The following is a 57671-nucleotide window of genomic DNA, read 5'->3' on the forward strand; positions in this document are numbered from 1 at the left end:
ATCTATATACAAGGCTACTAAATATGAGTCACCTTTTTTGACATTCCCCACCTGTTCTCTGAAAGGTAAAAACAAGTCCTTCTCCAATCCCCAATCCAGAAAAGCTCCTATATTTGTAGTTGCCACTACTTGTAAAACTGCCAGTTCACCAAGTGTAATTTTAGGTATTTTCATTGTGCATATCATTCTGTCTTCAGAATCCTTATAAACAAATACATCTATTTCATCACCAACTTGAACATTTTGAGGCACCTGATTTTTTGGTAATAAAATATCCTCCGGGCTTTTATCGGCTTTATCATTCATATATACGCCAATTTGTGTCTTTCTAATTACTTGAAGTTTTTGGTTTTTCCCTAATTCAATCACGTTATTCCGTCTCCAATACTTATTATTTTTTTGGCTTTGTCTTCTTTGCTTTGATTTTTTTCGCTATCTTTGGAGCTCGAGGGTCCTTCCAAACTTTATTCTTCTTTTTCTTCAACTTGTCAGGATTTTTAAATGACATTCAGTTCACACCTTTCATTATAATCTTCCTTAGTATACACTTAAATTGTATTTATTGTTATAATTTTTTTGCAAAAAAAGAATGTGAACCTGTCAAATTCACATTCTTAATTTGCTACCTGAAAAAATTACCATTTTTGATTTTTAAGCTTTTCAAAAGCATTCTTTATAAGTGAAAAATCTTTTATTTCTTGTTTGACAACTTCCCCGATTTGAATTGGAAGCACGAAATTAATATTTCCACCGTTCATCTTTTTATCATGTAATAGAAAATAATACACTCTCTCCCCATCGCAATCCTGCATACTATTAAATACACCTATTCGATTCAGAACCCTTCTTATTCTTATGATTAAATCACCTTGGCATAAACCCAGTTGTTCTGAAATATAGCATGCTCCCATAATACCTAAAGCAACACACTCACCATGTTTATATTTATAATCCATGGCACTTTCAATAGCATGACCGAAAGTATGTCCAAAATTTAAGATTGCTCGTTCCCCCAGATCCTTCTCATCCCGTTCAATTACGCTTTTCTTAATATCACAGTTCCAAGCAATCAGTACTTCCATAATATCAGGTTCAAGATTTAAAATCCTATCCAGATTATCCTCCATATATCGGAATAACTCTGCATCCTTAATTATTGCATGAACCAGTATCTCTACCATGGCATTCTTGACTTCTTCTTTTGGTAATGTTTTAAGTACTTTATAGTTTGAATAAACAAGGGACGGTTGATAAAATGCCCCTATTATATTTTTTGTCTGGTTTAGATTTACGGCTGTTTTTCCGCCGATACTGCTGTCCACCTGTGCCAGCAAGGAGGTCGGAACATGAATTAACTCTATACCTCTCATATAAGTGGCCGCTGCAAAGCCTGCAAGATCACCGATAACTCCGCCTCCAAAACTCAAAACAACATCTTCCCTGCACATTTTATGCAGGATAAAAAAATCATATAGTCTATGTGTCATATGTAAAGATTTGCTTTTTTCACCCGGCTCAACAGAATAAACAAACACTTCTTTAAAATGTTTGTTTACAGCTTCCCTAAGCTCATCTATGTGCAGCAGCTCCACACTTCTGTCTGCAACAATTACACATTTATTCTTATTGCGAGCATACTTCGATATTAGTGAAAAATCTTCTGTTATAACAATGGGATAAGAATGCTCTCCTAAATTAACTTTTAATTCTTTCATAATAATATTAGTCCTAACTCTATAAATTTATGATTTAAAATTACGAATTACTTCTACAATATCATTAATCAGTGCTGCGTCTCCCAAAAGTATATTGTGACTCAGGCAGACAACTTCATCGCTGATGCGCTGGGAATTAGCACAAGTTTCATCCATTCTCCAGGCAGCTGCAGACAATGTTTTAAATACGGGAAGTTTATGGATACACTCATAGGAGCGGTTTACCGGTATTCCGGCATTCTTTAAATATTCTACAAATTCTGCTCTGGATGCTCCGCCAAAAGCATTTTTATCATAATAAAACATTACCATATAATGAGGATGAACCGTAATATCTTCATCTGTTGTCTGTAATATTATTCCCGGAATATCTTTTAAGCCTTCTGCTAAATATTTATAATTCTTTTCTCTCAGGTTGATTTGCTCAGATAGTCTTGAAAGCTGTACTCTTAATATTGCTCCTTGTACTTCTGACAATCTTGAGTTACCGCCTATTAAAACATGCTGATAGGTGGTATCTCCCTCAGCTCTTCCGCAATTTGCTTCAAGGAGTACCTGATTAAGCAGCTTTTCATCATTACTTAGTATAATACCACCCTCTCCGGCAGTAATCAGCTTAGCATTTTGAAAGCTAAAGGTACTCATTATGCCAAAGGAACCTGCATTTTGTTCTTTTCTCATTGCGCCATGTGCATGTGCAGAATCCTCAATTACAAAAAGCTTATGTTTTTTTGCAATTTCATTAATTGCATCCATATCCGCTATTTGCCCTGCCATATGTACCGGAATTACTGCTTTTGTTTTATGAGTTACTGCCTTTTCTATTTTTTCAGGGTCGATACAAAAAGTATCTTCTTTTACATCTACTAGTACCGGGACAGCTCTTACTGCCAATACAGCAGACACTGTAGAATAAAAGGTAAAATTTGGAACAATTACTTCGTCCCCGTCACCAATTTCTAAAACCTTTAAGGCAATTTCCAAAGCAACGGTACCATTTGCAACTGTAAACCCACCTTTACAACCATGATACTGTGCAAATTCTTTTTCAAATAATTTAGCCTGTGTTCCTGCATTACGCCACCAACTTTCTGATGCTAAAACTTCCTTTACTGCTTCTTCTTCCATTTTATCTGCAAATGGCCACTTGGGTATATTCGTTATTTTTTTACTTGCTTGCATAAATACCTCCAAATTGGTTAAGTTAATTTTCATTATTTATTAAATTCATTTTGTATTTTCTTCACTGCTCCTACAATATCCCTTAGGTCTTCTTCATCACCCTCCAGTGTACGGTGATGAAGCCATATTATGTTTTCTCCGGCTTTTTTTGAATTAGTTAAGTCATGCTCCTTCTTTTTGTCATAATTAACGTTTCTTCCATTAAAATCATTTTCAGCAAAAAACTTTGTATCTGACAAAACAGGAAAACAAACACAGGCCGGTATTCCTTCAGCCTTGAGATATTCAACAAACTCCTCTCTGGGCAGTCCTGAAAAAAATGACTTGTCATAATAAAACATGTACATGTAATGGGTAAAAATTGTAGCGCCTTCTTCTCTTCCCTGTGGCGTAATGCCCTTTACATCTGCAAATAGTTTGTGAAGCTCTGTTGCATGTTTGTCACGAAGCTTATTCAGCTCATCAACACGCTCCATCTGTGCCAAAAGAAGCGCAGCCTGAAATTCATTCATTCTATAATTTGCTCCGCGTATTACATGTTCATAAATAAGGTCATTTTTTGGCCTTCCAACATCCTGAATTACATATGCCTTTTCATAAATATCTTTATTATTTGTAACCATTGCTCCGCCTTCACCGCAGGTCATCAATTTACCGTTTTGAAAGCTGAATATTCCAACATCACCAAAGGAACCAAGTCTCTTATTTTTCCATTCCCCTCCATGGCCATGAGCAGCATCTTCAATCACTATAATGCCGTTTTTCTTTGCTATTTCACAAATCTCCTCCATACGACATCCATGTCCTGCCATGTGCACCGGAATTACTGCTTTAGTTCTAGGGGTAATTGCCTGTTCAAACTTTTCAGGAAGCATACATAATGTATCAGGGTCTATATCAACCAATACAGGAGTTGCGTTACAGTTAGTAACTGCCAGACCAGTTGAAATAAACGTCATCCCCGGTATAATAACCTCATCGCCTTCACCAATTCCGAATACTGAAAGCGCCAGCTCAATTGCACTTGTGCCATTGGTAACTCCAAGGCAATAAGAACAGCCTTGAAATTCAGCAAACCTCTTTTCAAATTCTTTAACCTTACTTCCTGTCACTCTCCACCAATTTTGGCTTTTTACTACTTCAGTAACAAGATTTATTTCGCGTTCATCGTAAATGGGCCAGTTTGGAAATGGCTTTTGTTTAAGTGGAGTTCCTCCATCTCTTGCTAGTACCTTCATTTTGAAATTCCCCTACTTTCTTGTAAAATAAATACAAATTAGTTAAAATGCAACAATATATTTATTTTCTACACAAAGCCATTATTTTCCTGCAAAGTAAACATAAAACTACCAAATTTTGCTTAAAATTGCATTTCAAAGTTTATCCTACATATAAAACTCACCTATAGCATTCACAATTATTTTCCTCGAAGTATTTTATCCAGAGATTTTCCCTTTGCCAATTCATCAATCAGCTTATCCAAATATCGAATTTCCTGCATGGTGGGCTCTTTGATATCTTCTACCCTGACACCACAAACAACTCCTTTTATCAGAGTTCGTGACGGGTTCAGAAAGGGAGCATCCTTAAAGAATGTCTCAAAATCTGTTTGTTTATTTAGCTGTTCCTCAAATTCCTCCTGAGTGTATCCAGTTAACCAGCGAATGATTTCATCAACTTCTGATTTGGCACGTCCTTTTCTCTCCGCCTTTGCTATATATAGAGGATAGACTCTTGCTACACTCATTGAATATATTTTGTGGTTGGACATTGCAGTTCCTCCTGATATGGATTATTAGAATCTTAAAGGCATTCGCAGAACATCTTGTGGCTTTTTTTCATGGGCTAATACCCCAATTTTTCATTAATAATAATAACTCTGATTCTATCCTTTATAAATTGTCCCGTAATTAAAACGAAATCATTGCAAATTCGCTCTTTATGCTTGCAATCAATGCACCTCAGCAAGGAAGTGCATGGAGTATTTTTTCCTAATCTTTTCGCATCCAGGGGAGCCGCTATCTGGCGTGTTCGTTTTATTGCAGAATCTATATCACTTGTGATTTTATTGCTTCCGATTACAATAATAACCTGTTTTGGGCCATATAGCATAGGAGCTACCCGACTACCGTTTCCATCAATATTGAATATTTCGCCATTCATTGTAACTGCATTTGTACCTGATATAAAAAAGTCTGCAGAAAAGTTGTCCAAGTAAATTTTTCTCTTTTGTTCTTTTGATAATCCCGGGACAAATTTATCATAGAAGCAGTATTCTCCGTTTCTTAACCATTCAAATATGCCTGTTTGTTCTAAAGTGACCGAATCCCCGCATCCAATAGTAGAACCTACAGGAATTAAGCTTTTTAAAAGACCCGGCAATTCTTCACGACTATTTACAAAGTTGGCTGCTATATTGTTTCTATTCAAATTCTGTATTAATGTACATATCTCTTGGTTCATAAAATTCCCCTTTTCTCCCTCCATTGAAGTTCCCTTATGTAAGTGATATATACCACTTGCACGACCTCTACCACATTATACTCTCAGATATATAACGGGACAAGGTAAGGCTTATTGCATATGAAAATATTGACAAAATAATAATAAATGTTATAATTAAATCATAAGTAGTAAGTAATAAGTAGTAAGTAACATTAACAAAGTTCAATAGCTATCTAAAACCTGAAAAAATATAATACGAGGAGAAAACCCTATGAAAAATCTTTCCTTTACGCAAGAATTTTTTCTATGTGCTCTGAAACCACAAGGCAGTACAACATTAACTAACTCAACCGAAAGTTCCACTTGCCTTCTGGCCGGTAGTCTTCTGGAATTACTAATTGACGGTTATATCTCCATAGACGATAAAAAGAAAATGTTTATCACTAAGGATTTATCATCTGAAAAATTGTATTTGTCACCTATATACGAATTAATCAAGAACAACAAGCCTATGAATGTTGAAACAATCGCCGAGAAATACGCTTTTGGTTTTACGCTGCCAAATGAACTGTTCCAATCAGTAGGTCACTCCATTGTTGAGGATGGATGTGTCGTTGAAAAAAGTAACCAAGGATTATTCAAAAATAAAGTTCTCTTTTTACCAAATGAAAGTGAAGTAACAAAAGTTGTGGAAAAACTGCGGGCGGAATTTTTAGAAGAAGGCACCGTTTCTGATGAAACTATTGTCTTGGGAGCGTTACTAAATAAAAGCGGGTTAATAAAAAAGTATTTTTCAAAATACGAAACGCAAAAGCTAAATAACCGTTTAAAAGAAATTAAACAGAGCGAAGCTGGAGCATTAATCAAGAAGATGATAGATTATATTGATACATGGATTGCAATACTACTCATAGCCATAGTTTAAAGTTGAGGTGAGCTGAATGTCAAGGCAAAGACCCATTGAAGTGATAGAAAATGCCGAGTACGTTACAATTGGTGAACTGGTTCGATTAACGGGTGTTCGGTACAGTACCCTAAAATTTTACACTGAGGAAGAGATGCTTCATTTTGAACAGGCCGAAGAGAACCTGACAAGACGGTATAAAAGATCCGAAACTTTGGAGAGAATTCTTTTAATAAAAAAACTAAAGGAGGATGGATTATCAATTCCTCAAATAAAAAAGGCATTAAGCAGTTTTTAGCTTAACACCTATAGCTTATATGGCTAACCGAACCGTCACCCTATTTTACCCAAATACCTCTTCCGTTAGTTCCGGCTAAGATACTAGAGCCATTTATACAAAAGGAATATGCATCGATATTTTCCAACCCAGAATTTTCTTGTTTCCAGCTTTTTCCGCTGTTATCAGATGTATACACCCCACCACCAAAAGTTCCGGCTATGACTGTTTTACCCTTTGATGCCAGACAATCAATTTTTGGGGTTGTCAAGCCTGTATTAGTGGGGCGCCAGCTTGTACCGTTGTCGGTAGAAATAAATACTCCATCTTCTGGAGTTCCGGCGTAGATATTTGTACCGCTGACAGTAAGAGAAAATATTTGGGTGTTTGTCAAACCTGAATTGACCTCTTTCCAGCTCTCTCCGTTGTCGCTTGAAAGAAAAACACCGTTGCCAAATGTTCCAACAAAGATATTTTTGCCGCTGACAGCAAGAGACCCCACATTAGGGTTTGGAAGACCTGAATTAATCGGTCTCCAACTTGTACCACTGTCAGTAGAAATAAATGCTCCTCCTCCTAAAGTCCCCGCAAAGATGTTCGTACCGCTTACGGCAAGAGAGTAGACATATTTGTTTGTCAAACCTGAGTTGACTTCTATCCAGTTTGTACCATTGTCAGTGGAAAGAAATACTCCTCCTCCGTTAGTTCCGGCATAGATATTCGTACCACTGACGGCAAGGGAGAATACATATGGGTTAGATAAACCATTATTAATTTTTTTCCAATTTTTACCACTGTCTTCGGACAGAAATACACCTGCACCATTAGTTCCCGCAAATATCGCTTTATCCCTCATGACAATAGTGCCCACATGGGTATTTAATAAACCGGAACTGACCCCTCTCCAGCTTGTACCATTGTCAGTGGAAAGAAATACTCCTCCTCCATTGGTTCCGGCAAATATTTTCTTGTCCTCCACCGCAAGAGAGAATACATATTTGTTTGTCAAACCTGAGTTAACTGCACTCCAGGTTTTACCGCCGTTAGAAGAAATAAAAATGCCCTCATCTGTACCGGCAAATATACTCCTGCTGCTGCAAGCAATAAAATATACATGGTTGTTTGTCAACCCGGAGTTAACCGCAGTCCAACTTTTGCCATTATTTTCGGATGCAAAAATACCACCACCATAAGTTCCGGCAAAGATTGTTGTTCCACTTACGGCGACAGAATTAATTTGTTTGGTTGTCAAACCTGAATTAACCGGACTCCAGCTTTCGCCGTTGTTCGTAGAAAGAAAAATACCCCCATCCTCAGTCCCTGCAAAGATATTCCCTCCGCTAATAGCCAACGAATTGACACTAATGAATGTTAAACCAGAATTAGCTGCTTTCCAGTTTACACCATTATCTGTAGAAAGAAAAACACCGCTGCTGGTTCCTGCAAATATGTTTGTACCGCTGACAGCAAAAGTTAGGACGATAGTATTTTTCAAGTCTGAATTATCCGGCTTCCAGCTAACGCCTTTGTTATTGGAGATATAAACTCCGCCGTTGGTTCCTGCAATGATATTTGTTCCGCTAACAGCCAATGAATATACATTTTTACTAGTTAAACCTGAATTGACAGCAATCCAGCTTATACCATCGTTGGTTGAGTGAAAAACTCCACTACCTTCTGTACCGACAAAAATATCCTTACCCTCCATTGCAAAACAATGGATGTAACCGCCATATGGTCCGTTGGTCTGTACCCATGGTTCAGACGATGCCTTCTGAGAAATAAGCAATATTATAGACACAACCAGCACCAGAGTCACAAGTACCGGAATAGACTTAAGTAAGGTTCGGTTAATTTTCTTCACGTTTTTCTCCTCCTTATTTAAAGCAGCTATATAAATTCATTAGCTTCTAGAAATCGGACAACCAGTCCAACCAGTCAATACAAAAGCCGCCTGTAAAACAGGCGACTTTTAAGACTATTCGGGTTATTAGTATTGGGCAAAACCAAGACCCCGATTTTTCAGATTCTGAATGATAGTAGGAATTGCCGAGTTAGTTGATGCGTACCCGTCATGCATCAATGCATTACCATTAGCATTCAGATTGTTGCAAGCGTTCACGATTGATTGTGTACTTGCTCCGTTCCAGTCCTGAGAATCAACGTTAGGTGATACTACTGTCAACCCCAGTGCTGAACAGGCTTGCTGAATAGTGGCGTTGCTCTCAAGATAAGGTAATCTAATCTTTGTAGGAGCAGGTTTTCCGGCGTTTACAATAGCCTGGTTACATTGCTGTAAGTCATTGTAAACCTGTTGGTAGCTCCAGCTGGTCATATGAGAGTGACTCCAGCTATGGTTTTGCAGACTGTAGCCTGAATTTTTATAAGCATTCCAGCCATTTGAGTTACTGCTTATTCTGTTGCCCCACACAAATAAGGTGGCTTTGTCCGCTCCCGCATTCTTTAGAGCACTTACGAGAGTAGCTGAATTGCTGTTATTTGGACCATCATCAAAGCAAAGGTAAACATTACCGTTAGCACCTGTGTTTCCCCCAGTGTTTCCGCCTGTTGAGTTTGAACTTCCAAGGGTCAAAGTGCCAAGGTTAGCTGTGCCCCCAGTACATATGATATACAGATTGTGATTTCCGCTCACATTACTCAAGTTACAGCTTTGATTTGTATAAGTATTCCAACCGCCGGTTGAGTTGAAATTCAGTGAACCGATTTGTGTTCCGTAGTAACTGTCAGTAACTACTTTGAAACTGCCGCCTTGTGCAGCTGCAAGATTGAAGTTTAAGTAAGATGCTCCTGAAAGATTAACGTTGTCAAACTCTATCCAATCTCCCACTTTCCAACCACCTACAGCACCTGTCCACGAGTTCAGGCTGCTGCTTCGATTGTTGCACTGCCAGGAATTGAGATTAATACCTCCCGTAGTTCCGCCTGTATTTCCTCCTGTATTCCCACCGTTGTTTCCGCCATTACTGCTGCCTTCGCTTACTGTTATACTTGAACTGCCACTGCTCTGGTAGCCTTCAGTTTCAACTATCTGGTAATCATGAGTACCCATTTGCCAGCCTTTGCTCTTCCATGCATTAAAGTGGTTTGCAGTAGTTACGCTTCCGCTGGATCTCTTTGTAGTACGTACACTCCAATATTGATAGAATGTTGCGGGACCGACAATTGAAGGTTGGTTAACTCTTTGTGTACGATATATGTTATATGTACCTCCATCAGAATTAACAGTTCCAACAGGTGTTCCTCCCGGAGGAGTCCAAGAGCCATAATCTTCAACTATGTAATATTCAACAAGAGGATTTTTGGTCCAGCCGTAAACGGCCAGATATCCATTGTTACCGCCATTGAAATTACCTGAAAAGTTAATTACTCTTTCTTTTCCTATTTCCCAGCCCTTACCTGCAGTAAAATTACCGCAATTTCTCCAACTAGTACTGTAGCTCCCATTGCCGTTTAAGGTCATGGAAGCATAACCACCGCCATCTGTCCAAAATGAGTAATAGAAATTACCATCATAGCCAGTTTTGTTTGAGGTGAGCGTATCTCCCGCAAAAGCTGTAGTTGGGATTAGTAATGATGCTATCATTACTGCAGCGATTGCCAGCCTTTTGAACTTGCCTTTTGCTTTGTTCAACATTTTTACATCTCCTTTAAATTTTTTTAACAAAAGCAGACACTCTAATCTATAATATCTGCATTGTTCCGAATGAATTATGTTTCCCTTTCTTAAACGGTTGTAAAATTTTGTACTAATGTAGTAAAATATTGTATTTTTATTATATTTTACTTTGTTAAAATATACAATATATTTCTATAATTTACCGTATATTTGTGCATATTCACTATTGTCATTAATTATTTTTGTAAATAATTGCACTTGTGTTGTAAATTTTTGCACTTTGTGTATGCAGTTGTAAAATTTTGTACTATATTCGATAAAAAAGGGCTTCAGAGCGTTGCATCCCTTAGCCGGTATTACGCCAAACTGGACACCACACTCCAAAACCCTTATTTATCAGGATTTCAATCCTTATTTACTTTATCCGTTAATCTCCAATTTATATTTCTCACTACTTTTAATATAAATATATACAAGAAGTATCGAAGTAATTATTGTAATAAGAATAATGGCATTATTATAACCAAACATATTAATAATTCTAGATAATAAAACCATTAAAATGACATTGATTATGTTATAAACCAAACTCATTAATGACATATTATATGCTTTATTATCTTTTGAATGAGTAAGCACATAATTATTTATAAACGGTCTTACTTTGGAGTTAATCAAAGAAACTATAAAGATAAATAAAATTACAGCAACTTTATTCTCAATTATTGTTATTAAGTATATTAAAGGCATTAAAAATTTTACAAACATTACCATATATTAAAAGTTATTTCTAAATATCTCCCAGAATAATCTTCTTTAACATAGCAAAATCAAGTGAATTTATCTCTCCATCAGAATTAAGATCCCCTGCCTTTAAGTCATCCTCTACAGGAAAATCACTAATTAACCCTACAATATACTTTTTCATAAGTACATAGTCCGTCGCATCAACGCTTTTATCTCCGTTCAAATCTCCGGCAAGTACAGTTACTACATCCTTTTTAGTAAATTTGAACCAGTTAAAGTTAAATAAGTATCCACTTCCTCCGGTAAATTTCAGATATAAGTTATGTTTTCCAGTTACCCCGCTGATGCTGCACTTTGCATCCGTCCAAGTCTGCCAATCTCCGGTTGCGGTAACCGGACAAGTTCCTATAAGAGTACCAGTGAGACTGTCAAGCCTGATTTCTATATTACCGCCACTGGTGCTGCTAGCCACTCTGGCTTGAAAACCTGCCGCATCGGTACCAAAATCCACATTATTGTATACAGTATAGTCTCCATTTTCAATATACCCAATATCCTCACCGCCTTCATTGCAAGACTCAGACTGTACTCCTGATTGGTCGCTGAATCTTTCTGCTTCTATTTGCGTAAAGGCTGATATCGGTTCAGTATCAATTTTATCCAGTCCTGCTCCATTAAACGGGATAACAATAACCTTGCTGCCATGTTTGTCATTGCCCAGTTCTTTGTCTTTTGCAACATCTATGGCTGCAAGTGTCATTGCGACAACATGACCGTTCTCCATGTATACATTAGGTCTTTCAAGTTTATTCCAGTGATTAGCGGTACCATTTGTATAGCGAATAAAATTCGATGTGGGATCAAAAGCATACCCAGATTGAAGCTTCCAATTGCTGATACCATCCTTTGAAGTAAGGTGATATGCTTTGCGTGTGTCCCATTTGTTAACGACAATATGATACTCACCGCCACTGTACCAGATAACTGGATCTTCCATATTCACTGTAGGACATCCCTGAGTCTTGGCATAAATATTAGTTCCCTGAATGGTATAAGGTCCAAGAATATTGTCAGATATACCGATTACCGCATCCCTGCCAATAGCCGCATAACGTCCATCGGGGCGAAGCATAATGTAAACATTTGATGCCGAGAAAAGTGATGAGTATGAATTTGAAGCAATGGACATACTTCCCAGCTTTGACCATGGCCCATCCAGAGAATTGGAAACAAAAATATCCGCCGGACGTCTGGTTTCACTAACAACAATTGCATACCGACCATCCTTTAATTGAAGGGGAACCACGTTATGGCCTTTACCTCCCTGATCATTCGGCCAGCACAAGCCTTGATCCGTATAAGGACCATATAGGTTAGTACTTGTTGCATGAACAGCCACCGAGCCAAACCAGCCGTTATGTCCGGCGCTCTGATTCCATCGGCTTGCAAACATGTGGTATCTGCCATCTTCCCCCTTGATGATTCCTCCATCCCAATAACAATACTTTGACATGGTTTTGTCTTCCAAACCGTTGGATTGATCACGTGGACCTACCTCCGCGGCACCCCAGCAAGAAGATGACAAGGACTCTATTACAGGTGTTGCCGTGAAGTAGTCAATAAATGATGCCGCATATACTTGCCCTTGAATCACCATCAACATAGCCAAACCAATTAAAAACACTGAACTTTTTTTCATATTTCAACATTTCCTCCTTAGATTAAATATGACATTGTTAAAATGTCTAAACCTATTTATTAAAATAGATTTTTTATGATTTATTTATATAAATTTTCACTTCGGTCAGTTAAAATGTGAAAAATCAACACCTCTATCTCTGAGCCGGAGAGAAAAAGTGTAAATTAGATATGAAGAAGTACGGTGTGTTTGTAACGGTGACAGGTAATTATAATAGCAACCCTATATTTTACATATATGTATTTATTATATAACTTGCTTTTGATGTTGAAAATTGAATATTTTTAGTTTAAAGTTAAATTTATTGGTTACTTGGTAATAGTTTGGATTTCAGTTCAGAATTGAATGCAGCACAAAAAGATAATTATTTCTGACACACTGATTAATTTATTTCAAGAAATGTAGATTTAGACAGATTTTGATTTACTCGGACAAATGGTTACTACTATATGTGCCTTAGGACTTTTCAAGCTTACAAATGACCATTGACTCAATTAACTGTATGGTATCAAAATTCTCAATTACCAATTCTTCATCTTCAAATGAGATACCATACTTATCCTCAATTTCAATTATTAAATACATAAAGAAGCTTTGTTGTATTTTACCCTTTAAAAACAAACTTTCATCTATTGAGTTAATTTTAACCAAATTATTCTTCTCTATAAAATCTAAAACAAACGTATTCACTCTTACTCCCACCTAAAAAATTTTATTGATAATGCAAAGCACCCTATCATAACTCCAATAAGCACTAAAATACTTTGCCAGCATGTAGAAATACCATCACCTAACCATACATGTTTCATTGCTTCAACCACATGAGTTACAGGTAAAATTTTTGAAATGCGCTGCATAAAATGAGGCATAATCTCAATAGGAACAGTTGCCCCTGTTAAAAAGAGCATTGGGAAATAAATAAGATTTGCAATTGCACCGGCAGCCTTCATGTTTGGTGCAATACTTGCAATGAGAAATCCTATGGAAAAAATACTAAAGATTGATAAAAGAAATACAATGGCAACTTCAAGCACATTCCCGGTAAAATTCAGATTAAATACAAGCTTCGCAACTACAATCAGCAAAGCCATTCCGGTAATTGTCATGAAGGTGTTGACACATATTTGCGAGACAATTACATAAACCGGTTTTATGGGTGTGGCCATATATCTTTTAAGTATCTTTTTCTCCCTGTATTCACATATAGTAAGGGGCAAGCTCATAAGTCCCGTTACCGAAATTATCATTCCTGCATATGCCGGTACCGATACATCTACCATTCCTGCCCCACCGTACACTTCATTAGGAGTATTCCCATATATACCCCCAAAAAGTAAAATCATCAGGGTAGGGAATACTAGTAGAAAAAATATATTGATAAAATTGCGTAAAAACAATTTAGATTCAAACATTGTAAGCCTTAACATTATTTTTGATTTCATAGTAACCTCCACTTCGCCACCCAATTGTTTTTCAAATAGTCATTAAAAAATAGCATATCCTTTACTTTTTATCATGAGTAACTTCATCTTCCGGTATATATCCAACCATATCCAGAAAAACATCTTCTAAATCCGGTTTTTTAACATTTAAGTCCTTATACGCTATATTATTCTCAGTTAAATATGTAAGCACACGATTTACATAATCATCCGCTTTACCAAGGAGAGTAATAACATCATTTTCCTTTTGTACAGTCACTTCAAGCCCTAACTTTTTAAAGCCTTCAACATCCAGATTGGCAGCTTTGAAAGATATCTTTTGTTTTAAATCGTATTCACTAATAATACTGCCGATTGTCCCTATGTTTTCTATGTGTCCCTTACTCATTATAGCAATTCTGTCGCAAAGGGTTTCCACTTCATCCATAAAATGTGAGACAATTACAATCGTCAGCCCATTTTCACGCAGCTTTAAAATCATATCCCACATCTGTCTGCGAGCTTTTGGATCCAGCCCCGTTGTAAGCTCATCCAGAAATACCAATTTAGGATTTGAAATTAACGATAATACTATAGCCAACTTTTGCTTTTGTCCGCCTGATAGTTTGGAGATATATGCCTTTCTTTTTTCTTCTAACCCCATTGCACCAAGTAATTCATTATAGGGCATTGGATTATTGTAAAAAGAAGAATACAATTCACAAAGCTCGTATACTTTTGCTCGCTCCTGATAAGAAGTATCCTGCAACTGAACTCCCATTATTTCTTGTAATTTTTTTCTATCTTTCCAAGGCTCAAATCCCATAACATTAATTCTGCCACTTGTTGGCTTACGAAGACCTTCAATACACTCAACTGTGGATGTTTTTCCAGCCCCGTTAGATCCAATAATACCAAATATCTCACACTTATTCACTGAAAAGGAAATATTATCAACGGCACAGAAGTCTTTATACTTAATACTAAGTGAATCAACTGTAATCATTATAGCAATACGCTCCTTTACTAATTAATGTTTAAAGCTTATAAAATACACCCAGTGTATGATTTGCTTATATGTATAGAAAGGCTGTTCTTTTACGACAGCTGGTTAGATACTACACTCCTGCCATAATATACCAATATTACAACAATTATATCATAGTTTTTCATTCTCGTGTTATGAAAAGTAAAAATGCTCGTTTTTAAACCTACGACCTATAATCATTACCATTTGCATAAAACCCTGCAAAGGAAGCATGCATAATCATGGACGGAATAATGCTCCCACTTGCAAAAAACATAATACATCCTACTATGGAAATAGAAACACTGGAAAAACCAAGCACCAATCCCTGTACCTTTGTGTCCGTCAGTAAAACCTGATTTAATATAAAAGCTGCAGTAACCACGATAACTGCAATAACATTATTCATGCCATTTGAAACCAAGCCTTGAAGAAATACTCCTCTAAAAAATACTTCTTCAAAGCTTGCGCTTAAAATCGGGAGCAACCATGCTATCTTTTTTGGTATTTGAAAAATACCTTCTATCCATTTAATTTTAGATATCTCACCTGCAATATCCATACTCGGTGCTAACTTCAAGCTAACAATAATGAATACTGCTACTAATGACATAGCGGCTACTACTCCAAGGATTATCGTTGCAAAAAGTTCAAGACTCACCTCTAAGGGAAATAAATTAAAAATATGGATTTTTGCTGTTTTTGCCACAACAATACTACTTATTACAGGCAAAGCACAATATAAAAAGGTTGCAAAAACCGAATAAGAGTAGGATGCCGGAATTCCAAACAATGACGATATAAAAAGGGATATCCTATTCTTTATATATGTATTTTTATAAGACTGCTTAAATATAAAAAGCCATACAAACATACAGCAGTAACCAACGACAGCAACAATTAAAGCATTATCCATTTTTCTTGCATCTCCCCATGATTAGAATAATAATATTCTGTAATGAATGTGCAATAAGCGGAACGAGGATACATCCTCCGCTAAGCAAAAACATCACTGCAAAGAGAATCCCACTGACGGTTTTCTGCAAAAATGTCGAAAAGCCATAATATAGATGGTTTAATCCATACACAACGGAGCTTGTAAATACAAATATAATAGTACCCCGGCCTAAATTGTCTATAATTACAGTACTCCACATTTGTCTGTATATAAATTCTTCAATGATTGCAAGGAGTACAGTCAAAACGCACCCAACGGCAGACATCTTTGACCAGTTTGCATTTATTGAAATCCCTTTAACCTTTATTTTGGATAACTTAAGTATTATTCCTCCGACAGCTAATTCCACGCCAATCAACACAGGTGCGGAAACAATTGCTATTAAGTACCATATAATTTCCGACGTAATAAAAACCTTACCGCCCGTGGGTATTAAACTCCAGCTCAGCAAGTACAATACAGCACTTACGATTACACAATTCATTAAATATGAGACTTCTTGATTTTTTCTTGGGTACCCTCTGGTAAAGTTCAGCGCAATTTGCGGAATCGAAACCGGGTACACCGTTGCTAACAGTACTAAAAGGCTATGGCAAAGGATGTGGATATTCATTTGTTACACCACCAAATTTCTTCATTCTTGGATGATTCTTAAAAGGAAAACCGGGCAAGCACATACCGCAAAGCTCAGGTATCAATGTCCTTACAACACTCCACCCTTTTTCGATAACCTCAGGTGGTGTAATATCTACATACACTGCATATTCACTAACTTTTGACACTTCACTTAACAAATGTGAAATTTGAGCATCAACATCGTTTTCCCAACGAGATTCAATTTCCGACAATTTTATTGTATCCCCTGTGAGCTGCTCCAATAAAGCATCAATTTCTTTTGCTTTATCGGGAACCCCATAGTACAAAACATTTGTATCCAAATCTGCAAATGCAGACGTAGTATTAGAAAATTCTATTTTTTCCGGATCAAATAGTGCATTAAACATATGCATAAATATGATAGCTGTTGCCTCCATTGAGCCTCTTAAAACACCATTTTTAGCATTCAAATCTCCTTGCGTACCTACAATTAAATATGGAAGCTTTTTATCTTTTCTCTTTAACACATTAAGATAAACCGGCAAGTCCATATCCGGCATAGTTACAAGTAATGGAATCACTTCATAAGGGGAATCCTTTCCAAGTCCACAAGCTTCAAAACATTTTAAAACATCGGGGTCATCTATTATAACTCTTTTTGATTTTTGCTTTGTATACCATGAAAGGACAAATGAATCAATTTGAATATATTCTACTAACGCATTTAGCAGTGCCTTTTTTAATGAACGATGGGATGCAGTTCCCGTTGAAAAGGAAGGTGTAAAGAATTTTTCACCTTTCTCAGAGTTCTTAACAAACCCGATACACAGTATTTGCATGGGTACCCATACATCTTCACCCGGATGAACCAATGACGCACATTTAATCCAGCCGATTATATCATCTTCTGTTGCATGTTCAGGTGAATATGCCGGCATCATCTGGGCTAAGGTCTTTTGCTGCTCCGCGGAAAAAATATTAAGGTATTCTAACGGCATTACTTTTCCTTGTTTTTTCATTTCCTTATAACTGCAATAAACTGCTTTCTCTCTTAAAAGCTTTTCTGTACTTACAGAAGAATAACGTTCTACACTTTCCCCAATTAACTTAATCAATGCCTCCTCATGATACATTCCATATCCGCTCAGATGATACTCAACATGTTTCTCCGGATCATTGAAAGTTATTTTATGATAATTGGGCATACGTCCAGTTACAGATTTCAGACAAGGCTCAGGCGGCATGTGAACCATAGGTGCTAAAACCCCATGCATAATACCTGTTTGATTTCCGCCAATGTATCTGTATTGATTCATAATATGCTCATACGATGGATAAAATCTTATCATATTACCACTCCATATTTTCATAGTTTATTTAATCTTAATTGCATTAGCCACCATTTCATCTACTAACGCACGTGACGAAATATTTTTCTCTTCCAGCTTAATCTTGGAAACAGCACCACATGCAGGACAGAAAGGCACGCGTAAAATATCCTGTGCTTGTATTTCAAGGGTTGGAAGGTAAATAGTCAACAATCTTCCGGTAAATTTGGAAACCCCGATTTTTCTAATCAAATAAGCCTCAGAGACTGCTAAGTTCACCAATAAGTTCAATAATGGAACAAGCCCTTTGCTTCCTTTTGATGTGTACTTGGATGAATTTTTCTCAACCTTTACAAAATTATGATATTGAACATGGTCTTCCAATCTTGCAAGTGCTCTCAATTCAAAGCACTCTAAGCAGCCCGTGGAATATGGATTGGTAGCAAGTGCACAAACCACAGGCCCATCAATAAAAGTTAAGACTATTGGAATTTCAACTTCCATGCAAATTCGATTTAAGTTTCTCATTAATATAATAGAGAGGTTTTTCATACAACCAACAACAGCATCATACTTCTTAAACATCTCTTCAAAATGGCTCATCTGCTGTACACGAGCCAAACCATCCATATTGGAAGTTAAATCTGCATTTTTAATTTCCTGCATTGTTTGAACGTCCATAATATTTAATGTAAAATTCATTTCTTCTGCAAGATTTTTAGCTGAATTCACAGTATATTCATCATCAGCAAAAAATAAAACTTGCTTTTTATTCGCATCATCTTCCGATTCAATTTCTTCATGCTGTAAATATCCCAATAAAGCCAGTGTCAACTCTTCATCTATACCTTTTGTTTCAACTGATGTAATATAGTTTGTTGCACGAAGTTCGTTCAATAATGATTGCACTACTTCTTTTTCATATGGCTCCAGAAGGACTTCATTAATAGCGTCCTCATTGTATCCCTCTTCACTTTGAAGCGCATAAAATACCTTTCTCATAAAAACAGACAGGTTTTTTGTTAAAGTAGATAAATCTAATTCTGCTTCCTCATAATTTAATACTCCCATACGCAAACGAATTTCATTTGCACCGTTATCATAGACACTCACATTATCACGAAAAACCAAATTATTAGAATTTTTAGACATTATATAACTCCCCCATTTCCAAATACTGTAAAGTGTATAACTTGCTTACTAATTCCATCAAGGCCAAATCTTTTTTCAATAAATTGCTTATCATATCCCCCTAAATCACATGCACCATACCCAAGTGCCGTTGTTGTCAACTGTGCATTTTCCGCTATTTCTCCCGCTTCAATAAATCCGTATGCAGCACCCGCATTACCATATTTATGAGAATTTAAATATAATTCATATACATACGCAACACAAAAAGCTGAATCTTCAACTTTTATATCACCAAAGCCCGCAAGAGCATTCAAATCTTCCTCACTATACCCTTTCTCTATTAACCTAAGAGAATGTTCATAAGGATAGTATTCATAAATCCCTCTCTCCAGCCCCTCCACATTCCATGCAACAATATATAGTTTCACCGGGTAAAAACCGCCTCCGGATGGAGCTGCACGAAGCATAATACGCTCTGCATCCGCCGCTTTTTCTTTCAATTGCAGATATCCCGTAATCCCCTGTGAATAAAAAAGAATGGTTGCAAAGTCTTTTAAAGGAATAGACCCTTTAAATGTTCTTACACTTCTTCGGGCTTGCAAAACTGCACTAAAAGCAGCTTTTATTTTTTTTGCCTGAGGAAGTTTAATTGTATTATCATATGCCTGTTCTTTTTTATTACGCATTGCAAAAGAAAGTAATGCATCTCTAGCACGAAATCGGCTGATTCCAATTCTAAAGTCAAGCCTTGCACTGTATGTACGAAAATTAAGCAAATACTCTTCGCTAACAAATCTATTTACTCTTGAATGGTAAATTCCCTTTAAAACAACTTCCGGAGTACGAACAACTGTAGTATCGGCATATGGTGAAATCAGAGCATATTGTGAACTCATACTTATAATTTCACGATAATGTGCATGTTCCTCTAAATACTTTTTCCCCTTACTATCCATGTAAACATCTCCTTTTATATTTAACCTCTTTATAAAATAAAAGGCATTATTTGTACTTTGTGAGCAGGTCAGAATCTTTACTTTAAAACTCCGACCTGCTCTTTCTTCAGATATAACCTAGAACAATCTTATGTAATATTGAATTAGCAACATGTGCAGCTGCAACATGAACATGCTGATCCGGTACATGTAGTCGATGCTCCGGGGCTAACCTGAACAGTTCCCATAACGATACTTGTTGCACAATTGTATCTGGTGTGTTTTAACATAGCGTTCACCTCCGTATTTTTGCTTTTTAGATTCTTTGTTAGCAACATGTACAACTGCAGCATGAACATGCTGACCCGGTACATGTAGTCGATGCTCCGGGACTAACCTGAACAGTCCCCATAACGATACTTGTTGCACAATTGTACCTGGTGTGTTTTAACATAGTTTCACCTCCTTTGTACAATAAATCAAGCCTTGTGCCGTTTCCCTCAGACCTCAAATCCTAAGCACAAAACCTTATTTATCATTTGATATATGATAAGCTTTCCTCTTAAATAAATGGATTCATCCAGATATATCAGAAGGAATTCTTATGCACTAAGCAGTTATTCATTGATATTTATACAAATTTTTCACAGGCTGATTCTAAAAGCATATGTGTTGTTATCACATAAATAAGGGTCATATCATGTGTAATATTTCTTTGAATACTACCTGAATTTTCTTTTAATTCTTTTATTAATGAATGTACTTTCCCGTAATCAAAAACACCATACCTATCAAAAGTGTTTTTGGCCAAATAGTCTTCAAATTGATTTATATTATTTAAGAAAAGCTCCACACCCGGTGTAGAGTATTGATACTTGGTTCTTCTTATGATTGGTTCAGGCACAATATCAGAAAATGCTTCTTTTAAAATATATTTTTCCTTGTAACCTGCTAACTTTAAATTGTCCGGAATAGAATAAGCAAGTCTGATTAAACGACGATCAAGGAAAGGATATCTTCCCTCTACGGAATTTGCTAATAGCACCCGGTCGCCTTGTGTTGATAAAAGATAACCTGCTAACAGTAATTTCATCTGAACAGCCTGACATTTTTTCATCACAGACAACTCGTTTGATTCCCGAGTAAATTGCTGATACACCTCGTTAGATATATCATTTAAGTCAATGCTCTCCTTGTTTTCTTTATTAAAATACTCAACAATGGAAGAACTGGCTGTAATACGTGACTGCATAGAATAAATAAACTCATTACTTCCCTGGAAGAAAGCTGAATAGTATTTTTTATAACCTTCCAGTATATAACTATTATTCATATTGATGGGAGAAATAAAATTTTTAATTCCATTAGTTCTAATATTTGATGCAGGATTTAGAGAACAGTACTTTCTAAAAAGTGTCTCTTTATAGATATCATAGCCATAAAACAGCTCATCTGCTCCTTCTCCGCTCAAAACAAACTTGACTCCATTTTTGTGTGCCGCTTTGGAAAGCATATACATTGGGACAGCACCCAACTTATATAGCGGAACCTCACAATGTTTTATTACTTTTAAAAGATGTGAAAGGATATCTTCATCACTGACCGTAATCTTTATGTGCTGTCCTTTATTTCCTTCTAAACCCAAGGCCTGATATGCAGATTCATCAATTCTATAATCTTTAAATCCAAGAGAAAACGTAGTAAATTCATCATACCCACATTCGTTTAATAATTTCATCAAAATCGTAGAGTCAAGCCCGCCACTTAAGTAAATTCCCCATTTTACATCTGAATCACACATAAGCCTATCTAAAATGGATTTCTTAAGTGTTGTATATATTTCATTTTTAAGCTCATTAATACTACTGTAATCAAACTTCTGAGCATAGTCACTAAAACGATGGTATAAATTTATCTGTAAGCCGATTTTTCCATCAATTAAAGCATACCCCGATGGTGGTATCTGATAAATATTTTCAAAAACTGTTCGTCCCTCAGCAGGTGACCAGAAAACAAACTGTTCGTAAAGTCCCGATATACTGGGACGTATCTCAACTTCATCTGCCTGTACAATTGCTTTAATCTCCGATGCAAAATATATAGTGTTATTCACTACAGAATAATAAAGAGGGCAAATACCATTTCTGTCTCGAGCAATAAACACTCTGCTGTCAGACTGATCATAAATTGCGAATGAAAACTGGCCATCAACTTTGTCCAGCATTTCCACCCCGAATTCCTCATATAAATGCACAATAACTTCAGCATCACATAATGTATTAAAGGCATGTCCCTTTGAAATTAACTGATTCATTAATTCCATATAATTGTATATTTCGCCGTTAAATACTGCAACGATGGACTTATTCTCGTTATATATGGGTTGCACCCCATTCTTCGTGTCAACGATGCTCAGCCTTCTCGCCCCTAATTGAACCTTAGAACTATAATAGTAGCCCTCACCGTCCGGCCCCCTATGTACTATAGCACCAGCCATTCTTTCAATTAACTGGTCAGGAATACTATTCTTTGGTGAAACAATTCCCACAATACCACACATTATAATTCTCCGTCCTACAGATATAGCAAACAATCGTCTTCTACTCTGCCAAACACTTCATTAATTTATTCTAAAATCCGAAGAAATTACTTTAAAGTTTTAAACGGGTTTTTACATTTTTTGTATTTTTTTGATTATATTCCATATTTTATTACTTATTTCCATTTTATTCAAGTTTTTTGCCGAATATATAAATACAAACAAAAAAAGGCTGGGTCTAAAGGTCATTTACACAACCTGAAAACCCAGTCTTTTAATTAAAATCAACTATTTTTTTACTGTAAAATTTCTGTGATTAGATAAGCTTGGATTTCTGCAAAAGCTTCTCAACCATAACAGCAACCTCCGCACGTGTCACATAGGCCTTTGGAGCAAGTGCATTACTCTTTCTGCCGGAAACGATACCTGTTTTTAGGCAGGCAGCCATATTGTTAATGGCATATTTCGATATCCTTGTTCCATCTTCATAGTGTCCAAGCAGGCGTTCTGTATCGCTGTTGGTAAGGTCTGCTTTCAGACCTGTGGTCTTCATGGCGTTGGCTATCATTGTTATAGCCTGCTCACGGGTGATGGTGTCATCAGGGCCGAAGGTCTTAGCATTATATCCTTTAATGATTCCATAAGACACAGCAGTTTTGATATATCCACTGTACCACATAGCTGAATCCACATCACTGAAGCTGTTTGAACCAATCCCGGGTTTAAGACCCAGAGCTTTTACAATTACGGTGGCAAACTCTGCACGTGTCATATTTCTGTCAGGTTCATATTTGCCGTCTCCAACTCCGGTTACCACCATTCTGGAACCCATATTATTAACTGAAGCCTTTGCCCAATGTTTGTCCGCATCGGTAAACTCAATAGGATTCCAAACTACTGAATATGTGCTATTGGTCAGACTGTTAATAACAGCATAGTATTTTCCATTTATAATCGTAACTCTGGTTGGAACATGATATGTGGTGCCGTCGGGATTCACTACTATTCCTGTAGTAATTTTCGACGGGTCAACGCCCTCCGGAATTGCAACCGTTCTCTCAACATATACGTTAAAGTTGCTTACGTTTATGGTTCGTCCTCCGTAGCTGCATGTAACCGTATAGTCCACCGCCGGTACCATTAAGGTAAATCTGCCATCCTTTGAGGCATTTTCCACAACACTTGTCATCTGGTTTGATGGTTCTGCAATGCTTACTGCCACAGTAATATCCTTTAGGTCTACGTTGGCACCGAGCTGCTGGGATACTGCTGAGATATCAATTTCAGAAGCAGGCAGAGTATAAGAAGCCGAATCTGTTCTGACCGCAAGAGTAGCAGCCTGCTTCTCCATAGTCTTAACCATTTGTCCCGTCAGAACCCCTGCTGCCGTATTAGCTTGTCCTGCCACAGGAATAACAACGGTGGCACCGCTCTTTTCAGCAGCAAGAATATTCTCAAGTCTGCCGGAATCCACGGTAACTGTTTTTGTGGTTTTGCCGTCCGGGTCTTTAGTTGTATTAGCTTTTCCGGCGGACTTAGTTTCACCGTTGACAATAACGGAAGCTGCATCTTCTGAACCTGAACCACTCGGACCGGAATTACCGGAACCTGAATCTCCGGAACCACCTGAGCCGTTCTTACGGGTAATTTTGAGGGTATATACCAATGCGCTGCCGTTCTGCGCTGTGACCTTAATATAGGCAGTGTTTAGCCCTACGTTAAGGCTCATGGTTTTACTGATTTCTTTGGTGCAGCCGGAGTCGCTGTACATCTTCCAGCTTGCACCCGTACTTACCGTAACATTTACGGTGAGCCCGGTAACACTGTTATCAGCTGTGGCAGTGATAGTATTCTCGTCTTTGTGAATAACTGCACCGGCCGGTTCAGTTACGGCAATAACAAAATTTTCACTGCTTTGGGAGTCAGCCTCTCCAATTTGTATGCTGTTGGAATCCGGACTTGCATTATAAAACTCCGTTGCAGCAAAACGAATAACATATTCACCAGCGGGTAAGCCGATGATTTTTCCATCTTTATCAGCAGTCACTTCTCTATATTCACTCTCGGTACTGAGTCTGTACTCATACTTAGCATGAGGTGTCAGATTGATTATTTTTCCGTCACTGTTTCCTTTAGTTGCGTTCTCAGCACCAAAACCCTCGGGACGGCTTTGCTGTGCCTTATTTACTACAAAAGTCAAATCCACTGTCAGAGAAATACCGTCAGCTCCCGTGATGGTCAGCGTGTCGGTGTGTGTTCCCACCGCCAGATCGGTATAAGGCCTTACACTGATTGTGGCAGTTGCATTTGCTGCAAGCTGTTCCTTTGACAAAGGCGTGCTGATGGTAAAGTCTTCACCATCGGTAAGGGTAGCAGACAAGTTGGTAATTGTACCTGCTCCCGTATTGGTGATGGTGAATTCCTGTGCCTGCTGGGTTCCATAACCATACGCTTGCGATGTAAAGGTGTGACTTGACGTGTTCACTTCAGCGGAGCTTGTCAAGGTATCTTCTCCAATGGTTACTGAATTGGAATCTTCGCTTGCACTATGCAGGTCATTGTCCGGATAACGTACCACGTAGCTTCCTGCCGGAAGCCCGGTTATTTGGCCGTATTCATTAGTGGTTGCAGAGGAGTAGCTATCTGTACCGTTAATTTTGTACTCGCACTCTTTGTTGGCTATCAACCCGGTTATTTTTCCATTGCTGCTGCCTGCAGTTGTATTTACTGCACTTACATTCGGTGCAGGTATCGCTCCTTTGGATACATTAATAGTAAATAATATCTTAGGAGTCTGAGCATAAACTTTTGTTTCTTCCGTTACAAGACCAACTACAAAAGTACCGGCATCGGTAAAAGTAAGTTGGGAGCCTATGAAGAACCCCTTTCCGGTGGTTCCCTCTTCAAGGGTATAAACCCGTTTGCCATCACTGAGCCCATAGTTAATCCAATGCAGCAATTCCCATGGGGTTCCGTTGTATACGGAATTGTAGGTGGAACCATACTTCAGGGAATTAGGGGATTGTATCCTATCTACCTTAAATGACAAACTCACTGTCAGAGAAATATCTTCAACCCCTGTAATGGTCAGTGTTCCGGTGTGAATTTTTGCATCAAGACCTGTCTCGGGGCGTACACTGACGGTGGCCGTTTCATTTGGCGCAAGCTGTTCTGTTGAAAGTGCAGAGCTAATGGTAAAGTCTGTATTATCAAGGACAGCCGACAATCCGGTAATAGTTTCGGTGCCGTTGTTTGTTATGGTGAATTGCTGCTCTTGCTGCAAGGTATATTCCACCGTTGCCGTTGTAAAAACATGGCTTGTGGCGTTGACTTTAGCAGAGTAGGGCAAAGTATTCTCCCCAATTGTAACTGAATTGGAATCTTCGCTTGCACTATGCAGGTCATTGTCCGTATAACGCACAACATATTCTCCTGCCGGAAGCCCGGTGATTTGGCCGTATTCATCAGTAGTTGCCGTGGTGTAGGTACTTGCACCCACAATTTTATACTCGCATTCCTTTTTGGCTCTGAGCCATATGATTTTGCCGTTGCTGCTTCCGGCAGTTGCATTTACTGCACCAATAGTCGGCGCAGGTATTGTACCCTTGAACATGTGCATTGTGAAGACTATCTTTGGAGCTTGCTCATATTCATCTGACTCTTTCGTTACAAGACCGACTACGAAGGTTCCTGCGCTGGAGACTGTGAGCAGATGTCCATTAAAGGAGCCCTGACCGGTGGTTCCCTCTTCAAGGGTATAAACTCTTTCGCCGTTGCTACCATACTGAAACCAGCCAGCCATGTTATAAGCGGGAGCACCATTATAAGTATAATCGTAGGAACCGGCAGCCAGAGTATTAACGGCCTTTTTCTTATTTACCGTAAAGGATAAATCCACCGTAAGGGAAGTACCCTCCACTCCGGTAATGGTCAGCGTGCCGGTATGTGGCCCTGCTTTCAGACCCGTCTTTGGTTGTACGCCGATGGTGGCTGTTCCATTTGGCGCTATCTGTGACACAATTACCATGTTAGTAATGGTAAAGTCCGAATTATTAAGAGAAGCCGACAGACCTGTAATAGTTCCCGTTCCGGTGTTGGTGATGGTAAATTGCTGCTCTGCCGGCTGGGTATAGTTCACCTCTGCCGCTGCAAAGGTGTAGCTGGTCGGGTTCACTGTGGCAGAGTAGGTCAGGGAAGTGGCATCACCAACTGTTACTTGAGTCGAATCAGCACTTGGGTTATATACTGGAGTACCAGGATAACGCACCACATAGGTACCCACTGATAAATCAGTTATATCTCCGTTAGTATTTGCAGTAACTTTGGTATAGGATGATTCACCCACTATCTTGTATTCATACTCCCTGCCACTTGTCAGCCCAATAATTTTACCGTCGTTTGCGCCGGAAGAAGAGGCATTAGTTGTACCAAGACCGCTTGGGGCATTCTGCATCCCCTTCTCAACAGTTAGTGTGGCGATTGTCTTGTTGCCTGCCAAATGGGTTGTTGATTCCGCTGTTTCAAGGCCTATTTTGAATACACCCGCCTTGGTGACACTAAGGGTAGTGCCGTTTATTTGACCTTCGCCGTCCTCATCGCTTACGGGAACTGAGGCTTCAAGGGAATAGGTTCTCGCTCCCGCACCGCTATCCACCGTAAACAACCCGGATACTGCAGAAAGGTTAATAGGCGTACCGGCATATGTGACAGAGGTATTGCCGGCATTGATATTAACGGGCTGCTTTGGCATACTTGCGTATTTCATTACCTTAACAGCCGAATTAGTAGAAAAGGATATATAGGGTATATCGCTGTCAACAAACAGGGAAATTCCTTTTGCGTAGCTGCTGCCCGAAATTTCTCCACTACCCAAGGTTGCCCAGTTGCCGCTTTGCATATCTAGCTTTTTTACGGTGACACCGGCATTTGAAGCTACGCTGCCGTCTTTAAAAGCTACGTATGGCGTCTCCCCCTCCAAAGACAGGGATATGTAGGATGCTTCTCCGGATGTGAGATAACCGCTGCCTACAGTTACCCAGTCCCCTTCACTAAGCTTCTTCACCCCGAGGCGATTTCCGTTGCCCGGATCCGCATAGGCTACATACGGTGTACCGTTTTCCGAAATCTTCATAGAAACAAACGCAGCAGTCACATCAGATGATTTCTTAGTTGAGATTTGCTTACCACCCAAGGTGTACCACTGAGTGCCGTCGTATCCCTTCATGGTGACATAAGCACCACTGGCATATGTATCGTTTACGCAATATGCCACATAGGGAACGTTCTGGTAAGTATCCATAGATGCAGAAAAGGCCTGATCTCCCGAAACAGAAGGAGTGCCCACATATTCCCATGCTGAGCCGTTATATTTTGATACGGACACACGGCTGGACATATTATTTTGATTAGCTGCTACATACGGTGTACCACTGCCATTTATAGCCATGGAAATGTATGACGCCCTTAGGGCTGCCTGATTATTTGCCGGAACAGGAGCTTCCAACGAAGTCCAAGGTGAACTGAATTTCAGTACCTTCGTGTCGCCTGTGGCTGTTGGATTGCTGTATGCCACATATGGCCGTCCGGTTTTATCTAAAGACAATGAAGTATAGGTTGCTGTGGTGGACTGGTCAAACAATTGCTCCCAGCTTGAGCCATTTACCACCCACATCTTAACTTTGCTGCCGGTGGCAGCTGATACATAGGAGCCTCCGTTTGTAACAAACAGAGAGGTGGCTTGTGCCTCGCTGTTCAGAACATCATTGGCCACCTGCTGCCAACTGTAGTTGCCTGTCGACGATTGCGCCATAGTTGTGGACGGAACGCCCAGTAACACGGAGACAGACAGTACTGCCGCCAATACGCGTCGAAAAATAGTGAACTTTCTCATATAGATTCCTCCTTTTTGTTGATGTCTTTAAGAAATACTTCTCAACATTAAATTTCGCCTTTTCTTGACAATATTCCAATTTCTATTGTATCAACTGCCTCTCTACAAATTCTCAACAAACTAAAAAACCCAGAGAAAAACCGCACTATTCGTCGATTTTTCTCCGGGTTCCTACTTTTTACTTCAGGGCATTTTCCGGCCTGAAGATAACTTCCCTATCAGCTGACGCTGTTTCATGGCGTAATCAGCCCGTCTTTTAAATGCCCACCGCCAATCTTCATATGCCAGATAGTCCTCTCGATACAGCTCTGCCGCCTTCCGTCCTTCGGCAGAGCTGCCGGTCTGCATATAAAGCATTAATGCCTTATCATACTGTCGCAAATCCCATTGTCCGTCCACAAGCTTCAAAAGATAGCTGTCATTTGCATAGCTAATCTGCACCTCGGCTACACCATAGTCACGGAGGCATTTGCGAATAGCCCACACCGCTGTTTGCAAATTACGCAGTGCTTGATTTGGCGGGCTTTCGGGCCAAAGGTCATCGCAAATTTTAAATTTATCTATCCAAATACCTTCGTTTGCAAGGAAATAAGCCAATAGTTCCCTTGGTTTTCCCCTGCTCCATTTGATTGCTTCACTGCCCTGATACAAGGCAAACTTGCCGAAAAACTGTATTTGGAGGTTCTTAGTCTGCTGTGTGAAGCCTCGCTTTCGCCTTATCCGCTCCACTGCTTTTTCAAGCCGTTGAGGGCGAACAGGCTTTAAAATGTAATCTATGGCGTTTACCTCAAAAGCCATTACAGCATACTGGTTATAGGCTGTTACAAATAGTACGTCCATCTCCGGATTTTTTGACAACATCTGTTCAGCCAGCTCAATGCCGTCCAGTGTACGCATTTCAATATCTAAAAAGGCAAGTTCCGGTTTTGTAGCTTCCAATTCCTCCAGTGCCAGTAAAGGATCTGTGTAACTTCCCGTCAACTCCAAATCAGGATAGTCGGAAAGCAGTCCTGCCAGTTCCCGCAACAGCGGTGCTTCATCATCCACTAAAATAACCCTCATCACACACCTCCTCATAAGGTATTTTCAAAGTTACCACCGTACCTTCACCTTCTGTACTTTCTATCTCAAGCCCTGCTCCACGGTGCGTTCCCAATCTCATCTGAATATTTTTCAATCCCACACCCCCGCTGTTTCCATGGCGTATGCTCTCCAGTTGTACCTGAGGAATACCCACGCCGTTATCCTCCACCCGGATAATCACAAGGTCGCCCTTTCTACGTATTCTCAGCAGCACTCTGCCTCCCTCTGCACGCTTGAAAATGCCATGACGGACTGCGTTCTCTACTATCGGTTGGAGGCACAGAAGTGGAACCATAGCATCAAGATTTTCCTCGATATCATATTCCATCATTAATAAATTGTCAAACCGTGCCTGCTCAATCGAAAGATATGCTCTCACCGTGTTAATTTCCTCCGACAGGGGAATTTTCCCATCCTGAGTTTTGAAATGAAAGCTCCCACGAAGATAATCCGTCAGGTCATAAAGCAGGTTTTTTGCTTTTTGAGGCTCCTGTGTTGTCTGGGCCGCAATCACACTGAGAGAATTGTATAGAAAATGAGGCTTAATCTGTGCCCTCAAAAAGGAGATTTCCGCTTCTTGAGCCTGTTGCATGGAAATACTCAAGCGCGATACCGTACTACGATATTCAACGGACAAATACCCTATCATCACAACAGTAAAAAGCAGAATATATACCTGAAGAAAGCTGGAACTCCCCTTTATTCCCAGTGAGAACAGGATTGAATCCGCAGAATACAGATTGATTGATACCAACGCAGCAAATAGCAAAAATCCTTCTGCCTCCTTGATGTACACACAAACTGACCGGAATAAAAGCCCCAGCAGAACAACCGTGTTGCCGGCCATTACAAAACCATGGATTTTGAGGTATGTATAAATAGGAAGTGCAAAAATCGCCACCAGATAACAGGCATATATTAGTGAAATAATGGTGGCCAATCGCAGCGGAAGCAGTCCGTTCTTAAATCTATAAAAAATCCACAGCAGTACAATAAAGCATGCAGATAAGAAGAAATCCTTGAGCTTAAATACTAAAATAAATGGGATGTCCGGCAAAAGCAGCAACAGGGAGCGCTGGTCAGCCAGTCCGTTGCCAAGGGCAAACAAAACACAAAACAGGGCAAACAGCAGAAGCATTGGATTCCTCAGTGCACCGTCCCGGGTAACCAAAAAGAAAATCAGGTGAAGCAGAGCGAGGGTACATAGCACACCAAAAACTAAAAGCGCCATCAAATGATTTTGTTGATGCTCCAGCATCAGAGGTTTCTCCAATCCCAGCTCAAAGGAAGCCGGAATTCCGGAATTGATGTATTCAAAATTAGCAGCCTGTACAATTATTTCGACGTTTCCACCTTTATACTCAAAAAAACCTAACTGTGACGTGTTGCTGGAGTGATATTCTGATGCTGTCCTTGCGGGGCTACCGTCAGAGAGAAATAGTTGACCGTTCACAAACACCCTACTGGAAAAGCGCACATTAACCTTTTTCAACGCCAACGTTCCCATATATGGTATATTTTTCAAAACCAGCCGATAGGTAGCACAGCCGAAGATAGGCAGCTTTTTGCCCTGTATGGTTTTTCCATTCCACAGGGAGGGCACCTTCATATACCCATCGGGAACCAAAGTGCTATTCTCAAAATTCTCCGGCGTCAACAGCCGATCCCAATAAAACTCCCATTCACCGTCCAACTTGATAATGGGGCTGCGGTCAATATCCCATGCAGCAGCATTTAATTCTCCCTCATATGCCAAAGGGCTTGTCGATATGGCTCGTCCATATGTTAAAAAAACCGGACTGAAAAGTATTAACAATCCGGTAAAGGTCATAAGAAGAAGTGTTAAAATACGTTTTGTCATGTAAAACACTTCTCCTTTAGCTTATTCTCTATAAATAAATCTACCATTATTCAATCTCCATCTTTTATTAAAGTCCTTAATTAACTCTAATATACTTTAAAACAGGCAACAATGGAATAGATATTTATAGCATATAGCTTACAAAAAGAAAATGAGCTGTTACAAAACAAAGTTTTCCACTGTAACAGCGGTACTTAAGAGTATAAATTGTATCAATGGAAGCTTGGTTAAAGCAATCATTGATACAATTTTATACGGGGGTACTGATGTTAAAATAAATAACTCTCTGTATTACAACAAGCTCTTTCATAAACTTCAGTATTAAATTATAATTCTACATGAGGATTGCTTTCATATGCCGAGCCCATTAGGCACAGTTGATTAAGTACCTCTGCATACAAATCAAACAAAGCTTTTAACAGGTCAATATCCTTAATAACACCCACTACGCAAAAGTATAACTCATCAACGCCCTCAGGAAAGCTCTTGGCGAACCATCCTTCGTCATCTTTTATCTCAAGACAGATATCAGGCTGCAACTCAATAAGTTGTCTGATTTTGCTATTAGCAAACAGTGTGCGGAGCTTCTGTTCATCATTGCCTTTTATAATGAAGTCTTCGTCAAATTCGGGAAATCCAACCTCAACGTCCTGACCGCCCAAAGCCTTCCCAATCCCACTGAAGATACCTTTCCTGTAAATTTTAAAGCTGAATCCGTCCTTATTTACATATGGTGCTCGCATTCTTGTATAAGTAGTACTGGATTTTCCTGTTGAGACAGTATGAGTGTCTAAAGTCACAGTCCAATCTTTTACATGAGCAACCACTTTATCCGCTGAGAAAAAACCTCCTTCTATAAATTGACTGCCTATTTGCTCGCTTAATGATTTCCAGATTTCTTTTTTGCTAGGTCCGAATATCTCTCTTAAAATACCCATTTAACCCTCTCCCCATATAATATCGTAGTTAATATTTTACATTGTATAAGTCCTCATGTAAATTAAATTGCGTCAGGGTTAAGGGTAAAAACAACCCAAATCTAGTTATCAGCCTTCAAGTCTTCAGCAATTATTCCGAAACTGATTTTTCTCATTGACAGCAAACTCCATACAAAAGTTATCATTATCGCTCCAACTGAGGCTACTATAATATCTTTCCAAGGTATAGCCCATGCTATCTCCGAAACCCCGCCCATTGCTTTAAACACCACAAAGTAAATAACAGTTCCTAAAGCACTTCCGTATAGAGCAGATACAAAGCCATACAATAAACCTTCCAGCAATATCATCTTCTTAACAGCCTCGCGGGTCATTCCAATTGCTTTAAGTACCGCAAATTCTTTTACCCTCAATATTAAATTAGTACTTATGGTATTTGAAATATTCAAGCATCCGATAAGCAGTACTACAAATATAAAGCCATAGAGCAAAATACTTACTATTGTTTTTGAATCGTTATTTTCTTTGGCAGCTTTCTCGTTATCTGTATATCCATAAGCTGCATTATTTTTTTGTAATTGCTTTAAATAATCAGTGACTTCAGTATGTGAAACGCCTTTCTTAGCTACAATAAAGATATGTGATATATAATCTTTGCCCGTAACATATTTATATACTTCAGGTGTTGTCAACATAATTACACCAGCATTATCATTATACTCATCCGTTAAAACACTTTTATCTGCAATACCAACGATTTTAAGTTTTTTATATTTGTTATCTTCTCTTCCGGTTTTTATTTCTATTTCATCTCCAACCTTATAATCAGTAACCTCCGTTATAATATTTTTACCTTTATCACCATATATTTTAGCCGTGTTTACGAGAATAACGCCCTTTTCCTGATTTAATACATTTTTATCAGCAGTACCTGCTTTAAGCTTTTTCTTTAATTCATCAAGGCTCTCGTCACCATAGGATGAGAAACTATTGTTTCCTACTCTAAAGGCATTCCCTTCCTTCACATCAAAATAATCTTTTCTATGCTCATAATATTTCGAATTAATTTTTTCTTTTGGAATTAATAGCGTTGATTCAGAAGAATAAAGAGGATACGCTTTTTCTACCGACTTTAAGTCTTTGAGCTTTAGAAATATTGATTTATCTATACCCTTTGAATCATCATTTTGGTAGAGCAAATAATTATTATACAGATGATACGTATAGCTGTTACCTGCATCTGCTAATCCGGTTTTGAAGGTATAATCCATTACTCCTGAGGTCACTATATACAAGACTATACTAATTATCATTGAAAAAACAGTTATTCTGAATCTGGTTTTATTCCTTCTTATGTTCCTATTTGCAAATTCTCCTTCTATTCCAAATAATCTTTTTATAATCAAAGATTTTTTTACCTTCTTTATTTTTTCAACCTTTGTACTGCCTGAATTTTTCACAGCCTCAAGAGGTGAAACTTTAGCTGCCTGATTAGCCGGCCCCACTGCAGAAATAAAAACAGTAATAGCTCCAAGCATAAAACTTGCTATAATCACTAACGGCGAAATTACCATTCTAATATCATAGAAAGAACCTATGTTAAGAAAACCAATGATGTAAAATATGAGCTTCATTACCATTGTTCCTAAAATGAGACCTATCGGAATTCCAATAGCACTTAAAATGAAAGCTTCCTTATATACAATTTTTCTTATTTGTTCCGCTGAGGCTCCAACACATCTAAGAACTCCATATTGCGAAATTCTCTCAAGAACAGAAATATTGAATGAATTATAAATTATAGCTATTGTACAAATAATTATTAACAAAACCACAACGAGAAACGTCCAAAACATGCTGGAATTTACACCTTTATAAATACTTTTTCCATATAGACTTAGCAGGCTGTTATTATATTGAATATTGATATTTGCAGCTCCAAACTCGGGATCTTCCAGCTTCCCTGCCCCATCGCTATTGTCACCGGAAATATTAACTATTTGAGCTATTTCTTTTACCGTTTTTTCTATATTATTCATGGATTTCATTTTTGAATAGATGAAATATTTCTTATTATTACTTACACTCTTATAATTATCAAAGGTTACAGCCTTTGCGATGAATGAATTTGATTGAAATACACCTTTATTATCCAGAAAACCTACAACGGTATATTCTTTTTCTTTCTCTGTCTTAAATTTTTCTTTAGCACTCCACCCGTAATCTCCCAGAGTATTAATTGCTATTTCTTTACCTGTCTCTGAGTCCATCCTTTTTCCAACATTTAATTTGATTTTTCCTCCTATTTGAGGCTTGTTTTTCATATATTCTAAAATCCACTGATCCAAAACTATCTCACTTGAATTTTCAGGTAGTCTTCCATACTTAACTTTTACGTTTAGCATCTCCATGGCATTTTTGTCATATCCCTTAATATTCAAGTATCTATAAGGAGCCGCAAATTTATTTTGCTCCATTTCCTTTTGGCTTGTCTTATTAATAATTGCAAAATTTTCTCGGCTTAGAATACCATAATCTTGGACTTGGAAGTTATTTTTTATTTTACTTGCTGCACTTCCTGATACCCCATTAAAGGCTACATGGTAATCTCCATATTCCTGTTTGGTGTCTCTAATCATTTTATCTTTTAAGCTCATGGCTAAAGTACCTACGGAAGTAATTAATGTAACTGAAAGAATAATGCCTACAATAGTGAGTATTGTTCTATTCTTTTGGAACTTAAGATACTTTTTGGTAATTTCCGAATATTTCTTCATCCTTTTATCACCTCATTTTTTACAACACACCCATCGTCAATTGTTATTACTCTGTCTGCGGCTGAAGCTATTGCCAAATCATGTGTTATTACAATTAATGTTTGGTGATATTTCTTAACGGAATACTGAAGAAGTTCAATTATTTCTTTACTGTTTTTACTGTCCAAATTTCCTGTAGGCTCATCTGCAAGTATTATTGACGGCTTATAAACCATTGCTCTTCCTATGGAAACTCTTTGTTGCTGTCCCCCTGACAGCTCTGAAGGAAGATGATTTCTTCTGTTTTGAAGACCTAAAATAGCAAGCAGTTCTTCAAAATACTTTCTATCAACTTCTCTATTGTCTAAAAGCAAAGGCATTGTCATATTTTCCTCTGCAGTTAATACCGGAATGAGATTATAGGACTGAAATATGAAGCCAATCTTACGCCTTCTAAAAACCGCAAGTTTCTTCTCACTTAATGTATAGATATCAGCTTCATCAACAATTACATTACCGCCGGTAGGCTTATCAATACCTCCCAGCAAGTGAAGCAGGGTACTCTTCCCCGAACCGCTTGCTCCCACTATTGCAACAAATTCACCCTGCTGCACCGATATATTAATATTTTTAAGAGCCTCTACCTTTATTTCACCAATACCGTAACTCTTACATAAATCTTTGGTCTTTAAAATTTCCATTACCCTTTCCTCCTTTGGCCGATTAACTTATAAAGTTAACCAACTATAAATATATAGCGAAAATAACTATATATTTATAATAGATAATCAATCTTACTGTAAGATGTACTGCAATCTTACTGTATTGTAAGATTAACTCTAAATATTACCTTTTAGAAAGGTTATTTCAAACTGAGTTCCCTCACCTTTTACACTATGTGCTGCAATACTTCCCCCTTGTTTTTCGATTATCAGTTTTGAAAGAGAAAGACCAATTCCTATGCTTTTTGTTTTAGCGGAGTTATTCCCACTATAGAATCTTTCAAATATATGAGGAAGATCTTTTGAATCTATTCCTTCTCCATTATCGTTAATTTGTATTCTGCTAAACAGAGGTGTTTCTTTTAGCCCGATAACAATTCTTCCGCCTCTGCCCGTATGCTCAATGCAATTTTTTAAAATATTAATTAAAGCTTCTTCCAGCCATTCTTCATCTCCATAAAAAAATGTTTTGCCTTCATTTTGAATTTTAATTTCTTGATTTTTTTCTTCCCATAAATTCATTAAAGAAGCAACTGATTTTCGGACCGGGGCTGACAATTCTATTTTTTCGCAGCGATAATCGATAGCATCTGCCTCAAGCCTTGCCATTTTGAGAAGATTTTCAACAAGCCATTCAATTCTGTCTAGTTGTGACTTACTCCTATCCAAAAACTCCAACCTTATTTCTTCTCTCATACCTTTATCCTGAAGCAAATTATCATTTAATATTACAAGTGAAGCAAGGGGAGTTTTTAATTGATGTGATATATCAGAAATAATGTTTTTTAATAATACTTTATCTTCTTTCAGTTTTTCAAGATTGAATTTCAGCCTTTCAGCCATAACATCAAAACTATGACTTAGCTTACCAAACTCACCTTCCAATATTTCCTTTCTTATTATGCTAAAGTCTCCTTCCACAACCTTATCTGCAGAAATAGCAATTCTTTCAACTTTTGCATATATTTTGCTGTATTCAAGTAGCAGCAACAAACAAATGGGAATAAAATAAAGCAACACCAGCAAAACTGTCTTTGTTGGAATTGCTGTATATGAATCCTTGAATATGGTTTGAGTTAAAAGCTTCATATTAAGGTCATAACCGTAGTTTTTTAAAACTTGTCTGCCTTTAGCTATTTCTTCTTTTCCGGCTCCCTTTGTTATGTAGACTGCCAGATTATCTTCCAACTGTGGGTATTCTGAAAGTATATGCCCCATCAATGCCGCATTTTCATCAACTATTTTATTATTCAAAGAAACTAATTCATTATGAATTAAAAAAACTATTAATATTGCCAATATCAGTTGCAATAAGCCCATTTTTAATACAATTGATTTTGACTCAGGATTTTGCAAAATTCCATTCATATAAAGCCTCCATAATTACAAAGAATTAACCTGAGAAGTCCATTTATAACCTACACCTCTTACAGTAAGGATATTCACGGGAGATGAAGCATTATCTTCAATTTTTTCCCTGAGCCTTCTGATATAAACAGATAGAGTATTATCATCAATAAATTCTCCGTCTATATCCCACAAATGCTCCAGAATAGTGTTTCTGCTTAATATTTGTTCTGAATGCTCTATTAAAGTTAAAAGTAGTTTGTATTCAACGGCGGTCAACATAACCTCCTGACCTCTTTTCATTACTTTGCCCTGCATAACATTAATCTCTATGTCATTTGATTTAATAATACTAGCGATATTAGCCTCAGCGCTATTTCTTCTTAATACTGCATTAATTCTTGATATTAGTTCCTTTATTCTGATGGGTTTAGGTATATAGTCATCGGCACCTAAATCAAGTCCCATTACTACATTTGCTTCATCATTACAGGAAGTTAAAAATATAATAGGCATTTTTGAAACCGCTCTTATTTCTTTACAGAATTCAAATCCATTTCCGTCAGGTAGTCTTACATCCAGTAAAACTATGTCTAATTTATTTGTGTGTAAAGCTTTTCTGGCTTCAGCTAAGTCCACGGCTAACGAAACATTAAAGCCTTCATTTTTTAATGTATATTCAATGCCAAAGGCCAAGGTCGTATCATCCTCTACTAACAAAACATTCTTCATATAATTACTCCCGGTCACATATTTAAAAGTTAATTGTATCATAAATTTATTTATCATTTTATAGTCTGTGATAGCTGTCATTAGTATACTATTAAGGGAGTTTTATATCCAAGTTCTTCAATCATTTTCATATCATTTTCAATTGAAATACCTGATGTCGTAAGCATATCCCCTGAAATCATTGCATTTGCTCCAGAAATCAAACATCTCCTGCCTTTATCAGGAAGTAGTCCTCTCCCACCTGCCAGACGAATAAAGGCAGTTGGCAGGATTAAGCGAAAAATTGCAACAGTCCTGCACATTTCATTATTTGTGAGGATTTCGTTTTTTTCGTACGGTGTGCCTGAAATAGGGTTTAACATATTAACAGGTATAGAGTCAATTCCAAGCTCACGAAGTGCCAATGCCATATCTATTCTGTCTTCCATGCTCTCATCAAGGCCCATAATCCCACCGCTGCACACGCTAAGCCCTGCTTTTTTTGCAGCCTTGATTGCCGATATTTTATCGTCATAGTCATGGGTAGTGCATACCTTTGGAAAATAATTACGGGAGGTTTCTAAGTTATTATGTATTCGTTCCACTCCGGCAGTTTTTAATTTTTTATACTGGGCTTCGTTTAATAGGCCAAATGAAACACATACCGATATGTTTGTATTCTCTTTAATTGCTTTTATACTTTCGCAAGCCTTATCAAGCTCATCATTGTTAAGACTTTTACCCGAGGTTACTATAGAATAGCGTAATACTCCAAGGTCAGCAATGTTTTTTGCCTGTGCAACAAGCTCATTTGTATCTTGCAATGGGTATTCGTCAACTTTTGTCCTGTAAAAAGATGATTGAGCGCAGTATTTGCAGTTCTCCGAGCATCTTCCGCTTTTCCCGTTTACAATGGTGCAAATGTCGAAATTCTTTCCGCAAAAAAATTCCCTAATCTCATTTGCAGCTATACATAATTCATCCAAAGGGACATTCGTTAAAGTAAGTGCCTGCTCTTTATCAATCAACCTTCCGGTTAAAATATCATTCTTTATGTGTTGCAACATATTCATTTTCAAAATCTCCTTGTATTTCACGTAAGACTAATTTTTGATGTTGGCTAGGATAAAAGTACCAAAAAGAAGGGGTATTGTCAACCAGCAAATTAATTCTAGTTGACAATACCCCTTCTTTATATAACCACAGCTGCCTAGCATGTTCTATCGAGAGTAGTAATGTAAGCATTATTTACTAATGAATGCTTGAAGCATCCATCTATTAATGACATCTTAAAAGTTTTTGCGAAATATTCTTATTTTTCATTATATCCTGATATTTTGATGGATTTTCACTTTCTTTATAAATCTTCAATGCCTCATCAAAACATTTTATTGCCTCTGAAGCATTTATTTCAGGAGTTTTTAGCTTTGCTAATTCTACATATACCAGCCCCATATCATTTTCTACCTCGCCATAGTAAACAGGATACTTCTCTATTGTACATATCCGAAGAATGTTTTCAAAAGCTGTAATAGCTTTCTTCAAGTTATCTTCAGAGCCTGTACTTGCTCCTATATATTTATATATTTTAGCTTGTCCTTTCAGTACCATAGCATAGTCCAAAGGATCATTTTCAGCTGTAATAACTTTCATTGCTTCCCTATATGCCTCAAAAGCTTTACTGAAATAATCATCATGGCCTACTATAGCAAAATCAGAATAAGCATCACCTAAAGATATCTGTGCTTTTGCATAGTATAGCGGATAACCGTCAAGTGTACATATTTTCAGAACTTCTTTATATGCGTCTATTGCCTTAGTCAGATTTTCTTCATCTTTACTTATTTCAAAGCTCTTTTGAAAAACAGTTCCTAAATTATATTTTGCTATTGCAAAATTCATGGGATATGTTTCCATAGTTAAAATATTTAATGCCGACTCATATTCTTTCTGAGCCATAAGCAGGTTGTAATTCTGTTCCTTTAGTTCTGCCAAAAACAAATAAATATTCCCCAAATTATTATGAGCCAGTCCAAATCTGACAGGATATTTTTCAAATGTATAAATTCCGAGAGCCTTTTCAAAAGCATTAATGCCTTCCAAAGCACTTTCATCATTGTTCTTTACAGTGCATAAACAATAGCATGCATTACCAATGTTATTATATGTACCAGCATATTGATAAGGATATTTCTCAGGTGTAAACACCAAAAGAGCCTCCTTAAAACTTTCTATAGCACAGGATAAATTTTTTACCGGCTCGGCAATCTCCCACAAACTCATGTAAGACGTCCCCATTGCCAACTTAGCCGCTGCATAATCAAAGGGATATTTCTTAATGGTGAAAACCTTTAAAGCCTCCTGCAGTGCACTCAAGGATTCATTGATATTTTTCTCCTTATCCCGGACTATAGCCAACCCATTATAGGAATTGGCAATACATAGATTAATGTCTGCAGACAATCGAGGATATCGGGTAATTGTAATCGTCTCTAAAGCTTTCTTGTATGCACCTAGAGATTTATTCAGGTTTTCCTGAGTATCCTTAACTTCACTTAACTCATTATATGCTTTTCCTATTCTAGTATAATTCATAGCCAATTTAAATGTATTACTCTTGTCACCATTTAAAATTCTATTAAATATGTTTATTGCTTTAGTAAGGTTTTCTTCAGTATCTTCTATTTCTGCCAATTTCATATAACATGCTCCCAAATTGCCAATCATTGCTTTATAATAGTATGAATTTTGGTCAGCATCCAATGCCTGCAAAGCCTGATTAAGAGACTCTATTGCCTTGTGAGTATTTCCGATTAAATCCTTCTCATCCGTTAAACTATAAAATACGTTTGCTATGCCATTTTTAATCTTCGCAAAGTCAAAGGAGTTTCGCTCTTTATTAATAAATTTCAAAGCTTCTTCATATGCACTGTTTGCTCTCATAAGATTATCTTTGCTGTACATTACATAATTCATTGTTACATATGCATTTCCCGTTAAATATTGTAAATTTACATACTGCTCCGGATATTTTTCAGAAGTATATATCTTAAGAGCTTTACTAGAGGCATCCAGAGAGTACAAAAGGTTTTTTTCGGCATCCCTTACCATTGCAAGTTTCTCATAACCAATTCCCAGATACATCTGAGCACCTCCGTATATTTCTCTGTATTTATCCTCGGAACATACTTTTAATGCTTCCTCATCCAATGCTATGGCTTTAAGCAAATTTTCTTCCTTGTTTACAATCTCAGCCAGAAGCAAATATGCTCTGCTCATATTGATTTTTATCTGACCATATTCCAGTGGATTTTTTGTGCTTGAAACACTCTTTAATATTTCATCATATTTATATAACGCACCCATTATATTGTTGCTTTCTAAAAGTTTCCCTGCAACCTCCATCTCACCTTTTAACTTTTTAGGACTAAGAATTGTACAGACATCTGCAATATTTTCATTCCCAATTAATACAATACTGTCATTTGCTGAAAGCCTTATATCCCCTTCACCCTTACTCCAAATTTCTATTAGTCGTTTCTTTTCATTCCAAAAAGTCTGCATATCGATACAATTATCCAAAAAATCTAGTGGAACAAACATCTTCCCTTGTACAATAAATGTATCTGCCGAAAGAAACAAATGCCTCCCATTTAATTTAGCATCTTTACTTTCGGTTCCAATTACTATTTCTTTTTTTTGTTTGACTGCTATAACAGATTTAGTTTTACCATCCCACTTGACTTCAAACCCGAAAAGATTAAGAGATTCTTTAACCGGAATAAATACAGTATTCTTAACCATGCAAGAATATGTTTTAAACATTATAGGGGTGCCATTTACTTCTACATTATGTATCTCTGTGTAAGCCTTACAAACACTTACTTTAAATAAAAAAACAAAAATTACAACTGCAAATATTTTAAATTTGGAATATCTCATTGATTCATTTCCTCCTCATAAGCTTCTCTTTAGTTTTAAATTGTAATATTTTCCTGTAATAGCCTATTTAACTCAGCATAATCTGTTTTGTTAAATACTATAGCTGCTTTTTCAAACAATTCCTTTGCCTTTATTCGATTTTTGGTTTTCTCCTCCGTATTCCCCAACCACATGTATAAAATTCCCATTTTATAATTAGCCCAAGCGTATTTCACAGAAGAAGTATCGCTAGCGTAAATCTTTATACTTTCGTTGTATTCTTCAATAGCATTAACAAGATAGTCATGTCTGGATTTTATGTTAAAAAGATATGTATAGACTTCTCCTAGCGATTTGTGTATATTGGCATAATCCATCGGATAGCTTTCCAAATTTCTCACTTCCAGAGCTTCCTCAAAAATGCATTTAGCTTTCAATAGATTTTTTTCAGAATCGTCAATTAAAGAAAAATCTAAATACAAATTACCAAGCTTCAACATTAAATCAGCCCACTTATATGGACTAGAATCAATGCTGCAGGCCTTCGTTTGATTTTCATATTCACCCATTGCATCAATTAGTAATGGTCTTGCCGCTTCCTTATTCCCAAGAGCGATGAGCACTTTTGCTTTATTACATTCTATTGCAGCTTTACAGAGAATGTTTTCGTCTGACATCTCAAACTTTGCTGCTTCATCAAACATATCAAGGGCATGAAGAAGATAGGTTTTTTCATATGTTACTTTATATAAATTGGCATAGGCAAGTCCAAGATTATTATATAAGCTTTGGCAGTCTACAACTATATTATTGTTGTATATGCTCAAAGCTTTATGGTAAAACTCTATGGCTTTATTAAGATTTGTCTTTACATCCTTCGTCTCCGCCAAAGTGCTAAATGCATTTCCCATACTACTTAGTATATGGGCATATGTTTTGGGACTTTGTGTTTCTGATATATTATCAATAATCTCCCTATATCTTTGTAAAGCTTCTTCCTGATTTCCTCCATAGAGCAGCATATCTGCATGACTTATCATATCCTGAACTGTGTCAATACCATAGGGTTCATATATACTAACAATAAGTCCATCAGAAACTATAACGACATTTCCTTTACCACCTGTTTCCACTTTTTTCTTTTCACCATCGGATACTATTAATGTATTATTTCCTTTATCCCATACTACTTTAAGACCAAATTCTCCAGTAATAAATGTACTGCAAACATACGCTCTGTTGTTTATAAGAGCTACAGGTGCCTCAAGTTGAATTTTATAACAACAATCCACCAACACTGTGCTACTGCCTATCTTGAACACTGTTTTTTGTTTATTATTTTCAACTGTAACTGCATTATTTTGTGCGTTCCAGAAAACATTCCACCCAAGGGTTTCATAAAAATTTTTAATAGGAATAAAAGTAACACCATTAACAACTTTAGGTATAATACTTTTATTCATCTTTTCATTAACTTCAACTTTATTATTTTGACATTGCGCAATATCTATCCTCATTAGAGGATAACTAATTATTACCAATATAAACAAAAAAATTTTAAATCGTTTTTGTAGCATTATTTCTTCCCCCGATACAAAAGTAATTAGTGTACATTTACTATATTTTTATCCCCTATAACAAATACACCGCTACCATTAATTGTTATATTAGTTCCAGCTGCTATATCCTTCTTTTCACTTTCTGAATTATTTTGTGATTTGTTCTCTCCTTTTTTTACAGTCAGCTTATGTTCCTCCTCTACTTTCTTTTCTTGATTTTTTTTAGTACCTTGCTTTTTTACTTTCTTGTCTTTAGAGGTTACAGCACTTAAGCCTGAATTATTTTGTGTTATTCTTCCGTCCTTATTTACTGAAATATTTTTTGCTGTATCCTGTTCCTTTTTATTATTAACAGGAGGACTAATGTCTGAATCCATTTCATCATTCACATGTACATGAAGTTGGGTTGAATCAAGTTTTGGTTCCTTAGCTGCAGGTGATTCTTGAGGATCACCTGCATTTCTGCTTATAAATAAAAAAATACCTATTATGATGACTAATGTTAATTTAGCTATGTTTGATACATTTTTTTTCTTAACATTAAAAATACTAAAATTTCTTTTAGCTTTAGCAGCTGAATACTTTTCTGGTTCATTATCATTTACTCCCGGAGCTTTAATATTGTTATCAGTTAACTTCTCAGGTTTGCCTTCAGAAAATAAATTACAACAATCATTTGTCTGCTCCAAGTAACCCTGTCCGTTTATATCCTTAGATTCCTCATTCAAACTATATTCTTTCTTACGTTTATCATTAAAATAATTAACGCTATTAAAATGAGCAAAATCAAAAACCGCTATCATAAAATTTTCAAAATCTTTATTAGAATAATATTCTTTAATTTTTTCATATTTATTATTACTATTTGCGTTTTTAAAAAACCTTTCAACTATAACGCTCATTAGTTCATTTCGTTTTTGAATATCAATCGGAAATATGGAAACATCGTTATCCACAATGCTGCATAAATGTCGGATAATCTTATCGTTATACTTATAGTAAGCATTTACAGGTTTTTTACTATTATTTACAATTTTGCTGAACTGATCGTTTGATTCAGCATTAAACCCGGGGTCAGCACTCCAGTTACCCATCTCAAACAAGAAGTTATTATATTGTATATTTCTCCCGTTCTGATTCTGAAATTCTACAATAAACTTTACTAAATCGCCATATAACAGCTTTTCGTATATCATCATACTCACCCCTGTATGTTTCTGGTCAATTCAAGGTCAATTTATGGTCACTTAATTTCACTTCTCATATAAGATTTTTCATGTTAAATTAATCTTGCATTCCAAAATTAACCTTATTTGTATATATAAATCTTTTATTACATTATATAGTATATCAAATAAAAGCGTTAAAACAAATCTTTATAGGATTAATATGTAAGTAAACCCATGAGAATTAGCTAAAATATCCGTCCAATGTACACACATACTTATTAGAGAAAACTAATTATATAGATATCAATATGAATCTGAGTTTAAGGCTTCAAATAAAATACGAAGGAGGTGATTTACTATGCAAATTCAAAAAAAGCCTATTAGAGTTGCAGTAATTGATAGCGGCATCGACACGACTATTTCAGAATTAGACAAAAATGTATCAGTTTCCACCGGATTTATGATAAATACTAATGGATACATTACCGAATATCCTAATATAAAAACAAAGTATCAACATGGAACCATAGTGTCATTAATCATAAGGCATATATGCAGCAATGTGGAGTTTATAAGCATAAACATACTAAACGACAACATTTCAACAGACGGAAGGGTATTACTTTATGCCATGAGCAGAGCCTTTGATTACCAACCGGATATCATTCATATGAGTCTCGGCACTACAAAATGGAAATATAAAAGATACATAAGAAAGATAACTAAAGAAGCAGGACGGCAAAATATTTCCTTGGTTGCTGCTGTCAATAATCAAGGGAATATATCATACCCTGCTTATGTAAAAGGGGTGTTTGGTGTAAAAGGAGATAATTTCAAAGACATAACGCACTACAGCTATAGAGACGACTTCTTTTATGCACCGCTTAATGCTCCAGAAATACAAGGCTGTCACGGAAAGGATTTAAAGGACGCCGTCGGCACAAGCATGTCTGCAGCATACATTACCGGACATATAGCCAATATCAGGCTAAATATGGGGAATTTAAGCATTGAAAAAATAAAAAGCATACTTATATTAAATTCAATTGTGTGAGGAGTGGTAATCTTGAATAATGAAACAATAATGATGGGCAAGCTTTCTCCTGTATGGAATGAAGGCACTTCAAAATCAATTACATTTTGTGTTACCGAGGACTGCAATCTTGCGTGTAAATACTGCTACATGACAGGTAAAAACAGCAAAACAAAAATGTCTTTTGAGACTGCGAAAGCAGCTGTAGACTATATCCTATCAAATCGCAAAGAATTTCCGGAGCAATCCGTGGCATGGGACTTTATTGGTGGAGAGCCCTTTATGGAAATTGAACTCATTGATAAAATATGTGATTACATAAAGGAGCAAATGTATAACTTGGATCATCCATGGTTTAACAGTTACAGATTCAGCTTTTCCACAAACGGACTCCTTTATCACACGGACAAGGTTCAGCAATATATTAACAAAAATAAAAACCATTTATCAATAGGTATGAGTGTTGACGGAAATAAACTCAAACATGATCTTCAAAGGGTAAAGCCCAACGGCAGCGGTTCTTATGATGATATAGTAAAAAATGTACCACTCTGGCTTAAACAGTTTCCTAATAGCAGTACAAAAGCTACATTTTCTCATGATGACCTCCCTTATTTAAAGGATAGTATTATAAGCCTCTGGGATATAGGCATAAAAATCGTTGCGGCAAATGTTGTATTCGAGGATGTTTGGGAGGAAGGCGATGATGAAATCATTGAGAAACAGCTAAAAGAGCTTGCCGATTATGTAATTGAAAATAAAATGTGGAGTAAATATTCTGTACGTTTCTTTGATCCCAACATCGGGCATCCACTGACAGATGATGATAAAACCAAAAATTTTTGTGGTGCCGGCAGGATGCTGGCAATTGATTGCAAAGGCAACTTCTTTCCATGTATCAGATTTTACGATTTCAGCCTGAGTAACCGTAAGGGTATCATAATTGGAGACATAAATAATGGGATTGATTATGATAAGATAAGACCCTTTCTTGCATTAAGCCTTAAGTCACAAAGCAAACCGGAATGTGTTGACTGCAAAGTTGCTAGCGGATGCGCCTGGTGCCAGGGTTGTAACTATGATATGGCCGATACGTCAACAATATATCAAAGGGCGACATATAACTGCAAGCTACATAAAGCAACTGTAAGAGGCTGCAAATATTTCTGGGATAAGTTTGAAAAAACTACAGGAATTATGTCAGAAAGAAAAAAAGTAGAACTTACCCGAGGTATGCAAGCTCAAAACGATTTATCCGCAAAGTACATGCAGTTTATTACCTCAGATATTATTACACCCCACTGTTCTTATAGAAATACCAAAGAAACACATGAGGTTATGCCTCAGGATATTTTTGAAAAAGGAATTGTGTTCTGCCAAAAGAATGACTTTTTACCTGTAATGCTGGGAAAGCCCGACTATGTGGAGGGTAAATCAATAAATACTGATTTATACATTGACAGCGCCAGTTCCTGCTCTGATGCTATTATACCGGTTCATGACAATGAAATAACCAAATCCGAAGAATCCCACATAGCGATACTAATAGTTAATAAAGATAACATTAAGAACCTATTCGATTTTGTAGTAAACCTGTCCGGTAAAAATCAAAGGATAAACCTTATTCTTGAAGGTATTGAACATTGGAGTGATGAAGAAACAAAAGCCTATGGCAGTCAATTGGACATACTTATTCCATTTATAGCACAAACATATAAAAGCGGAGACTCACTTGAATTAAACGTTCTGACAGATTTATGGGAACTTAAATCAATGAGAAACTGTGAAGCAGGTGAACTTAGTTTCGCCCTTGCACCCAACGGTAAAATTTATGTATGTCCTGCATTCTATTTTGATGACCCGGATAATTTTGTCGGTACACTGGAAGAGGGTATACATATAAAAAATCCACAGCTGCTGGAACTTGAAAATGCACCTATATGCAGTGCCTGTGATGTATATAATTGCAGAAGATGCAAGTATCTAAACATGAAAATGACCAATGAAATTAATACCCCGTCCAAAATTCAATGCTTGATAAGTCATATTGAAAGAAAGAAATCCATGGAGCTTCAAAAGCTTATCAGGAAAAACTCCTCAGTTGAGTTTGAAAATATTCTTCAGGAAATATACTATATGGACCCTCTGGATAAATTATTGATGAAAGGAAGTGCTGCAAATGATTAATGAGAAGGTTGGTTTAGTTACACAAGAAGAAAAGAACAAAGTCCAAGAGCTTCATGAAAGGATCCTTGGATTAGAGGAATTGCTGATTTCTTTTAGTAATAAATCAAATATACAGGAAGCAAAAAATGAGTTGTACGAAAAAGTTGTTAAGGATATAGGAGAAACGAAACGAAAACTACAGGTATGGTGGGATGAAATGTATGAGAAATACAACTGGAAAACAGTGAAAAATGGCAACTGGCATATTGACTTCCTCACAAATGAATTTTTTTTAGAGTTCAATAATAATTAGTATTTTAAATATGCTAAATTTATGCCGACAGATAGACCACGTAATTATTAAACTAATAAGGGGTGATTAATATGAAATACTTGTTCTCCGTAAAAAATAACATAAACAATAAAATAGTACACGGCTGCGGTTATAACTGTACCGTCACTTGCTTTAATTTTTGCGGTGGAAATTGTGTGAGTGCAAGCTACACCAGCTAAATTCACACGGACTGATAGCCTTATAGGAAAAATTCATTTAAGGAGGTGATATCATGAAATATTTGTTTTCAGCAAAGAAAATCAAGAATGCCCAGAAGGATGTAAAAGCTTACTGTTATTCAGGATGTACAGCAACTTGTGCTCTCAATTGCGCAACCGGCTGCAGAACTCATTGTGGCAGCGGCTGTTCAGGTGGTTGTCAGTATACCTCCTACCCTACTTAAGTTGTATAAATTATTATAAGAGGTGTAGCAATATGCTCCTGCATCGCCCCGACTAAATTAATGCATATTTTATAAAAACCAGCTATTTTGTTATATAAGAACTTTCACTGTTTAATATGTACATATTGAGGTTTTATCTATTTGTCGGCATATTTTATTAAAAAGCAGCCGGGAATTAGCGGTTAAAAGCCACTAATTTCTGACTGCTTTTCATTCTTTCAATTGTTTCATCTAAAGAAATACATTCTGCATATCTTCCATTCCACATATGTTCATTATGATATCTGTAGCTTTGTTCTGCTGACATAAATTTATTATTCACAGTTGTGTTTGTATATGCCGGAATTATCATATTAAATCCATGCTCAAATCCGCATTTTATAGTAGCATCAATACAGTAATCTGTTTGAAGTCCTGCAACAATTATATCTTTTTCATCCTTGCTTATTAAATATTCTAATAAGCCTGTCTCTCTAAAAGCACTATTTACATTTTTATCGAATATTTTTTCATCATTTATTGGCTGAAACCCTTCATATATTTCAAACCCATCTGTTCCTTTTGTTAGTGCATTTCCTGCTCCATCATCATGACGCACATATATTACTTCAATACTATTTTCTCTAGCCGCTTGTATTATTTTTTTCACATTAGATACAAACATATCAAATTCATATAATTCCTTATTTGTTATCAGCTTTTGTGTATCAACTATTAGTAAAACCATTATTGTCTCCTTCTATAATTAATTCTATTTTTCTGTTTAGTAGTTAAAACTCCCCAAATTGACATGCCCACAGCCATTATGCTTGAATAAATTACAAACAATAAATACGGAATTATACTCCCTTGGTTATACTCAGGGTTTATCATAAATAAATTAAAGAAAAGGTTACCCGTAAAATGCCAAATTGAGGCTGGGATAATATTCCCATCAGATTTTTTTGTAATCCAGAAGTATGCAACACTATCCTCTATGCATCCAATCATAAACAGAATCATAGGTGCAGAGAATACTCCTGCTAAAATGAAATGATAGTGCCAAAGCGACCATATTATACCTAATATGATTGGAGTAGTTATATAGCCGAAATACTTATTCAATTCATTTTGTAAAAAACCTCTCCAACCAAGTTCTTCAGCAATTAACGCCCACAAAATTATTACGATTTGCATTGGTGTAATTATTTTTATAAAAGATACATCAATAAAAAGCAGTACTGATAATTTTGTGATAAATAGAACAGTTATTGGCAATATCAATGCTAAGCCCCAATATCCTATTTTAATATTTTCACAATAACACTTTTTGAATAGGGACTTTATGCCGCTGCTTCGAGTAAATATCATTGTTGTTATAATTGCCGCAATTGACGGTGTCATCGCCTCTACTCCATACAAAATAAAGTAAAAGCAACCTGATTTAAACATTACGAAATTTTTCGTCAACAAAACACATACTAATGGCAACCCAAATGAAAAACTTAAAAATACTGCAATTAGTTTTTTTGTACCATCAACTTTCATATTTGCATCCTTTTAAATTGCCAGTATCCACAGAAAATCTTTGTTTGTAGTCAATGAGGCAATACACATCTTATTTATAATACTATCAAAATAATATAGTTTAGGTTAACCATAGTCAATAAAATTGTTGGTTTTATCTACTGATTTACAAATATATTGTAGCAAATATAATCAAAAGAATTATTGGTTCTATATATTTGATTGCTGTATTCTTCTTCACGGCCAAATATTTAAGTGAAATTATTATAAGTACATTGACTACTATTAAAAGGGAAGCAAATTCTGGCAGCGCCAGTTTTGTAAAAAAAGCTGTTGTAAATAGTACTATATTGACAGCAACATAAGTTATTCCCAATGTTGAATTAGTTATATATTTATCAGAAATCGGGATATATAATCCCTTGCTCTTTTTATCCATGATTTGAATTATAGGTTTTTTAAATATATTAAGTAAACTTGTAATTCCTATAGTATATAAAAATACATATAAATATTTGTTCTCTTCTAAAAAAAAGACTCCCAAAATAAATAGTGCAAATGAATATAGAAATTCTATTTTTGATTTTCTGAATATAACCAGCATCGCTTTTACAAATAGTATTTGCTTGGTATTATCAGCTTTTTTTAATAGTGTAATAGAAGTTTTATTGTAGGACTTTTTTTGATTGTATGTTAAAGAAAGCATCTGCATTCTTGCCATATCATTTTTACAGGCATTAATTTGTGCAAGATATGAAATTTTCATATCACTATAATATTTGTCCCAGTTAATCTTTAGTTTATGTACTAAATAATAAATTTCATAAATTAACAAAACAGTTCCTATAATAGAAATTATAATAGTTTGGTTAACAAATAATAAAATCATTAATACTAAATAGGAACTAACTAAAAAAATGTAATTTTTAAAGTCGCCGTTATACCTTATCCAAGAAATAAAATATCCGCTTACAGATATTAGAAAATACGAATAAATTAATAAAAAATACTGTACATAAGTATTCCACTCTGTCTCTTGAATAAGCATTATTGTCAAACACATTAAAATACATTTTATAATAATGGCTACATATTTTTGCTTAATCAAGCGATGAATTTGATTAGTATTAAGGGTCATAAAAATAATTGGCCCGGAAATTCTTACTGAAGGAAGATATTCAAAGACCTTATACAGTAAAAAACTTGCTACTAATGTCTTTACCAGTAAAGGATTCACTGAGTTCAATGAAAGTTCTATTTTAAGATATGATAACGTACCAATGGCTAAAATCGGTATAAAATAGAAATACCATAGATTCCGACTAAAGGTTAAAAATAATCTGAATTTTTCTTTAAATAGCATTAATGTCATATGTGACCTCTTTGATTAACTAAATCAATAAAGATACTCTCCAAAGAATTCTTTGAAGATTTGCTTAAATCCAGTAATTCCTTTTTAGTACCTTCAGCTACCAGCATACCTCTATTAATAAAAATAAAGGAGTCACAAATTGTTTCTGCTAAATCCAACATATGTGTAGAAAGCAAAATAGTTTTTCCCTCATCTCTTAATGATATCAGCAAATTCTTAAACTCATTAATTTGTTCAGGATCTAATCCATTAAAAGGCTCATCAGCAATTAATAAATCAAAACCTCTAAGAATAGAAAAAACTATCATCATTTTCTGTTGATTCCCTTTTGATAATTGTGAAGGGAAATTATTAAAGTACTCTGAAATTTTAAATCTATCGGATAATTCTAATATTTTATTTTTGTCTGACTTATAAATTTTACACAGAAACAGTAAATTTTCATATAAAGTAAGCTCTTCAAAATAAACCGGTTCGTCAGGGATATATGAAACGGGATATTCACTCAGCTTAGATATATTCTTACCATCTAACAGAATTTCTCCCGAATCAGGTTCAAGCAGTTTTACCACATTCTTTATTATGGTGGTTTTTCCAGCTCCGTTACTGCCTATCAAACCAACAATACTCGATTTTTTAATTGAAAAGCTAATATTCTTTAAAGCTTGAAATTCACCATAATATTTAGATAGATTCTTTACTTCTATCATGCCCTGCCTCCGGTTTGTATGGTTTGTAGAAAATCAATTCACAGGTTGTAAAACTCCTGTTCTGTCATCATAGAATTTATTTGTATCAACTCCATCCATCACAATAACTCCATGTACTGACCCTGTTGTGGTTGGGTCTTTCCATGACCACACAAGATCTCCCTTTGAAGTAAACTCCAAAAGCTGAACTCCGTTTGAGCTGTCTCCTGAATTATGCCCTGTCCAATTGCTTATGACAATATTTCCATTCTTCAAAACCTGAATTCCTCCAAAGAAATTGTAATTCAGATTGCTTTCAGGTGCAGGATTTCCGCCAAACTTCTTAACCAGATTTCCATTTACATCAAAAATACCTGCATATACACTGTATCCGTTGGATATTAGCAGTTCTCCATTAGGACGTTCAAGTATCTGATAAACATTAGTTGTATTAGGAATAGATATCTTCCTGTAGATTTTACCTGTCATATCTGCTTCAACCGCCGTATTGGCCCCTCCAAAAAGTAATGTGTTTTTAGAAGAAAACCTCATTAGTCTTAAATCTCTTAGCCCGCTGAATGTCGCTGTTTTAACTGCCTTATCATTTGCATCCAGCTCAGTTATTACAAATCCGTTATTGGCACTATTGGTGCAGCCAATGAATGTATGTCCATCAGTTGTCCTTCTGACTGATTGGGTATTTGCATATGCCGAATTATGAAATTCCTTGAGCAGCTTTTTGGTAGCCAAATTATAGATATAGTATCCGTCGCCTCCACTTAGTAATAGCTGCTGATTGCCTATCAGCTGGTAATCTCGGCAACGATAAGGCAAGCTTATGTTCCAGTTTTTTGTAGAATCGTTCTGATCCACAAAATGCAATTGCGACCTTGCCTCATCATTAACTATGAAACTGTGTCGTATTGGTACTGGAGTAATTGTAGGGTAACTTGCACTTGTAGTGTTAAAATGGTTTGCTACAATTAATATATCGCTCATGTTGACTACATTGTCCTTGTTAAGGTCGTGAAGAGCTTGGTATCTTCCATCACCTGAGGAGCTGTTAAAGGATTTGGTGATTTCGGCTGCATCCAACGTATTTATGAATCCATCCTGATTTATATCACCTGCCCACATATTAATAGGAGCTTCAGGTGTGCTAATTTGAAGGCTGTCTGAGATATTGCCTATTTGAATTATTCTTGACAGATATTGATTCTTCGATATGTTCAAGCTAAGGTTAGTAGCCGTAGTATTAATGCCCGCTATATAGAAATACCCATCTGAATCAGTTGTTGCAGTCTTGCCCGTTCCTTGAAGGGTAACTGTAAATCCGGCCTTAGAACCTTCAGCTTCGGGTATAACGTATCCATATATTTTATAACTGGGTGGTAAAACTTCTGCCCGAACAGTTTGAAAGCCGGCCGCTGCAAATGTATTGCAGATGAGTGAAATAACCAAAGCTAATAATAGCTTCCACTTACTTCTTAACATTATTAAATCCCCCTTGTTCTTACTATTTTGCCTTCTTTATTAATATCTCGAATTACTTCCCATTACAGGGAAACTATTAATAATCCCCAGCAAGTATTTCTTGATTAATGAAAAATCCAGTGCGGTTATTTGACCATCTCCATCAACGTCAGCAGCCAGTCTGCCGTTTGTAGCAGGAAAATCGCTAATCTTGCCCAGCAAATACTGTTTCATTAATGAATAATCTATAGCGTCGATTATATTGCTTCCATCAACATCACCATACATTATAGCTTCGGAGGCAGACAGTTGTTCAGGTTGTATTATCGTACACTCTCTTACCTCTTTGTTATCCCAATCATAAATACTAACGCCTTTATCAGCACCCGGCATGGTGGGCGTTTGATCGAACGCAATGCTTGTACTATTCACCTGCAATACCTTGAATTTTATTACTGCTGCCGACCCTGTTCTTTCAGTCATTCCACTTTTTCTATATGTATCAAGTCCAAGATATGCCTTTCCAAAATTTAGAATTCCTTTATTCAAGTCATTTGTAGCTACTCCAAATGGTATGAAGTTGTCATTTTTTAAAAGGGTTCCATTATCGGGCACTGTACTTGTCCCATAAGCAGAAACCGTACCTTCTGCCGATACCTTTACGGGCTGCAAAATAGCAGGATTATAAGTCATGTTAATCTGATACCCTGCAAAGTTTGTGATTTCACTTACTTTGACTGTTGCGGTGATTATTTGGCCCACTGAAGTAATACCTGCTGTGTCAAAGTCAACCGTAACAGCCCCCGTGTCTGCAGCTGATACAAAACCAACAGAAGCCATCAATGTAAAAATTAATGACAGAACCAGTATAAAACAACACTTTTTCATTTTCTTCCCCCCAATATATACTAACCCGAAATTTCATGTATGCCAGCGACAACTTTTGTCTGCAAATATTCATCCTTTTAATTACTTATATAGAAACATTTTACTACCGCAGATACAATGTTACAACTTTTTTATTATAAATAACTAAATGGTAAATAATAATGGAGAAATGAAAATCCCTATTTACTTAGTTTCACATTTTTTTGGCATTAAGCTCAAAATTAACATAATCAGCGCAAGGGGAATCATGACTTTATCCAGATATCCCCCCGGCGGTGTTCCGGCATTGGCTTCGAAAACAAGTGGCTTCATTACGCCAAGCAATACCCTGAAACAATATTCAAGGAATAATAAAATATACATAAAAGGAAGCAGAGATTTATACCTTATACTAACCAGTAATTGGACGAATGATAAAATTAGTTGACTTGAACCCCAAAGTGCAAAAACGAAAATAATATTCTTCCCACCTTGTGACAAGTCAATATGAGCAATACTTCCCGCTCCGCCATCGGGTAAAAAAAAGTGGATACAGCTTCTCACAGTACTTATAAGCGAATAAATAACAAATACATAAACAGCAATCCCATAACCCTTGTAATCATTATTAATATTTTTAGGAAAGATTTTTGTAATCATGTTTTTCATAAGTTTTTTCTCCCTTTCAATATGCTACTACAAATAATTAAGATACACTTGTACTTTATTTATTGAAATGATATCATATATGTATCTAATTATCCACATTTTGAAGCAATGTGGAACAGGAGAAGTAAAAATGTATCATATTTCTGACGACAAGCGTTCAAGAGAAAGCAGCCAATGGATTTATGAAGCTCTTGAGCAGTTAATGACAAAATTACCTTATGAAAAGATAAGAATAACAGATATCTGTAAAAAAGCGAAAGTTGGACGAGTGACTTTTTACAGACACTACGATACAATTGATGACATATTGCGAAAAAAGTGTGACGACAAATTTAGAGATTTACTGGTTTATTTGAAGGAGTACTCAGATGCTCAAAAAATGGCAGCAAAAACCTTTCTGGTACCTTTTCTGAGATTCTGGTATGTTAACCCAACTATTATAAGAATAATATTCTTGGCAAACAAGGACTTTATTATTAATGAATCAATTGAGAAAATTCTCGCTCCTATTGAAAAACTATATTTTGAACATCAAGAAAACAGGTACGACAGTTACTTTTCTTCTGTAAAATATGCTGTCAGCATCACTGTTTTGAAGGAATGGTTTAAAAATGACATGAATCTGGCTCCGGACGATTTGTCAATCGGTTTGCTGGAATATCTGAAAACCCTACTTAATGAAAGCATCCAATAATAATCAATTGAGGTAAAAACGCTATGGTAAATTACACAATAGAAGATTTGACAGAGGCGCTCCGTGCCATTAATTCTATAATTCACAAGTGCGAAAAAGCACTTGAAAAGTTCCCTGAGGGGAATTCGCATAATACTCTTCTGCGAAACCGATTAAAAGCAATGTATATTTCAAAAATGCTGATAACAGAAGCACTGTCTAAATTGAAGCCATCCCCAGAACCACAAACCCTATCTGACGATGGCTGTAGTTCTGAACTCCTGCTTTCAAATTTGGATAAGCTTCATACCACAGATTTAGGTACTGAAAGGATTCTAAAAAATCTGCATTTAGACACAGCTGATGTGGTGGGATGGTGTCGTGGTAAAATTAAGGCCCCAAAGGCCAGCATCACACGAAAGGGTAAAAACTGGTACATCACCTCGGATAACTGTGAATTTACCATAAATGCACACAGCTACACCATCATCACCGCCCACAGGCGAACTAAAAAACATGACTGTCAATAAAACGACTGTCATGTTTTTAACGTTTTTCCGCATATAGGGCAAAAGCTTGATTTCTCAACAAACCTTGCCCCGCAATACTCACATTCATAGCATTTACCAAGTCTCTTAGCTTCATTTCTTAACTGATAATGCCTATTTACAAGATAATTATCTTGTTTTAATTCAATTGCAACACCGATAATTATGATTAGTAACAAAAACAATATAATTCCCAAAAATAGAATTGCTAATTCCCTATACCTGCATACATAAAGGATAACAGAAAATACACTAAAAACAAAAATAACACGAAATATTTTAATGGCAGGTTCCAACATGTTTAATTTATGTTTCATTGCGCTATTATTCCTGCATATTTAAGTAAATCATACTCATGCATTCTTCTCCCGACTACTTGTAGGCCAAGAGGCAGTCCTTTTGGCGTTTTTCCTATTGGTATTACAATTATAGGGTTTGCGGTAAGTGAAAAAGGTGTCGTGTATCCCATATTCGCTACAGAATAAGGTACTTTTGTATCATCAACTAAAATATCATCATATATTGCCTGATGGCCAAGGGTTTTTACCGGACTTTTATGCAAAAATGCCGCTGTGGCTGTTACAGGGGTCAGTAAAATATCGTATTCTGCCATCAACTTATCGAGTTGGGCAAGACATTCTTCTCTTTTCTCCTCTTCATTTAAATAGTCCTTTAATTTGTTGGACATTTTGGAGCCCGTCATTAACCTGACTATCATTGGAAGTGAGACAGACATATTACCATACAATAGTTTTAAAAAACACTCACGTGATTTTTGAAAATCGAAGTCAGACTGATTAATTTCATTTACCTGATATTTTGCAGACAGCCCTTCAATAAAATCAGTAAAGCACGTGGCATATTCCTTGGATATAGGCAAATCCCCACAGTCTTTTGTATACGCTATTTTTAGCTGACCTGAATTTTGTTTTAACGGAAATATTTTTGATTCATCTGCAATAATTGTAAACAATAGATGCAATTCGCTCAAATCTGAAGCTTGTATCCCAATGCGAAGAATATCTGACATGGTGCTTCCATAAGGCTTTCCCCCGACTATGTTTTCCAGAGGTATAATCCTGTCAGTACCAATCATTCCATAAATACCGCAAAAGTGTGCAGGCACCCGAATCGAACCCATAAAATCATTCCCTATGTCTGCGTCACTGATACCAAGTTTTATTGCAGCTGCTCCACCACCACTGCTGCCTCCGCATGTGTATTCAGGAAAGTCAGGATGATTTGTTCTGCCATATATATCATTAAAGGTTTGCATGTCCATAGCTCCTGCAGGCATATTGGTTTTTCCCAGGATTATAGCACCCTCGTCTCTTAATTTCTTCACTACATCACAATCTTGAGATGGGATATTGTTAATATATTTTTTCATTCCTGCCGTTGCACTTAGTCCCTTCACCTCCAGATTATCCTTAACC

49 protein-coding genes (2 of these 49 only partly in view) are annotated in these 57671 nt (G+C 36.6%); 8 read left to right on the forward strand and 41 right to left on the reverse strand.

Annotated elements, in window-relative coordinates; all coding sequences use genetic code 11:
- The 6 genes from P0092_RS18715 to P0092_RS18740 form a co-directional block, all read right to left on the reverse strand.
- Positions 1 to 369: the 5' portion of a CvfB family protein gene (locus P0092_RS18715; protein WP_004620540.1), read on the reverse strand. It extends 471 nt beyond the left edge of the window; the window shows 369 of its 840 coding nt (coding positions 1-369); it begins with the start codon at positions 367 to 369; the stop codon falls past the left edge of the window.
- A 266-nt stretch (positions 370 to 635) separates the two neighbouring features.
- On the reverse strand, positions 636 to 1715 hold the full coding sequence (gene aroB, locus P0092_RS18720; protein WP_004620535.1) for a 3-dehydroquinate synthase: 1080 nt from the start codon (positions 1713 to 1715) through the stop codon (positions 636 to 638).
- Between the two features lie 27 nt (positions 1716 to 1742).
- Positions 1743 to 2897 carry a DegT/DnrJ/EryC1/StrS family aminotransferase gene (locus P0092_RS18725; RefSeq protein ID WP_004620532.1) on the reverse strand — a complete coding sequence of 385 codons (1155 nt, stop codon included), beginning with the start codon at positions 2895 to 2897 and terminating at the stop codon, positions 1743 to 1745.
- A gap of 32 nt (positions 2898 to 2929) precedes the next feature.
- On the reverse strand, positions 2930 to 4135 hold the full coding sequence (locus P0092_RS18730) for a DegT/DnrJ/EryC1/StrS family aminotransferase (protein ID WP_004620531.1): 1206 nt from the start codon (positions 4133 to 4135) through the stop codon (positions 2930 to 2932).
- 179 nt (positions 4136 to 4314) lie between these two features.
- On the reverse strand, positions 4315 to 4668 hold the full coding sequence (locus P0092_RS18735) for a DUF2200 domain-containing protein (protein WP_004620529.1): 354 nt from the start codon (positions 4666 to 4668) through the stop codon (positions 4315 to 4317).
- 74 nt (positions 4669 to 4742) lie between these two features.
- Entirely contained in the window at positions 4743 to 5360 is a 618-nt protein-coding gene (locus tag P0092_RS18740; protein ID WP_040759147.1) for a lactate utilization protein, read from the reverse strand.
- Positions 5361 to 5613: 253 nt separating this feature from the next.
- Here P0092_RS18740 and P0092_RS18745 point away from each other — a divergent pair, with 253 nt between their 5' ends.
- Together P0092_RS18745 and P0092_RS18750 are read left to right on the forward strand one after the other, a co-directional pair.
- Positions 5614 to 6267 carry a GPP34 family phosphoprotein gene (locus P0092_RS18745; RefSeq protein WP_004620526.1) on the forward strand — a complete coding sequence of 218 codons (654 nt, stop codon included), beginning with the start codon at positions 5614 to 5616 and terminating at the stop codon, positions 6265 to 6267.
- A gap of 16 nt (positions 6268 to 6283) precedes the next feature.
- Positions 6284 to 6544 carry a helix-turn-helix domain-containing protein gene (locus tag P0092_RS18750; RefSeq protein ID WP_004620524.1) on the forward strand — a complete coding sequence of 87 codons (261 nt, stop codon included), beginning with the start codon at positions 6284 to 6286 and terminating at the stop codon, positions 6542 to 6544.
- A gap of 40 nt (positions 6545 to 6584) precedes the next feature.
- Here P0092_RS18750 and P0092_RS18755 read toward each other — a convergent pair whose 3' ends face one another.
- The 26 genes from P0092_RS18755 to P0092_RS18880 form a co-directional block, all read right to left on the reverse strand.
- Entirely contained in the window at positions 6585 to 8387 is a 1803-nt protein-coding gene (locus P0092_RS18755; protein WP_004620522.1) for a DUF6242 domain-containing protein, read from the reverse strand.
- Between the two features lie 126 nt (positions 8388 to 8513).
- Positions 8514 to 10178 (reverse strand): glycoside hydrolase family 11 protein, encoded by a 1665-nt coding sequence (locus P0092_RS18760; RefSeq protein WP_004620520.1) that lies wholly within the window; start codon positions 10176 to 10178, stop codon positions 8514 to 8516.
- 772 nt (positions 10179 to 10950) lie between these two features.
- A complete protein-coding gene (locus P0092_RS18765) occupies positions 10951 to 12606 on the reverse strand; it encodes a carbohydrate-binding protein (RefSeq protein ID WP_004620517.1) in 1656 nt (551 codons plus the stop codon).
- Between the two features lie 456 nt (positions 12607 to 13062).
- On the reverse strand, positions 13063 to 13296 hold the full coding sequence (locus P0092_RS18770; protein ID WP_004620516.1) for a hypothetical protein: 234 nt from the start codon (positions 13294 to 13296) through the stop codon (positions 13063 to 13065).
- Between the two features lie 2 nt (positions 13297 to 13298).
- The gene (locus tag P0092_RS18775) at positions 13299 to 14048 is read right to left on the reverse strand and encodes an ABC transporter permease (protein ID WP_004620514.1); all 750 of its coding nucleotides are present in this window, start codon (positions 14046 to 14048) and stop codon (positions 13299 to 13301) included.
- 61 nt (positions 14049 to 14109) lie between these two features.
- The gene (locus P0092_RS18780; protein ID WP_004620513.1) at positions 14110 to 15033 is read right to left on the reverse strand and encodes an ABC transporter ATP-binding protein; all 924 of its coding nucleotides are present in this window, start codon (positions 15031 to 15033) and stop codon (positions 14110 to 14112) included.
- A 205-nt stretch (positions 15034 to 15238) separates the two neighbouring features.
- A complete protein-coding gene (locus tag P0092_RS18785) occupies positions 15239 to 15970 on the reverse strand; it encodes a CPBP family intramembrane glutamic endopeptidase (RefSeq protein ID WP_004620511.1) in 732 nt (243 codons plus the stop codon).
- Complete coding sequence (locus tag P0092_RS18790; RefSeq protein WP_004620510.1) at positions 15963 to 16625, reverse strand: CPBP family intramembrane glutamic endopeptidase; 663 nt, start codon at positions 16623 to 16625, stop codon at positions 15963 to 15965. The genes P0092_RS18785 and P0092_RS18790 overlap by 8 nt, the downstream gene beginning before the upstream one ends.
- A complete protein-coding gene (locus tag P0092_RS18795) occupies positions 16600 to 17958 on the reverse strand; it encodes a YcaO-like family protein (protein WP_004620508.1) in 1359 nt (452 codons plus the stop codon). The genes P0092_RS18790 and P0092_RS18795 overlap by 26 nt, the downstream gene beginning before the upstream one ends.
- Positions 17959 to 17982: 24 nt before the next feature.
- A complete protein-coding gene (locus P0092_RS18800) occupies positions 17983 to 19089 on the reverse strand; it encodes a bacteriocin biosynthesis cyclodehydratase SagC family (protein WP_004620507.1) in 1107 nt (368 codons plus the stop codon).
- On the reverse strand, positions 19089 to 20027 hold the full coding sequence (locus tag P0092_RS18805; RefSeq protein WP_004620504.1) for a SagB family peptide dehydrogenase: 939 nt from the start codon (positions 20025 to 20027) through the stop codon (positions 19089 to 19091). Before P0092_RS18805 ends, P0092_RS18800 begins: the two co-directional genes overlap by 1 nt.
- Before the next feature lie 143 nt (positions 20028 to 20170).
- Positions 20171 to 20296, reverse strand: coding sequence for a hypothetical protein (locus tag P0092_RS18810; RefSeq protein WP_276186992.1), 126 nt, complete (start codon positions 20294 to 20296; stop codon positions 20171 to 20173).
- 38 nt (positions 20297 to 20334) lie between these two features.
- On the reverse strand, positions 20335 to 20460 hold the full coding sequence (locus P0092_RS18815; RefSeq protein WP_276186992.1) for a hypothetical protein: 126 nt from the start codon (positions 20458 to 20460) through the stop codon (positions 20335 to 20337).
- A 177-nt stretch (positions 20461 to 20637) separates the two neighbouring features.
- Positions 20638 to 22566 carry an asparagine synthase (glutamine-hydrolyzing) gene (gene asnB, locus P0092_RS18820; RefSeq protein WP_004620503.1) on the reverse strand — a complete coding sequence of 643 codons (1929 nt, stop codon included), beginning with the start codon at positions 22564 to 22566 and terminating at the stop codon, positions 20638 to 20640.
- Positions 22567 to 22861: 295 nt separating this feature from the next.
- A complete protein-coding gene (locus tag P0092_RS18825; protein WP_004620501.1) occupies positions 22862 to 28435 on the reverse strand; it encodes an S-layer homology domain-containing protein in 5574 nt (1857 codons plus the stop codon).
- Positions 28436 to 28618: 183 nt separating this feature from the next.
- Positions 28619 to 29497, reverse strand: coding sequence for a response regulator (locus P0092_RS18830; RefSeq protein ID WP_004620499.1), 879 nt, complete (start codon positions 29495 to 29497; stop codon positions 28619 to 28621).
- Positions 29475 to 31379 carry a sensor histidine kinase gene (locus P0092_RS18835; protein ID WP_004620497.1) on the reverse strand — a complete coding sequence of 635 codons (1905 nt, stop codon included), beginning with the start codon at positions 31377 to 31379 and terminating at the stop codon, positions 29475 to 29477. The genes P0092_RS18830 and P0092_RS18835 overlap by 23 nt, the downstream gene beginning before the upstream one ends.
- 326 nt (positions 31380 to 31705) lie before the next feature.
- Positions 31706 to 32317 (reverse strand): hypothetical protein, encoded by a 612-nt coding sequence (locus tag P0092_RS18840; RefSeq protein WP_004620494.1) that lies wholly within the window; start codon positions 32315 to 32317, stop codon positions 31706 to 31708.
- Positions 32318 to 32418: 101 nt separating this feature from the next.
- Positions 32419 to 35094 carry an ABC transporter permease gene (locus tag P0092_RS18845; RefSeq protein WP_276186993.1) on the reverse strand — a complete coding sequence of 892 codons (2676 nt, stop codon included), beginning with the start codon at positions 35092 to 35094 and terminating at the stop codon, positions 32419 to 32421.
- Positions 35091 to 35774 (reverse strand): ABC transporter ATP-binding protein, encoded by a 684-nt coding sequence (locus P0092_RS18850; RefSeq protein WP_004620491.1) that lies wholly within the window; start codon positions 35772 to 35774, stop codon positions 35091 to 35093. Before P0092_RS18850 ends, P0092_RS18845 begins: the two co-directional genes overlap by 4 nt.
- Before the next feature lie 138 nt (positions 35775 to 35912).
- Positions 35913 to 37163: a HAMP domain-containing sensor histidine kinase gene (locus P0092_RS18855; RefSeq protein ID WP_004620489.1), complete on the reverse strand. Its 1251-nt coding sequence runs from the start codon at positions 37161 to 37163 to the stop codon at positions 35913 to 35915.
- Positions 37164 to 37178: 15 nt separating this feature from the next.
- Positions 37179 to 37874 (reverse strand): response regulator transcription factor, encoded by a 696-nt coding sequence (locus P0092_RS18860; RefSeq protein WP_040759114.1) that lies wholly within the window; start codon positions 37872 to 37874, stop codon positions 37179 to 37181.
- Positions 37875 to 37954: 80 nt separating this feature from the next.
- A complete protein-coding gene (bioB, locus tag P0092_RS18865; protein WP_004620485.1) occupies positions 37955 to 38926 on the reverse strand; it encodes a biotin synthase BioB in 972 nt (323 codons plus the stop codon).
- Positions 38927 to 39131: 205 nt separating this feature from the next.
- Positions 39132 to 41795, reverse strand: coding sequence for a stalk domain-containing protein (locus tag P0092_RS18870; protein WP_004620483.1), 2664 nt, complete (start codon positions 41793 to 41795; stop codon positions 39132 to 39134).
- A gap of 35 nt (positions 41796 to 41830) precedes the next feature.
- A complete protein-coding gene (locus tag P0092_RS18875) occupies positions 41831 to 43291 on the reverse strand; it encodes a copper amine oxidase N-terminal domain-containing protein (protein WP_276186994.1) in 1461 nt (486 codons plus the stop codon).
- Positions 43292 to 43377: 86 nt separating this feature from the next.
- Positions 43378 to 44289 carry a hypothetical protein gene (locus P0092_RS18880; protein WP_276186995.1) on the reverse strand — a complete coding sequence of 304 codons (912 nt, stop codon included), beginning with the start codon at positions 44287 to 44289 and terminating at the stop codon, positions 43378 to 43380.
- Positions 44290 to 44860: 571 nt separating this feature from the next.
- Here P0092_RS18880 and P0092_RS18885 point away from each other — a divergent pair.
- The 4 genes from P0092_RS18885 to P0092_RS18900 all read left to right on the forward strand — a co-directional run bounded on the left by P0092_RS18885 (position 44861) and on the right by P0092_RS18900 (position 48438).
- Positions 44861 to 45556, forward strand: a complete 696-nt coding sequence (locus P0092_RS18885; RefSeq protein ID WP_004620474.1) for a S8 family serine peptidase — start codon at positions 44861 to 44863, stop codon at positions 45554 to 45556.
- A gap of 3 nt (positions 45557 to 45559) precedes the next feature.
- A complete protein-coding gene (locus P0092_RS18890; RefSeq protein ID WP_242831777.1) occupies positions 45560 to 47722 on the forward strand; it encodes a radical SAM peptide maturase, CXXX-repeat target family in 2163 nt (720 codons plus the stop codon).
- On the forward strand, positions 47715 to 48014 hold the full coding sequence (locus P0092_RS18895; RefSeq protein WP_004620470.1) for a CXXX repeat peptide modification system protein: 300 nt from the start codon (positions 47715 to 47717) through the stop codon (positions 48012 to 48014). Before P0092_RS18890 ends, P0092_RS18895 begins: the two co-directional genes overlap by 8 nt.
- Positions 48015 to 48267: 253 nt before the next feature.
- The gene (locus P0092_RS18900) at positions 48268 to 48438 is read left to right on the forward strand and encodes an AC3_0185 family rSAM-modified Cys-rich RiPP (protein ID WP_004620468.1); all 171 of its coding nucleotides are present in this window, start codon (positions 48268 to 48270) and stop codon (positions 48436 to 48438) included.
- A 175-nt stretch (positions 48439 to 48613) separates the two neighbouring features.
- On the opposite strand, the gene P0092_RS18905 is transcribed toward P0092_RS18900, so the two are convergent.
- The 7 genes from P0092_RS18905 to P0092_RS18935 all read right to left on the reverse strand — a co-directional run bounded on the left by P0092_RS18905 (position 48614) and on the right by P0092_RS18935 (position 55014).
- Entirely contained in the window at positions 48614 to 49165 is a 552-nt protein-coding gene (locus tag P0092_RS18905; RefSeq protein ID WP_004620465.1) for a cysteine hydrolase family protein, read from the reverse strand.
- Entirely contained in the window at positions 49165 to 49965 is an 801-nt protein-coding gene (locus P0092_RS18910) for a CPBP family intramembrane glutamic endopeptidase (RefSeq protein WP_004620463.1), read from the reverse strand. The genes P0092_RS18905 and P0092_RS18910 overlap by 1 nt, the downstream gene beginning before the upstream one ends.
- Positions 49966 to 50110: 145 nt before the next feature.
- Positions 50111 to 51316: a hypothetical protein gene (locus P0092_RS18915; protein WP_276186996.1), complete on the reverse strand. Its 1206-nt coding sequence runs from the start codon at positions 51314 to 51316 to the stop codon at positions 50111 to 50113.
- On the reverse strand, positions 51313 to 52026 hold the full coding sequence (locus tag P0092_RS18920; protein ID WP_004620456.1) for an ABC transporter ATP-binding protein: 714 nt from the start codon (positions 52024 to 52026) through the stop codon (positions 51313 to 51315). The genes P0092_RS18915 and P0092_RS18920 overlap by 4 nt, the downstream gene beginning before the upstream one ends.
- A 33-nt stretch (positions 52027 to 52059) precedes the next feature.
- Complete coding sequence (locus tag P0092_RS18925) at positions 52060 to 53499, reverse strand: dockerin type I domain-containing protein (protein WP_004620454.1); 1440 nt, start codon at positions 53497 to 53499, stop codon at positions 52060 to 52062.
- Positions 53500 to 53538: 39 nt separating this feature from the next.
- Complete coding sequence (locus tag P0092_RS18930; RefSeq protein ID WP_004620452.1) at positions 53539 to 54366, reverse strand: dockerin type I domain-containing protein; 828 nt, start codon at positions 54364 to 54366, stop codon at positions 53539 to 53541.
- Positions 54367 to 54549: 183 nt separating this feature from the next.
- Complete coding sequence (locus P0092_RS18935; RefSeq protein WP_004620451.1) at positions 54550 to 55014, reverse strand: hypothetical protein; 465 nt, start codon at positions 55012 to 55014, stop codon at positions 54550 to 54552.
- Positions 55015 to 55144: 130 nt separating this feature from the next.
- On the opposite strand from P0092_RS18935, the gene P0092_RS18940 reads away from it, so the two are divergent.
- Complete coding sequence (locus P0092_RS18940; RefSeq protein ID WP_004620448.1) at positions 55145 to 55708, forward strand: TetR/AcrR family transcriptional regulator; 564 nt, start codon at positions 55145 to 55147, stop codon at positions 55706 to 55708.
- 23 nt (positions 55709 to 55731) lie between these two features.
- Positions 55732 to 56217, forward strand: coding sequence for a DUF3781 domain-containing protein (locus tag P0092_RS18945; protein ID WP_004620446.1), 486 nt, complete (start codon positions 55732 to 55734; stop codon positions 56215 to 56217).
- An 8-nt stretch (positions 56218 to 56225) separates the two neighbouring features.
- Here P0092_RS18945 and P0092_RS18950 read toward each other — a convergent pair whose 3' ends face one another.
- Complete coding sequence (locus P0092_RS18950) at positions 56226 to 56414, reverse strand: hypothetical protein (RefSeq protein WP_276186997.1); 189 nt, start codon at positions 56412 to 56414, stop codon at positions 56226 to 56228.
- Positions 56415 to 56548: 134 nt separating this feature from the next.
- Positions 56549 to 57671: the 3' portion of an amidase gene (locus tag P0092_RS18955; protein WP_276186998.1), read on the reverse strand. Its footprint extends 227 nt past the window's final position; the window shows 1123 of its 1350 coding nt (coding positions 228-1350); its start codon lies off the right edge, out of view — the gene reads right to left on this strand; it ends in the stop codon at positions 56549 to 56551.

The organism is Ruminiclostridium papyrosolvens DSM 2782, from assembly GCF_029318685.1.
Taxonomy (GTDB): Bacteria; Bacillota; Clostridia; order Acetivibrionales; family DSM-1351; genus Ruminiclostridium; species Ruminiclostridium papyrosolvens.

What these genes read in the sequence shown, in the direction of transcription:
- aroB (WP_004620535.1), bottom strand. Translation starts at nt 1,715, where the DNA reads ATGAAAGAATTAAAAGTTAATTTAGGAGAGCATTCTTATCCCATTGTT.
- P0092_RS18725 (WP_004620532.1), bottom strand. Translation starts at nt 2,897, where the DNA reads ATGCAAGCAAGTAAAAAAATAACGAATATACCCAAGTGGCCATTTGCA.
- P0092_RS18730 (WP_004620531.1), bottom strand. Translation starts at nt 4,135, where the DNA reads ATGAAGGTACTAGCAAGAGATGGAGGAACTCCACTTAAACAAAAGCCA.
- P0092_RS18735 (WP_004620529.1), bottom strand. Translation starts at nt 4,668, where the DNA reads ATGTCCAACCACAAAATATATTCAATGAGTGTAGCAAGAGTCTATCCT.
- P0092_RS18740 (WP_040759147.1), bottom strand. Translation starts at nt 5,360, where the DNA reads ATGAACCAAGAGATATGTACATTAATACAGAATTTGAATAGAAACAAT.
- P0092_RS18745 (WP_004620526.1), top strand. Translation starts at nt 5,614, where the DNA reads ATGAAAAATCTTTCCTTTACGCAAGAATTTTTTCTATGTGCTCTGAAA.
- P0092_RS18750 (WP_004620524.1), top strand. Translation starts at nt 6,284, where the DNA reads ATGTCAAGGCAAAGACCCATTGAAGTGATAGAAAATGCCGAGTACGTT.
- P0092_RS18760 (WP_004620520.1), bottom strand. Translation starts at nt 10,178, where the DNA reads ATGTTGAACAAAGCAAAAGGCAAGTTCAAAAGGCTGGCAATCGCTGCA.
- P0092_RS18765 (WP_004620517.1), bottom strand. Translation starts at nt 12,606, where the DNA reads ATGAAAAAAAGTTCAGTGTTTTTAATTGGTTTGGCTATGTTGATGGTG.
- P0092_RS18775 (WP_004620514.1), bottom strand. Translation starts at nt 14,048, where the DNA reads ATGAAATCAAAAATAATGTTAAGGCTTACAATGTTTGAATCTAAATTG.
- P0092_RS18780 (WP_004620513.1), bottom strand. Translation starts at nt 15,033, where the DNA reads ATGATTACAGTTGATTCACTTAGTATTAAGTATAAAGACTTCTGTGCC.
- P0092_RS18785 (WP_004620511.1), bottom strand. Translation starts at nt 15,970, where the DNA reads ATGGATAATGCTTTAATTGTTGCTGTCGTTGGTTACTGCTGTATGTTT.
- P0092_RS18790 (WP_004620510.1), bottom strand. Translation starts at nt 16,625, where the DNA reads ATGAATATCCACATCCTTTGCCATAGCCTTTTAGTACTGTTAGCAACG.
- P0092_RS18795 (WP_004620508.1), bottom strand. Translation starts at nt 17,958, where the DNA reads ATGATAAGATTTTATCCATCGTATGAGCATATTATGAATCAATACAGA.
- P0092_RS18800 (WP_004620507.1), bottom strand. Translation starts at nt 19,089, where the DNA reads ATGTCTAAAAATTCTAATAATTTGGTTTTTCGTGATAATGTGAGTGTC.
- P0092_RS18805 (WP_004620504.1), bottom strand. Translation starts at nt 20,027, where the DNA reads ATGGATAGTAAGGGGAAAAAGTATTTAGAGGAACATGCACATTATCGT.
- P0092_RS18810 (WP_276186992.1), bottom strand. Translation starts at nt 20,296, where the DNA reads ATGTTAAAACACACCAGATACAATTGTGCAACAAGTATCGTTATGGGA.
- P0092_RS18815 (WP_276186992.1), bottom strand. Translation starts at nt 20,460, where the DNA reads ATGTTAAAACACACCAGGTACAATTGTGCAACAAGTATCGTTATGGGG.
- asnB (WP_004620503.1), bottom strand. Translation starts at nt 22,566, where the DNA reads ATGTGTGGTATTGTGGGAATTGTTTCACCAAAGAATAGTATTCCTGAC.
- P0092_RS18825 (WP_004620501.1), bottom strand. Translation starts at nt 28,435, where the DNA reads ATGAGAAAGTTCACTATTTTTCGACGCGTATTGGCGGCAGTACTGTCT.
- P0092_RS18830 (WP_004620499.1), bottom strand. Translation starts at nt 29,497, where the DNA reads ATGAGGGTTATTTTAGTGGATGATGAAGCACCGCTGTTGCGGGAACTG.
- P0092_RS18835 (WP_004620497.1), bottom strand. Translation starts at nt 31,379, where the DNA reads ATGACAAAACGTATTTTAACACTTCTTCTTATGACCTTTACCGGATTG.
- P0092_RS18840 (WP_004620494.1), bottom strand. Translation starts at nt 32,317, where the DNA reads ATGGGTATTTTAAGAGAGATATTCGGACCTAGCAAAAAAGAAATCTGG.
- P0092_RS18845 (WP_276186993.1), bottom strand. Translation starts at nt 35,094, where the DNA reads ATGAAGAAATATTCGGAAATTACCAAAAAGTATCTTAAGTTCCAAAAG.
- P0092_RS18850 (WP_004620491.1), bottom strand. Translation starts at nt 35,774, where the DNA reads ATGGAAATTTTAAAGACCAAAGATTTATGTAAGAGTTACGGTATTGGT.
- P0092_RS18855 (WP_004620489.1), bottom strand. Translation starts at nt 37,163, where the DNA reads ATGAATGGAATTTTGCAAAATCCTGAGTCAAAATCAATTGTATTAAAA.
- P0092_RS18860 (WP_040759114.1), bottom strand. Translation starts at nt 37,874, where the DNA reads ATGAAGAATGTTTTGTTAGTAGAGGATGATACGACCTTGGCCTTTGGC.
- bioB (WP_004620485.1), bottom strand. Translation starts at nt 38,926, where the DNA reads ATGAATATGTTGCAACACATAAAGAATGATATTTTAACCGGAAGGTTG.
- P0092_RS18870 (WP_004620483.1), bottom strand. Translation starts at nt 41,795, where the DNA reads ATGAGATATTCCAAATTTAAAATATTTGCAGTTGTAATTTTTGTTTTT.
- P0092_RS18875 (WP_276186994.1), bottom strand. Translation starts at nt 43,291, where the DNA reads ATGAGGATAGATATTGCGCAATGTCAAAATAATAAAGTTGAAGTTAAT.
- P0092_RS18885 (WP_004620474.1), top strand. Translation starts at nt 44,861, where the DNA reads ATGCAAATTCAAAAAAAGCCTATTAGAGTTGCAGTAATTGATAGCGGC.
- P0092_RS18895 (WP_004620470.1), top strand. Translation starts at nt 47,715, where the DNA reads ATGATTAATGAGAAGGTTGGTTTAGTTACACAAGAAGAAAAGAACAAA.
- P0092_RS18900 (WP_004620468.1), top strand. Translation starts at nt 48,268, where the DNA reads ATGAAATATTTGTTTTCAGCAAAGAAAATCAAGAATGCCCAGAAGGAT.
- P0092_RS18905 (WP_004620465.1), bottom strand. Translation starts at nt 49,165, where the DNA reads ATGGTTTTACTAATAGTTGATACACAAAAGCTGATAACAAATAAGGAA.
- P0092_RS18910 (WP_004620463.1), bottom strand. Translation starts at nt 49,965, where the DNA reads ATGAAAGTTGATGGTACAAAAAAACTAATTGCAGTATTTTTAAGTTTT.
- P0092_RS18915 (WP_276186996.1), bottom strand. Translation starts at nt 51,316, where the DNA reads ATGACATTAATGCTATTTAAAGAAAAATTCAGATTATTTTTAACCTTT.
- P0092_RS18920 (WP_004620456.1), bottom strand. Translation starts at nt 52,026, where the DNA reads ATGATAGAAGTAAAGAATCTATCTAAATATTATGGTGAATTTCAAGCT.
- P0092_RS18925 (WP_004620454.1), bottom strand. Translation starts at nt 53,499, where the DNA reads ATGTTAAGAAGTAAGTGGAAGCTATTATTAGCTTTGGTTATTTCACTC.
- P0092_RS18930 (WP_004620452.1), bottom strand. Translation starts at nt 54,366, where the DNA reads ATGAAAAAGTGTTGTTTTATACTGGTTCTGTCATTAATTTTTACATTG.
- P0092_RS18935 (WP_004620451.1), bottom strand. Translation starts at nt 55,014, where the DNA reads ATGAAAAACATGATTACAAAAATCTTTCCTAAAAATATTAATAATGAT.
- P0092_RS18940 (WP_004620448.1), top strand. Translation starts at nt 55,145, where the DNA reads ATGTATCATATTTCTGACGACAAGCGTTCAAGAGAAAGCAGCCAATGG.
- P0092_RS18945 (WP_004620446.1), top strand. Translation starts at nt 55,732, where the DNA reads ATGGTAAATTACACAATAGAAGATTTGACAGAGGCGCTCCGTGCCATT.